The organism is Nocardia sp. NPDC047648 (genome assembly GCF_040642815.1).
GTDB lineage: Bacteria > Actinomycetota > Actinomycetes > Mycobacteriales > Mycobacteriaceae > Nocardia > Nocardia gamkensis.
In genome coordinates this window covers 1-57,450 of record NZ_JBEYSX010000011.1, presented here as the reverse complement: position 1 = coordinate 57,450, position 57,450 = coordinate 1, and the positions used below count along the sequence as shown (strand labels likewise).

The 57,450-nt window shown below is 70.4% G+C and carries 51 protein-coding genes, 1 pseudogene and 1 riboswitch (1 of these 53 only partly in view); of the genes and pseudogenes, 24 read left to right on the top strand and 28 right to left on the bottom strand.

Features of this window, described 5'->3' with window-relative positions; genetic code table 11:
• From ileS to ABZ803_RS22540, 22 genes are all read right to left on the bottom strand, one after another.
• Positions 1-1,559: the 5' portion of an isoleucine--tRNA ligase gene (gene ileS / locus ABZ803_RS22645; RefSeq protein ID WP_357041462.1), read on the bottom strand. Its footprint begins 1,576 nt before the window's first position; only the first 1,559 of its 3,135 coding nucleotides appear in the window; it begins with the start codon at positions 1,557-1,559; the stop codon falls past the left edge of the window.
• Between the two features lie 273 nt (positions 1,560-1,832).
• Positions 1,833-2,033, bottom strand: coding sequence for a hypothetical protein (locus tag ABZ803_RS22640; RefSeq protein WP_084488747.1), 201 nt, complete (start codon positions 2,031-2,033; stop codon positions 1,833-1,835).
• Positions 2,034-2,110: 77 nt separating this feature from the next.
• Positions 2,111-2,968: a DivIVA domain-containing protein gene (locus tag ABZ803_RS22635; RefSeq protein WP_063053722.1), complete on the bottom strand. Its 858-nt coding sequence runs from the start codon at positions 2,966-2,968 to the stop codon at positions 2,111-2,113.
• Positions 2,969-3,037: 69 nt separating this feature from the next.
• Positions 3,038-3,340, bottom strand: coding sequence for a YggT family protein (locus ABZ803_RS22630; RefSeq protein WP_039797136.1), 303 nt, complete (start codon positions 3,338-3,340; stop codon positions 3,038-3,040).
• An 89-nt stretch (positions 3,341-3,429) separates the two neighbouring features.
• On the bottom strand, positions 3,430-4,212 hold the full coding sequence (locus ABZ803_RS22625) for a cell division protein SepF (protein WP_040865945.1): 783 nt from the start codon (positions 4,210-4,212) through the stop codon (positions 3,430-3,432).
• Positions 4,213-4,317: 105 nt separating this feature from the next.
• Positions 4,318-5,079, bottom strand: coding sequence for a YggS family pyridoxal phosphate-dependent enzyme (locus ABZ803_RS22620; RefSeq protein ID WP_357041457.1), 762 nt, complete (start codon positions 5,077-5,079; stop codon positions 4,318-4,320).
• 52 nt (positions 5,080-5,131) lie between these two features.
• Complete coding sequence (gene pgeF, locus ABZ803_RS22615) at positions 5,132-5,860, bottom strand: peptidoglycan editing factor PgeF (RefSeq protein ID WP_063053720.1); 729 nt, start codon at positions 5,858-5,860, stop codon at positions 5,132-5,134.
• Between the two features lie 269 nt (positions 5,861-6,129).
• A complete protein-coding gene (gene ftsZ / locus ABZ803_RS22610; protein WP_357041454.1) occupies positions 6,130-7,374 on the bottom strand; it encodes a cell division protein FtsZ in 1,245 nt (414 codons plus the stop codon).
• Positions 7,375-7,727: 353 nt separating this feature from the next.
• Positions 7,728-8,369, bottom strand: a complete 642-nt coding sequence (locus tag ABZ803_RS22605; protein ID WP_357041993.1) for an FtsQ-type POTRA domain-containing protein — start codon at positions 8,367-8,369, stop codon at positions 7,728-7,730.
• 87 nt (positions 8,370-8,456) lie between these two features.
• A complete protein-coding gene (gene murC / locus ABZ803_RS22600; protein WP_357041451.1) occupies positions 8,457-9,980 on the bottom strand; it encodes a UDP-N-acetylmuramate--L-alanine ligase in 1,524 nt (507 codons plus the stop codon).
• Positions 9,977-11,083, bottom strand: coding sequence for an undecaprenyldiphospho-muramoylpentapeptide beta-N-acetylglucosaminyltransferase (murG, locus tag ABZ803_RS22595; RefSeq protein WP_357041448.1), 1,107 nt, complete (start codon positions 11,081-11,083; stop codon positions 9,977-9,979). Before murG ends, murC begins: the two co-directional genes overlap by 4 nt.
• On the bottom strand, positions 11,080-12,486 hold the full coding sequence (gene ftsW, locus ABZ803_RS22590) for a putative lipid II flippase FtsW (protein ID WP_040865940.1): 1,407 nt from the start codon (positions 12,484-12,486) through the stop codon (positions 11,080-11,082). The genes murG and ftsW overlap by 4 nt, the downstream gene beginning before the upstream one ends.
• Before the next feature lie 237 nt (positions 12,487-12,723).
• Positions 12,724-14,181 (bottom strand): UDP-N-acetylmuramoyl-L-alanine--D-glutamate ligase, encoded by a 1,458-nt coding sequence (murD, locus tag ABZ803_RS22585; protein WP_357041990.1) that lies wholly within the window; start codon positions 14,179-14,181, stop codon positions 12,724-12,726.
• Positions 14,182-14,228: 47 nt separating this feature from the next.
• Positions 14,229-15,305, bottom strand: a complete 1,077-nt coding sequence (gene mraY / locus ABZ803_RS22580) for a phospho-N-acetylmuramoyl-pentapeptide-transferase (RefSeq protein WP_062977371.1) — start codon at positions 15,303-15,305, stop codon at positions 14,229-14,231.
• A complete protein-coding gene (gene murF, locus ABZ803_RS22575; protein WP_357041443.1) occupies positions 15,302-16,840 on the bottom strand; it encodes a UDP-N-acetylmuramoyl-tripeptide--D-alanyl-D-alanine ligase in 1,539 nt (512 codons plus the stop codon). The genes mraY and murF overlap by 4 nt, the downstream gene beginning before the upstream one ends.
• The gene (locus ABZ803_RS22570) at positions 16,837-18,420 is read right to left on the bottom strand and encodes a UDP-N-acetylmuramoyl-L-alanyl-D-glutamate--2,6-diaminopimelate ligase (protein WP_357041440.1); all 1,584 of its coding nucleotides are present in this window, start codon (positions 18,418-18,420) and stop codon (positions 16,837-16,839) included. The genes murF and ABZ803_RS22570 overlap by 4 nt, the downstream gene beginning before the upstream one ends.
• Positions 18,421-18,725: 305 nt before the next feature.
• On the bottom strand, positions 18,726-20,489 hold the full coding sequence (locus ABZ803_RS22565; RefSeq protein WP_357041987.1) for a penicillin-binding protein 2: 1,764 nt from the start codon (positions 20,487-20,489) through the stop codon (positions 18,726-18,728).
• A gap of 131 nt (positions 20,490-20,620) precedes the next feature.
• On the bottom strand, positions 20,621-21,412 hold the full coding sequence (locus ABZ803_RS22560; RefSeq protein ID WP_357041437.1) for a hypothetical protein: 792 nt from the start codon (positions 21,410-21,412) through the stop codon (positions 20,621-20,623).
• A gap of 127 nt (positions 21,413-21,539) precedes the next feature.
• Positions 21,540-22,514: a 16S rRNA (cytosine(1402)-N(4))-methyltransferase RsmH gene (gene rsmH / locus ABZ803_RS22555; protein WP_357041435.1), complete on the bottom strand. Its 975-nt coding sequence runs from the start codon at positions 22,512-22,514 to the stop codon at positions 21,540-21,542.
• Between the two features lie 186 nt (positions 22,515-22,700).
• Entirely contained in the window at positions 22,701-23,132 is a 432-nt protein-coding gene (gene mraZ, locus ABZ803_RS22550) for a division/cell wall cluster transcriptional repressor MraZ (RefSeq protein ID WP_039797118.1), read from the bottom strand.
• A gap of 402 nt (positions 23,133-23,534) precedes the next feature.
• Positions 23,535-23,945, bottom strand: a complete 411-nt coding sequence (locus ABZ803_RS22545; protein ID WP_357041984.1) for a DUF3040 domain-containing protein — start codon at positions 23,943-23,945, stop codon at positions 23,535-23,537.
• A 289-nt stretch (positions 23,946-24,234) separates the two neighbouring features.
• Positions 24,235-24,675 carry an SAV_6107 family HEPN domain-containing protein gene (locus ABZ803_RS22540; protein WP_039797092.1) on the bottom strand — a complete coding sequence of 147 codons (441 nt, stop codon included), beginning with the start codon at positions 24,673-24,675 and terminating at the stop codon, positions 24,235-24,237.
• Positions 24,676-24,845: 170 nt separating this feature from the next.
• Here ABZ803_RS22540 and ABZ803_RS22535 point away from each other — a divergent pair, with 170 nt between their 5' ends.
• From ABZ803_RS22535 to ABZ803_RS22515, 5 genes are all read left to right on the top strand, one after another.
• Positions 24,846-25,457 carry a GNAT family N-acetyltransferase gene (locus ABZ803_RS22535; protein ID WP_062977533.1) on the top strand — a complete coding sequence of 204 codons (612 nt, stop codon included), beginning with the start codon at positions 24,846-24,848 and terminating at the stop codon, positions 25,455-25,457.
• Between the two features lie 7 nt (positions 25,458-25,464).
• The gene (locus ABZ803_RS22530; RefSeq protein ID WP_357041430.1) at positions 25,465-27,030 is read left to right on the top strand and encodes an NAD(P)/FAD-dependent oxidoreductase; all 1,566 of its coding nucleotides are present in this window, start codon (positions 25,465-25,467) and stop codon (positions 27,028-27,030) included.
• Positions 27,027-27,896, top strand: coding sequence for a carotenoid biosynthesis protein (locus ABZ803_RS22525; RefSeq protein WP_357041427.1), 870 nt, complete (start codon positions 27,027-27,029; stop codon positions 27,894-27,896). The genes ABZ803_RS22530 and ABZ803_RS22525 overlap by 4 nt, the downstream gene beginning before the upstream one ends.
• 194 nt (positions 27,897-28,090) lie before the next feature.
• Positions 28,091-28,759 carry a DUF3153 domain-containing protein gene (locus ABZ803_RS22520; protein WP_157114385.1) on the top strand — a complete coding sequence of 223 codons (669 nt, stop codon included), beginning with the start codon at positions 28,091-28,093 and terminating at the stop codon, positions 28,757-28,759.
• Positions 28,760-28,794: 35 nt separating this feature from the next.
• On the top strand, positions 28,795-29,985 hold the full coding sequence (locus ABZ803_RS22515; protein WP_357041425.1) for a glycosyltransferase family A protein: 1,191 nt from the start codon (positions 28,795-28,797) through the stop codon (positions 29,983-29,985).
• Between the two features lie 3 nt (positions 29,986-29,988).
• Here the strand turns inward: ABZ803_RS22515 and ABZ803_RS22510 are convergent, their stop codons facing one another.
• A complete protein-coding gene (locus ABZ803_RS22510) occupies positions 29,989-30,696 on the bottom strand; it encodes a hypothetical protein (protein WP_357041422.1) in 708 nt (235 codons plus the stop codon).
• A gap of 385 nt (positions 30,697-31,081) precedes the next feature.
• Positions 31,082-31,175, top strand: a riboswitch (SAM riboswitch).
• A 27-nt stretch (positions 31,176-31,202) separates the two neighbouring features.
• Between ABZ803_RS22510 and ABZ803_RS22505 the strand changes: the two genes are divergently transcribed.
• The 13 genes from ABZ803_RS22505 to ABZ803_RS22445 all read left to right on the top strand — a co-directional run bounded on the left by ABZ803_RS22505 (position 31,203) and on the right by ABZ803_RS22445 (position 44,236).
• The gene (locus ABZ803_RS22505) at positions 31,203-32,210 is read left to right on the top strand and encodes an amino acid ABC transporter permease (RefSeq protein WP_357041419.1); all 1,008 of its coding nucleotides are present in this window, start codon (positions 31,203-31,205) and stop codon (positions 32,208-32,210) included.
• On the top strand, positions 32,207-32,974 hold the full coding sequence (locus ABZ803_RS22500; protein ID WP_357041416.1) for an amino acid ABC transporter ATP-binding protein: 768 nt from the start codon (positions 32,207-32,209) through the stop codon (positions 32,972-32,974). Before ABZ803_RS22505 ends, ABZ803_RS22500 begins: the two co-directional genes overlap by 4 nt.
• Entirely contained in the window at positions 32,974-33,948 is a 975-nt protein-coding gene (locus tag ABZ803_RS22495) for an ABC transporter substrate-binding protein (protein ID WP_357041413.1), read from the top strand. Before ABZ803_RS22500 ends, ABZ803_RS22495 begins: the two co-directional genes overlap by 1 nt.
• 4 nt (positions 33,949-33,952) lie before the next feature.
• The gene (locus tag ABZ803_RS22490) at positions 33,953-34,081 is read left to right on the top strand and encodes a hypothetical protein (protein WP_357041410.1); all 129 of its coding nucleotides are present in this window, start codon (positions 33,953-33,955) and stop codon (positions 34,079-34,081) included.
• Positions 34,078-35,697: an ABC transporter substrate-binding protein gene (locus tag ABZ803_RS22485; RefSeq protein ID WP_357041407.1), complete on the top strand. Its 1,620-nt coding sequence runs from the start codon at positions 34,078-34,080 to the stop codon at positions 35,695-35,697. The genes ABZ803_RS22490 and ABZ803_RS22485 overlap by 4 nt, the downstream gene beginning before the upstream one ends.
• A 2-nt stretch (positions 35,698-35,699) precedes the next feature.
• Positions 35,700-36,704, top strand: a complete 1,005-nt coding sequence (locus tag ABZ803_RS22480; protein ID WP_357041404.1) for an ABC transporter permease — start codon at positions 35,700-35,702, stop codon at positions 36,702-36,704.
• A 104-nt stretch (positions 36,705-36,808) separates the two neighbouring features.
• Complete coding sequence (locus ABZ803_RS22475; protein ID WP_357041980.1) at positions 36,809-37,648, top strand: ABC transporter permease; 840 nt, start codon at positions 36,809-36,811, stop codon at positions 37,646-37,648.
• On the top strand, positions 37,645-39,267 hold the full coding sequence (locus tag ABZ803_RS22470) for an ABC transporter ATP-binding protein (RefSeq protein WP_357041401.1): 1,623 nt from the start codon (positions 37,645-37,647) through the stop codon (positions 39,265-39,267). The genes ABZ803_RS22475 and ABZ803_RS22470 overlap by 4 nt, the downstream gene beginning before the upstream one ends.
• 173 nt (positions 39,268-39,440) lie before the next feature.
• On the top strand, positions 39,441-39,776 hold the full coding sequence (locus ABZ803_RS22465; RefSeq protein ID WP_357041398.1) for a hypothetical protein: 336 nt from the start codon (positions 39,441-39,443) through the stop codon (positions 39,774-39,776).
• Positions 39,776-40,909, top strand: a complete 1,134-nt coding sequence (locus ABZ803_RS22460) for an LLM class flavin-dependent oxidoreductase (RefSeq protein ID WP_357041395.1) — start codon at positions 39,776-39,778, stop codon at positions 40,907-40,909. Before ABZ803_RS22465 ends, ABZ803_RS22460 begins: the two co-directional genes overlap by 1 nt.
• Positions 40,906-42,276 carry an NtaA/DmoA family FMN-dependent monooxygenase gene (locus ABZ803_RS22455; RefSeq protein WP_357041392.1) on the top strand — a complete coding sequence of 457 codons (1,371 nt, stop codon included), beginning with the start codon at positions 40,906-40,908 and terminating at the stop codon, positions 42,274-42,276. Before ABZ803_RS22460 ends, ABZ803_RS22455 begins: the two co-directional genes overlap by 4 nt.
• Positions 42,273-43,079, top strand: coding sequence for a DUF1684 domain-containing protein (locus ABZ803_RS22450; protein WP_357041389.1), 807 nt, complete (start codon positions 42,273-42,275; stop codon positions 43,077-43,079). Before ABZ803_RS22455 ends, ABZ803_RS22450 begins: the two co-directional genes overlap by 4 nt.
• Entirely contained in the window at positions 43,076-44,236 is a 1,161-nt protein-coding gene (locus ABZ803_RS22445) for an LLM class flavin-dependent oxidoreductase (protein WP_357041386.1), read from the top strand. Before ABZ803_RS22450 ends, ABZ803_RS22445 begins: the two co-directional genes overlap by 4 nt.
• Positions 44,237-44,397: 161 nt before the next feature.
• Here the strand turns inward: ABZ803_RS22445 and ABZ803_RS22440 are convergent, their stop codons facing one another.
• On the bottom strand, positions 44,398-45,399 hold the full coding sequence (locus ABZ803_RS22440; protein WP_063054036.1) for a methylenetetrahydrofolate reductase: 1,002 nt from the start codon (positions 45,397-45,399) through the stop codon (positions 44,398-44,400).
• A 236-nt stretch (positions 45,400-45,635) separates the two neighbouring features.
• Here ABZ803_RS22440 and ABZ803_RS22435 point away from each other — a divergent pair, with 236 nt between their 5' ends.
• From ABZ803_RS22435 to ABZ803_RS22420, 4 genes are all read left to right on the top strand, one after another.
• Positions 45,636-46,718, top strand: a complete 1,083-nt coding sequence (locus tag ABZ803_RS22435; RefSeq protein WP_357041977.1) for a polyprenyl synthetase family protein — start codon at positions 45,636-45,638, stop codon at positions 46,716-46,718.
• Between the two features lie 37 nt (positions 46,719-46,755).
• Positions 46,756-48,339 (top strand): phytoene desaturase family protein, encoded by a 1,584-nt coding sequence (gene crtI / locus ABZ803_RS22430; protein WP_357041383.1) that lies wholly within the window; start codon positions 46,756-46,758, stop codon positions 48,337-48,339.
• 177 nt (positions 48,340-48,516) lie between these two features.
• Positions 48,517-50,121, top strand: a complete 1,605-nt coding sequence (locus ABZ803_RS22425; RefSeq protein WP_357041974.1) for an alpha-(1->6)-mannopyranosyltransferase A — start codon at positions 48,517-48,519, stop codon at positions 50,119-50,121.
• Positions 50,118-51,140 carry a phytoene/squalene synthase family protein gene (locus ABZ803_RS22420; RefSeq protein ID WP_357041380.1) on the top strand — a complete coding sequence of 341 codons (1,023 nt, stop codon included), beginning with the start codon at positions 50,118-50,120 and terminating at the stop codon, positions 51,138-51,140. The genes ABZ803_RS22425 and ABZ803_RS22420 overlap by 4 nt, the downstream gene beginning before the upstream one ends.
• Positions 51,141-51,526: 386 nt before the next feature.
• On the opposite strand, the gene ABZ803_RS22415 is transcribed toward ABZ803_RS22420, so the two are convergent.
• A complete protein-coding gene (locus tag ABZ803_RS22415; protein WP_040865896.1) occupies positions 51,527-51,895 on the bottom strand; it encodes an Rv2175c family DNA-binding protein in 369 nt (122 codons plus the stop codon).
• Positions 51,896-52,025: 130 nt separating this feature from the next.
• Between ABZ803_RS22415 and pknB the strand changes: the two genes are divergently transcribed.
• Entirely contained in the window at positions 52,026-53,987 is a 1,962-nt protein-coding gene (gene pknB, locus ABZ803_RS22410) for a Stk1 family PASTA domain-containing Ser/Thr kinase (protein WP_357041970.1), read from the top strand.
• A 36-nt stretch (positions 53,988-54,023) separates the two neighbouring features.
• On the opposite strand, the gene ABZ803_RS22405 is transcribed toward pknB, so the two are convergent.
• A complete protein-coding gene (locus ABZ803_RS22405; RefSeq protein ID WP_357041376.1) occupies positions 54,024-55,409 on the bottom strand; it encodes a class II 3-deoxy-7-phosphoheptulonate synthase in 1,386 nt (461 codons plus the stop codon).
• Positions 55,410-55,562: 153 nt separating this feature from the next.
• Entirely contained in the window at positions 55,563-55,757 is a 195-nt protein-coding gene (locus tag ABZ803_RS22400) for an HNH endonuclease (protein ID WP_357041967.1), read from the bottom strand.
• Between the two features lie 397 nt (positions 55,758-56,154).
• On the opposite strand from ABZ803_RS22400, the gene ABZ803_RS22395 reads away from it, so the two are divergent.
• A complete protein-coding gene (locus tag ABZ803_RS22395) occupies positions 56,155-56,655 on the top strand; it encodes a polyadenylate-specific 3'-exoribonuclease AS (protein ID WP_357041373.1) in 501 nt (166 codons plus the stop codon).
• A 69-nt stretch (positions 56,656-56,724) separates the two neighbouring features.
• On the opposite strand, the pseudogene ABZ803_RS22390 reads toward ABZ803_RS22395, so the two are convergent.
• Positions 56,725-57,450 (bottom strand): annotated as a pseudogene (locus ABZ803_RS22390) (cytochrome b); the annotation flags it as partial.

Here is a 57,450-nt window from a genome sequence, read left to right as displayed (position 1 = left end):
ATCGGGCGGTGCAGATCGGCCGGGCGCACGCCGAAGTCGCGCTCCAGCTCGTCCAGCGAGCCGTACACGTCGACGCGCGGGTAGGCCGGATCGTCGGACACCCACACCGGGATCGGGCTGCCCCAGTAGCGGTTGCGGCTGATGTTCCAGTCGCGCGCGCCTTCCAGCCACTTGCCGAACTGGCCGTCGCGGATGTGCTCGGGCACCCAGGTGATCTGCTTGTTGAGCTCGACCATCCGCTCGCGGAACTTGGTCACCGCGACGAACCAGGACGGCACGGCCATGTAGATCAGCGGCTGCCCGGAACGCCAGCTGTGCGGGTAGGAGTGCTCGATCGTCTCGTGCCGCAACAGCTTTCCCGCGGCCTTGAGGTCCTTGATGATCACCGGGTTCGCGTCGAACACCATGAGACCCTCGTACGGCGGAACCATCGAGGTGAACTTGCCGCCCGCGTCCAGCGGCTGCACCAGCTCGATGCCGTGCGCGGTGGCGACGTCCATGTCCTCCTCACCGAAGGCGGGCGCAAGATGCACGATGCCGGTGCCGGAGTCGGTGGTCACGTAGTCGGCGGTGAGCACCCGGTGGGCGTTGGGGTGGCCAACGAAGAAGTCGAACGGCGGCGCGTAGGACAGCTCGGCCAGCGCGGCGCCGTCGTATTCGGCGAGCACTTCCGGGTTCTCGCCGAACTCCCGCGCGTAGTGCGAAACCCGTTCGGCCGCGAGCACATAGCGTTTGCCGTCGGCGCCGCGCAGGTGCACGTAACGGACATCGGGGTGCACCGCGATCGCCAGGTTGGACGGCAGCGTCCACGGCGTCGTGGTCCAGATCAGCGCGTTGGCGCCGTCGAGTTCGTGCAGCGGATGCTCCGCGGGCACGCGCAACGCCATGTCGACGGTGACCGCCGGGTCCTGGCGCATTTTGTAGGCGTCGTCGAGGCGGGTTTCCTGATTCGACAGCGGCGTCTGCTCGTACCAGCTGTAGGGCAGCACCCGGAAACCCTGATAGATCAGACCTTTGTCGTACAGCGACTTGAATGCCCACATCACCGACTCCATGAAGTCGGTGTCCAACGTCTTGTAGTCGTTGTCGAAGTCGACCCAGCGGGCCTGGCGGGTCACGTAGTCGCGCCATTCACCGGTGTAGCGCAGTACCGACGTTTTGCAGGCCGCGTTGAATTCCGCGAGCCCCATCGCATCGATCTGTGATTTGTCCGTGATACCGAGCTGCTTTTCGGCTTCGATTTCGGCGGGCAGTCCGTGGCAGTCCCATCCGAATCGCCGATCGACCCGCTTGCCGCGCATGGTCTGGAAACGCGGGACGAGGTCTTTGACGTATCCGGTGAGCAAATGTCCGTAATGCGGCAGACCGTTGGCAAAGGGCGGGCCATCGTAGAAGACGAATTCGGCTGCGCCGGAACGGTTTTCGATGCTCGCGCGGAAGGTGTCGGCGGCCGCCCACGCGTCGAGCACGCGGCGCTCCATCTCGGGGAACGACGCCCCGTTGCCGACGCCGAGGTCGACGCGCGGGTACGCGCTGTTGCTGGAAGTGTGGTCCGCCATGGCGGATACGTCTCCTCGTGCCGTGTGTCATGGGCACGGGGACGATGACGGCGCCCGGTGCGCCGAAACCGCGGTACCACCCCGCTTGTCCGGTGTGACGAACTCCGGACCTCTCATTCGTGAGCTGTGACGGGCTCACCCGTTCGGTTCTACTGAGCGCCCGGCCCGCGGGCCGCGCCACCGTTCTTCCGAAGGCTCCCCGGTGATAGCCGGATCGACGCCGTATTCATGTTTGATTCTAGCCGCAGCGGTCAACTCATATCGGAGAGCAGGTCAGCGTTTGGCATGTCGACCAGGAGGCGGTGGGGAATCACCATCCGGACTCCGCATGGACAAAGCGCTCACCAGCAGGAGCATCGCACCGATGACGCACACCACGATGCAACCCCACGCCCAGATCACCGATCCGGTGGTGAGCGCGGCCACGAGCAGGGCGAAGCCGATCGCGGCAAGGACGAGTGTCAAGACGAGCATGGTGACCCCCAAGGCATGCCGGGCGGCTCGACAGTTCCTCTAACGGTATGCGAACTGCTGTGCTCGTGCGCGGCGTGCTACTTGCCACCCTTGGCGAAGGACGCAGGCGCGAGGTTGTTCGCCGTGTTGGCGTCCGCGAACGCTTCGCCGCCGTCGACCGGAACCGCCGAGCCACGGTTCTCCAGCTCCTCGAGCTGCGACTCCAGGTACGACTTCAACCGCACCCGGTACTCCCGCTCGAAGGTCTTGAGCTGCTCGATCCGGCTCTCCAGCACGCTGCGCTGCTGGGTGATGGTCGCCATGATCTCGGTGTGCTTGCGCTCCGCGTCCGCCTGCAACGCGTCGGCCTTCTCCTTGGCCTGACGCAGCTGGCTGTCCGATCGGGTCTGCGCGTCCGACAGCATCGCGTCCGACTTCTGGCGTGCGTCGGCGATCATCGCCTCCGACCGAGTCCTGGCGTCTCCGACCAGTCGCTCGGAATTCGCCCGGGCATTCGACAGCAAGCTCTCCGCCTCGGCCTTGGCATCGCTGGTCAGCCGATCCGCCATCTCCTGGGCGAGGCTGAGCACCTTGGCGGCCTGCAGGTTCGCGTCCGCGCCCGGAGCGTCCTTGGCCACCGGCGCGGCGGGCATCGGAGCGGGCGGCGCGGCGGGAACCGGGGGCTTGATCGGTTCCGGCGGAGGCGGCGGGGCCTGCGGAATCGGCGCTTTCACCGTGTTCGCGACGGCCGGCCCGCGGTTCTTCTTCGCGTCGGCCAGTTCCGCGTCCAGTTCGGCGACCCGCTGGCGCAGATCCGCGTTCTCCTCGATCAGGCGCGAGAGCTCCTGCTCGACGAGATCCAGGAACGCGTCGACTTCATCCTCGTTGTAGCCGCGCTTCCCGATCGGCGGTTTGCTGAACGCGACGTTGTGCACATCGGCTGGGGTCAGCGGCATGGAAGGATCCCTTCACGCGTCTTTTGGAGATCTAGCAGATCTAGCAAGCTGTCTTCTCGGCCCATTCTGTCACACCGGAGCTACCGGTTGCCCGAGCCTGCCCACGATCGACATCAGGATGAAGACGATGAAAAGCAGGACCATAATCGACAGATCCAGGCGAATTCCGCCCAGCGACACCGGGGGTATCAACCGCCTCAGCAGTTTCACCGGCGGGTCGGTGATCGTGAAGATCACCTCCAGGACGACGACCACGACACCGGTAGGACGCCAGTCTCGGGCAAAGCTACGGATGAACTCGACGATCACCCGGCTGATCAGCAACAGCCAGAAGATGAACAGTACGAAGTACAGCACCGCGAACAAGGCCACGAGTTCACTCTGCCGTAAAAATCGCTTCGCGCAAAATGACCGCGCCGCACAACGGGCGACCGGTCCGCTTCACCCCCCAGATCACGACCTTATTTCTGGTTGTAGAAGCCGGTTTCCGCGATGCGCCTGCGTTCTTCCGCTGATACGTCGACATCGGCCGGTGAGAGCAGGAACACTTTCGTCGCCACCTTGTCGAACGACCCGCGCAGCGCGAAGGCCAGACCGGCGGCGAAGTCGACCAGCCGCTTGGCGTCGGCGTTGCTCAGATCGACCAGATCCATGATCACCGGATTGCCCTCACGGAAGCGCTCGCCGATGATCCGGGCCTCGCTGTAGTCGCGCGGGCGCAGCGTGGTGATCTTGGACAAGGGGCCTCCGTCCTCGAAGATCCCGGGCCGCCGCACGGGGGCGGGCTCGGGACGCACGCGCTCCTCCAGCCTGCGCTCCTCGGCGTCGGGATCGACGGCGAGCGCGCCACGGGTGGTGCCACGCAGCGGTGGCGCGCTCCCACCCGCCCGGAAGCGGCCGGACGGTGCGGCATCGATCCGGGTGGGACGCCTGGGCGCGTCGTAGCGGTCGTCACCGTAGGGCTCGTCGGCGTAGTCGTCGCGCCGCGACACCGAGTAACCCGCCTTGTAGGGCGACTTGTAGGCGGGCTCGGGGTAGTCGACGTCGTCGAAACGGCCCGCGCCGTAGCGGTCGTCGCCGTAGCGGTCGACGTAGCCGTCGCGGTCGGAGTAGTCACGGGGCCGGGGCCGGCGAGCACCGCGCTCGTCCACGCCTCGGGGAGCGCGATCGTCGACGTAGTCGTCTTCGTAATCCTCGAGCGGAACCATGCCGAAGTACGCCTTGAACTTGTGCAGCGTGCTCATTGGTCGACCTTCCTTCGGCCCCGGTGGCGGCCGGGTGTTGAAGTCTTGCTCAGCCCTCGTCAGATCCCAGCATATGTGTCGAATGTGACTGATGAGGTTTCTTTGCTAGCCCGAGGTTATCGGTCGCATACCCATCAAGGCGGTACCGACACGCACAACCGTCGAACCGTGTTCGATCGCGCATTCCAGGTCGCCGGACATTCCCGCGGAAAGCTCTGTCGCCTCCGGATGATCAGCGAGCAACAACGTGTGCAACGTCGCAAGTCGCGCAAATGCGGCATCAGACTCCGCCCCCAAGGGCGGAATGGCCATCAGACCCGACAAACGTAATCCCGGTGCGTTCGCAATCCGTTCGGCGAGCGCGGGGAGATCCGCGGCCGCGACACCCCCTCGAGTGGGGTCGTCATCCAGGCTCACCTGGAGCAACACCCGAAGCGGTTCGGTGCGCTCTCCCGCCTCCGACGCAGCGCGGGCACCGGCGTCGAGAGCGGTTGCCAGACGTTCGCTGTCGACCGAGTGAACGGTGTGTGCCCAGCGGGCGACAGCCCTGGCTTTGTTCCGCTGCAACCGCCCGATCATGTGCCAGCGAATGCCGGAGAGGTCTTCCTCACGTAGCGCCGCCACCTTCGCCGCGGCCTCCTGCTCCCGCGACTCGCCGAACTCGCGCCTGCCGAGCCGGTGCAGGATCGCCACGTCGGCGGCCGGGAAGAATTTCGTCACCGGCAGCAGCCGCACCGAATCCGGCGCCCGGCCCGCCGCGCGGCAGGCGGCGTCGATGCGGGCGAGCAGACCCGCCAGATTGGCCGACAGCTCGGCGGTCCGGGTCGTGAGCGCGCCGTCCACCGCGGCCTTCGCCTCGGCGTTCATGCCCGGACCCCACCGACGCTGGGCTCCGGGACCACGCGGGCCTCACGCGCGCTCACGCGCCGGTCTCCATCCAGATCACACCCGCGATCCGGCCGGTCGGCGCGCCACGGCGATGACTGAACAAGGTGCGGTCCTCGATGGTGCAGCGCGGGTCGACCGCGATCGCGCCCACGCCCGCCTCGGTGAGCTGCCGGGAGATACCCGCGCGCAGATCCAGGCCGGGGGTACCGCGGACCGTGGTGGTCGCGCTGCCGGGCAGGTGTGCTTCGACGTCGGCGCGCATGGCGGCGGGAACCTCGTACTGACGGCCGGAGGCGGCGGGCCCGAGAAAAGCTCCCACCCGGTCCAGGCGCGCACCGGCCGACACCATCGCCTCTAGCACGCGCGGCACGATGCCGATGCGAGCGCCGATCCGTCCCGCGTGCACCGCGGCGATCACGCCCGCCTCGTCGTCGGACAACAGAACCGGCACGCAGTCGGCGGTGAGCACGACCAGCGCGAGTCCCGGCACGGTGGTCACGAGCGCGTCGGTGGCGGGGACCGGTTCGGCGCGGGGGCCGTCGACGATCTCCACGGTGCGGCCGTGGATCTGTTCCATCCAGACCAGGCGCTCCGGCGGCAGCCCGATGCCATCGGCCAGCCGATCGCGATTGCGCCGCACGGCCGCCGGATCGTCGCCGACGTGGTCGCCCAGATTGAACGAGTCGTAAGGTGGCGCCGAGAAGCCTCCGGCCCTGGTCGTGGTGACCCGTCGGACAGTGATGGTCGGCGCGATAGTCATGGCGACGAGCGTAGTTGCGCTCGGCGGCGGGCGTCGAAATGCCCAGGTAGAGAGCGAATATTCCCCCGGGCGGTGGCGATCGCGCCGCATCCGGCGCCCCGGCGCCCGGTCCCGCCCGGCCGGCCCCCACTCCGGCCTTCCCCCGAAATCACTGATCGACAGTCGAACTCCGGGACACCACTCCCCGTGTCCCGCCGAGACGTCCCGGCCCGGGCCGGGATCGCTCCGCGCGGTCGGTCCCGGCCTGCGCCGGAACCACACTCCAGCGCTCAGCCCCTCCGCATGAACGACGGCACGTCCACGTCGTCGTCATCGTCGCCGGCATCCGGCGGCGTGATGTGCGAGCGCGTGTTGCTCGTCACCGTCGGCTCACCCAGCGTGCGCTGCCGTTCGGTGTCCCGGTAGCTCGGCAGCGTGCCGCGGCCCGCGGCGGTCGCGCCGGAGGTAGTCGGTGTGCTGTCGCTGCCGCGCGCCGCGATCTCACTGGTGCGGCTCTGCCCGATCTCGCCCGAGCGCGCCGTGCCGATCGTGCTGCGGCCGGGATTCTCGAAGGTGCGCCGGGCCGGGCCGCCCCCGTCGAAGCCCGCCGCGATCACGGTGACTCGCACCTCGTCTCCGAGCGAATCGTCGATCACCGTGCCGAAGATGATGTTGGCCTCGATGTGCGCGGCCTCCTGCACGAGCGAGGCCGCCTCGTTGATCTCGAACAGACCGAGGTCCGATCCGCCCGCGATCGACAGCAGCACGCCGTGCGCACCGTCCATGGACGCTTCCAGCAGCGGCGAATTGATCGCCGATTCGGCCGCTTTCACCGAGCGGCCCTCGCCACGCGCCGAACCGATTCCCATCAGCGCGCTGCCCGCGCCGGACATCACGCTCTTGACGTCGGCGAAGTCGACGTTGATCAAACCGGGGGTCGTGATCAGGTCGGTGATGCCCTGCACACCGTTGAGCAGCACCTCGTCCGCGGAACGGAACGCGTCCATCAGGCTCACCGCCGCGTCGCCGAGCTGGAGCAGCCGGTCGTTCGGGATCACGATCAACGTGTCGCACGACTCGCGCAGCAGGTTGATGCCGACCTCGGCCTGGTTTCCGCGCCGCTTGCCCTCGAAGGAGAACGGACGGGTGACCACGCCGATGGTGAGCGCGCCGAGCTTGCGGGCGATCTGCGCGACGACCGGGGCGCCACCGGTGCCGGTGCCACCGCCCTCGCCCGCGGTCACGAAGACCATGTCGGCGCCCTTGAGCACCTCTTCGATCTCGTCCTTGTGGTCCTCGGCGGCCTTGCGCCCGACCTCGGGGTCCGCGCCCGCGCCGAGGCCACGGGTCAGTTCACGGCCGACGTCGAGCTTGACGTCGGCATCACTCATCAGCAGGGCCTGGGCGTCGGTGTTGACCGCGATGAACTCGACACCTTTGAGTCCTTGCTCGATCATCCGGTTGACGGCATTCACACCGCCGCCGCCGATACCGACGACCTTGATCACCGCAAGGTAGTTGTGCGGGGGCGTCATGGGCTCTCGCCTTCCTTCGATCTAAAGCCTGTCGTTTCCGGATTCTCGGCACACCGCTTTGTGGGCCCGGTCCGGAGGTCGGGTCGCTACGAAGAGCGAACCGCGGCTCGGGCAAACTCTAAAGCTCAACCATAGGGTTAGCGTTATGTCAAGTATCCGACTGTTGCGGAACGCTATTCGCAGCCGACGCGATACGCGCGCAGGCGCGCCGAAACGAGAGCCAGAATCTTGCGTGATCCCGCTCGTCTCGCCGCTCCACACGTCGTATGGTGAACGGTTGCCCCCCGGCCCCCTTCTCGGCGCCGGAACCACTTCCGGACCGCTGAAAATTACCTGGGCGCAATGGGTGTGGATCACTTTACCGTGACCAGATTGGGACTCGACACATCGAACACCGTTCCGGGGCGCGTCAACAACGGCAACACCACCGCCGCCTTTCGCTCGGCGTCGTTGCTCCCGCCCCAGAGTACCGTGCGGCCGTCCTTCAGATTCAGCGAAATATCCGAAATAGACCGGGCCGCAACCTCGCTCACCTGAACTGCCAGCGCAGGCGGCACGATGGCGAGTATCGCGACCGCCGCCGCGGTCACCGGATCGGCGACGCCGGGATGAGCGGTGACCAACTTCGGCACGCCGATCGGCGCGGGCTCGACCGCGAATTCGACGCCGTCGGCGTCCAGTAGATGCGCGCCTTGCGGGCTGTCGTAGTACAACACCGCGGCGCGCTCGACCACGGTCACTCGGACGGTGGACGGAAATATCCGTTGCACCCGCGCCGAGCGCACCTTCGGAATGCTCACCACCCGCCGGGCGACGGCATTGGTGTCGATTCGCAGCATCGAGCGGCCGGAGGGAATTTCGAGCAGATCCCGCACCTGTTGCTCGGGGACCGCCACCGCCCCCTCGATCCGCACGGTGCGTACCGAGAGCGCCGGGGTGAACCAGGCGATGACACACAGCACTGCAAGAACGCACACGCTCAGCAATCCCCACAGGCGAATCCGGCGCCATTCGATCTCGCCGAACCGATCACCCGCGCGACGCCCGGCCGCGCGCGCCGAGTCGACCCCGCGCACGCCGGGTCACCGTCCGTGCTGGGGACGCGCCCGTAATCCGTCGAGAATCTGGCTGCCCAGCATCGTGACGTCACCGGCGCCCATCGTGATCACCACGTCGCCCGGCAACGCCAGCCCCGCGACCTGGCGCCCGACCCGGGACATATCCGGCTGGTAGTGCACCGGTTTCGTCACCGACTGCGCGACCAGCGCACCGTTCACGCCGGGCAGCGGCTTCTCCCGCGCGCCGTAGACGTCGAGCACGACGACCTCGTCGGCCAGGCTGAGCGCGGCACCGAAGTCCTGCGCGAAGGTCGCGGTCCGGCTGTAGAGATGCGGCTGGAAGACCACGATCACCCGGCCCTGCCTGGACCGGGCGCCGTCGCGCGCCTCCTGCTGGACCAGTTCGGCGGCGGCGCCGAGCACCGCGCGCACCTCGGTGGGGTGATGGGCGTAGTCGTCGAACACCCGCACGCCGTTCTCCCGCCCGGCGAACTGGAACCGGCGATGCACACCCCCGAACCCCTCCAGGCCCTGGACGATCTCCCCCACCTCGGCGCCGGCGGCCCGGGCGGCGAGCAGGGCGCCGAGCGCGTTGAGCGCCATGTGCCTGCCCGGCACCGCCAGGCGCAGCGCGCGCGGCGCGGCCTCGTCGGCGAGCTGGAACTGCGCGATGCCGCCGACGTCGCGCGGCTCCCAGCTGTGCAGCCGGGCGCCCACCGGAACCGGCGCGTCCACGAGGTCGCCGGAGCCGTAGCCGAGGACCTGGACGTTCCGCTCGGCCAAGCGCTCGCCGACCCGCTCGGCCAGCGCCCGCGAGCCGGGATCGTCCAGGCACACCACCAGCAGGCCGCCCGCGGCGAGCCGGTCGGCGAAGTCGTCGAAGACCTGGACATAGGCCTCGTCGGAGCCGAAGAAGTCCAGGTGATCGGACTCGATGTTGGTGACCACGGCGACGTCCGGGTCGTATTGCAGCAGCGAGCCGTCGCTCTCGTCGGCCTCGGCCACGAAGATGTCGCCGGTGCCGTGGTGGGCGTTGGTGCCCGCCTCGTTCAGCTCACCGCCCACCGCGAACGACGGATCGACCCCGCAGTGCTGCAACGACACGATGAGCATCGAGGTGGTGGAGGTCTTGCCGTGCGTGCCGGAGACGAGCAGGGTGCGATGCCCTCGCATCAGCGAGGCCAGCACGGTGGGGCGCAGCAGCACCGGGATCTCGCGCCGGTTGGCCTCGACCAGTTCCGGATTGGTCTTCGGGATGGCCGCGTACGTGGTGACCACGGCGGTCGGGCCGCCGGGTAGCAGGTCCAAGGCGGTGGCGTCGTGCCCGATCCGCACCTGCGCGCCGCGCGCGCGCAGCGCGAGCACGCCACGGCTCTCCTTGGCGTCCGATCCCGACACCGCGCCGCCGCGGGCGAGCAGGATCCGTGCGATGCCGGACATCCCGGCCCCGCCGATGCCGACCATGTGCACGCGTTCCAGTTCCGGGGGCAGCCCTGCGCGTTCGGTGACGGCGTCCGGCGTGGCCTGATCGGCGGTGGTGTCGCTCATCGGCGCGCCACCTCCATCGCGATCCGCGCCACCTCGTCGGCGGCGTCGCGGTGCCCGGCGCCTGCGGCGGCACGGCCCATCTCGATCAGCCGTGCGGGGTCCATGAGCAGCGGAATCACCTCATCGATCACGTACTTCGGCGTCAACTCGGAATCGGGGACAATTCTGCCACCGCCCTGGCGCACCACGGGCCGGGCGTTGAGCTCCTGCTCCCCGTTGCCATGCGGCAGCGGCACGTAGAACGCGGGCAGCCCCACCGCGGAGACCTCCGCGACGGTCATCGCGCCCGATCGGCAGACCACCGCGTCGGCGGCGGCGTAGGCGAGGTCCATCCGGGACAGGTACGGCACCGCCGCGTACCGGACACCGTCCGCACCGGCCGAATCGTCCACTTCCAGCGTGTTCTTGGGGCCGTGCGCGTGCAGCACCGAGATACCCGCGGCGGCGAGCTGGGGCGCGGCGCCGGAGACCGCCTCGTTCAGGGTTCGCGCGCCCTGCGAACCGCCGAAGACCAGCAGCACCGGTCCTTCGGCCGGCAGGCCGAAGTGCGCCCGCGCCTCGGCTCGCAATGCGGCGCGGTCCAATCCGGTGATCGATTCCCGCACGGGGATGCCCACCACGCGCGCGTTCGGCAGACCCGAGTCCGGGACCGCCGCCAGCACCCGCGCGGCGCGGCGGGCGCCGACCTTGTTCGCGATACCGGCCTTGGCGTTCGCCTCGTGCACCACCACCGGAACCGGCCGCCTGCGGCGCAGCACGCCCGCGCCCGCGGCGAGATAGGCCGGCAGCGCCACGTAGCCGCCGAATCCGATGATCACGTCGGCCTCGACCGCGTCGATGACCGCCCGGGTCGCGGCCACCGAGGCGCGTACCCGGCCGGGCAACCGCAGCAGATCGGCGGTGGGTTTACGCGGCAGCGGGACCGGAGGGATGAGCTCGAGCGGATAGCCGCGTTCGGGGACCAAGCGGGTCTCCAGCCCGCGTTCGGTGCCCAGTGCCGTCACCCGGATCGAATCGTCGAGCCGCCGCAACGCGTCCGCCACCGCCAGTGCCGGTTCGATGTGGCCCGCCGTGCCGCCGCCCGCGACGATTACCGAGATCACCTAGATCTTCCCCGTTCTCTTGCGTGATTGACCGGATAACTGGGTTCCCAAGCCCTGGTGGCGCGCGCCGAGCTGGTGCCGCGGCTCTCCGGCGAGCGGCGCCGCGGCGGTTCCGCGCTGTACCGCCCGCCCCGCCCTCGCGGAAGCGCGGACGGTCCGCGGTCGGCCTGCCTGGGCGCCCGGCCGCGGCGGGCCGAACTCGCCCGGGCCGGTGCGTACACCTCGGGTTTGGGCAACCGCAACAGCCTACTGAAACGACCGTCCTGTCCGGCGTGCAGCGCCGCGACGGCCTCCGGCTCGTGTCGAGCGGCGTTGGCGATGAGCCCGAACATGAGCAAGGTGATCGCGAGCGATGAGCCACCGGCCGACACCAGCGGCAGCTGCAGTCCGGTGACCGGCAGCAGTCCCACCACGTACCCGATATTGATCATGGCTTGCCCGGCGATCCACGTCGTGGCGGCGGCGGTCAGCAGTTGCAGGAACGGATCCGCCGACCGGCTGGCGATGCGCAGGCCGGTGTAGACGAACAAGGCGAACAGTCCGAGCACCAGCGCGCAGCCGAGGAAGCCCAGTTCCTCGCCGATGATCGCGAAGATGAAGTCGTTGTGCGCGTTCGGCAAGTAGCTCCACTTGGCCCGGCTCTGCCCAAGTCCTCTGCCCCAGATCCCCCCGTCGGCCAGGGAATACAGCGCTTGCCGGGCTTGGTAATTGTCGCCTTGCGGATCGGAACCCGGATTGAAGAAGGACCGGACCCGATTCGACCGGTATCCGGCGGACATCGCGAGCACGCCCGCGGCCACGACGCCGGAGACCGCGATCGTCACGAACAACCGGACCGGTAGGCCGCCGAACCACAGCAGGGCGCCGAGGATGATCCCGACCGCGACTGTGGTGCTGAGGTTCGGCTGGACCACGATCAGCAGGCACACCAGCACACCCGCCGGGACGAGCGGTACCAGGATGTCGCGCAGGCCCGAACCGATCGCGCGCCGGGAGACCAGCAGGTGAGCGCCCCAGACGATCAGCGTCACCTTCACGACTTCGGACGGCTGCACCGAGACCGGGCCGAGGATCAGCCACCGGCGGGCGCCCTGCACGCGGGTGCCGATACCGGGGACGAGAACGAGCACCAGCGCCAGCACCGACATCGCGAACAGCGGGAACGACGCTTGGCGTAACAGGCGCAGCGGAACCCGCAGGGCCAGATAGAACAGGACGGCGCCGATCGCCGCGAACAGGGTCTGCTGGATGAACAGCGAGTACGCCGACCCGCCTTCCGCGTATTCCACGACTCCGGACGCCGACAGGACCATGACGAGTCCCAGGGCGGTCAGCAGCGTCGCGATGGTAACGACGAGGTGAAACGACGCGAGGGGACGTGCCAGCCACGCCGCCGGCCCCATACCCGATGCCCGGCTCCGCTGTGGCTGCGCGCCTGTCTTCTGGGTACCCGCTTTCGCTGTCGACCGCGTGCCGTTACCTTTACGCACCATGCGCCCCCCGGTTCACCCTCGGTCGTAACCGGAGCGGCGTCGGGATATTCAGGCGCCGAAAGCGATGCTGCGGTGGCCCCGCTGGTCCGCGACGGTGGTTCGACCGACCGGAGTGGGCGTCCGGATCACACCCGCCCCGGTCGGCGGTCACCGCAAACCTCCGATGTCGGTGGTTCCCAGGTCACGTTCTTCCAGGGTGTGCACCGCCGCGGCGAAGCTGCGACCCCGGTGGGTGTAATCGGCGAACATGTCCAGCGACGCGGCGGCCGGAGCCAGCAGCACGGTGTCGCCGCGGCGGGCGAACCCGGCGGCCGCTCGCACCGCGCGCGCCATGACGGCGTCGGCCGCGGCGGTTCTCGACGCTTCGTCACCCATCCCTGCATCGTCTCCCGCGATCAGCTCGACCACCGGGACCTCGGGCGCGTGTCGCGCCAACGCGGCCGCGATCACCGGCGCGTCGGTGCCGATCAGCACGGCCGCGACCAGGCGGTCGGCGACCTCCTCGACGAGGTCCTCGACGTGCGCGCCCTTCAGCTGGCCGCCTGCCACCCAGACCACCTGCGGATGCGCCAGGATCGAGCAGCGCGCGGCATGCGGATTGGTGGCCTTCGAGTCGTCGACGAACTCGACGCCGGCCAGCTCGCGCACGAACGCGGCACGGTGCGGGCCGACCTTGTGCTCGATCAAGCCTTCCCGGACGAACTGCGGCGCGATGTCGATCGCCCTGGTCAGCGCGGAGGCGGCGAGTGCGTCGGCGACGCCGGCGGGACCGGGCGGGCTGATGTCGCCCACCTCGGCCAGGATCGCGGCCTTGGTGAACGCGCGGTCGAGCAGCTTGCCGTCCACCACGCCCAGTTCGCCGTCGGCGGGCACCCCGACCCGGAAACCAACGGTCCGGCGCGCCTTGGACTTGCGAGCGAGCGAGGCCGCGACCGGATCGTCCAGGCCGACCACACCGACCCGGCCGACCAGCGCCCTGGCCTTGGCGGCGGCGTAGGCGTCCAGGCCGCCGTGCCAATCCAGGTGATCCTCGGCCACGTTGAGCACCACGCCCGCCTCCGGGCGCACCGACGGCGCCCAGTGCAGCTGGAACGACGAAAGCTCGACCGCGAGCACCTGCGGACCGGGGTTGCGCCGCAACGCGTCCAGGATGGGAAGGCCGATGTTGCCGCAGGCGACGCTGGCGATACCGGCGGCGCGCAGGATGGAATGGGTCATCTGGGTCGTGGTGGTCTTGCCGTTGGTGCCGGTGACGACCAGCCATTTGCGCACCGGGCCGTAGATTCTGGCCTGATCGACCCACCAGGCGAACTCCACGTCACCCCACACCGGCGTGCCCTCGGACACGGCGGAGGCCAGCACCGGCGAGTCCGGCCGCCAGCCCGGGCTGGTGATCACCAGCGCGAACCGGCTCCAGTCGGTGTTCTCCAGCTCCGCGGCGGTGGCCACGTCCAGCCCGAGCCCGGCCGCCTCGGCCAAGGCGGCGGCACCGCCGTCGGTGACCACCGGGCGCGCGCCGATGTCGCGCAACGGTTCGACCAGCGAGCGTCCCGAGACTCCCCAGCCCGCGACCAGGACGTCACGGCCGCGTAGGAATTCCAGCATGGGCCCGGGTGAGCGCAGGGCCCGCGGAGAATGTTCGACCATCTCGTTCACCCGACCGCGGAGAGGTATTCGCTGTAGAACAGCCCGAGCCCGACGGCGGAGGCCATCGCGGCCAGGAGCCAGAACCTGATGATCACCGTCGTCTCGGCCCATTTGCTGAGTTCGAAGTGATGGTGGAACGGCGCCATCTTGAACAACCGGTTGCGCGTCGTGCGGAAGACCGCGACCTGCAACACCACCGAGGCGGTCTCGGCGACGAACAGCGCGCCGATCACGATCATGAGCAGCTCGGTGCGGGTGGTGATGGACAAGCCCGCAAGCAGGCCGCCGAGCGCGAGCGAACCGGTGTCGCCCATGAAGATCTTGGCGGGGGCGGCGTTCCACCACAGGAAGCCGACGCACGCCGCCGCGCCCGCGGCGCAGACCAGGGCGAGGTCCAGCGGATCGCGCACGTTGTAGCAGCCGGTCTCGGGCTTGGTCTCGCAGGCGTGGTAGTACTGCCAGAACGTGATGATCACGTACCCGCCCAGCACCAGGCTCATCGAGCCGGCGGCCAGCCCGTCGAGTCCGTCGGTGAGGTTCACCGCGTTCGACCAGGCGACGACCACGAAGCAGACGAAGACCAGGAACACGACCACGCCCATGGTCACCGTGCTGATGTCGCGCACGTAGGACAGGTGCCTGCTGGCTGGGGTCAGCCCGCTCCCGCCGCGGAACTGCAAGGCGAGAATGCCGAAGATCACGGCCGCGGACAGCTGGCCGAGATACTTGCCCGCCGCGGTCAGACCCAGGTTGCGTTGCTTGCGGATCTTGATGAAGTCGTCGACGAAGCCCACCGCGCCGAGCGCCGTGGCCAGGCCGAGCACCAGCAGCGCCGACGCCGACGGCCCATCGGCGTCGTAGCCGATGCCGATCAGGTGGGAGCCGAGGTAACCGGCCCACATGCCGACCAGGATGGCGACGCCGCCCATCGTCGGGGTGCCGCGCTTGGCCTGGTGGCTGGCGGGACCGTCGACCCGGATCTCCTGCCCGAAGCCCTGCTTGGCGAACAAGCGGATGAGCAGCGGCGTCAGCAGGATCGAGACCGTCAGCGCGATCGCCGCGGCGAAGAGAATCTGTCTCATCCTGCTGCCTCCGTGTCCTGTCCCGCCCCGTTGTTCGCCGCGCCGCCGCGTGCGGTCACAGCGTCCGGGTCGGTCAGATGCTCGGCGACCTCCCAGAGGCCGCCCGACTTCGATGCCTTGACCAGCACCACGTCGCCGGGGGCGACTTCCTTGTCCAGCAGTGCGATCGCCGCCTCGATGTCGGGTACGAGGATCGATTCCTCACCCCAGGACCCTTCCATCACCGCGCCTTGGTGCAGCGCGCGGGCGGGCCTTCCGGTGCCGACGACGACCACCCGGCTGACATCCAGCCGCACCGCGAGCCGTCCGATGGCATCGTGCTCGATCACGGATTCCTCGCCGAGCTCGGCCATCTCGCCGAGCACCGCCCAGCTGCGCCGCGGCGTGTCAGCGGCGCGGGCCATGCTCACCAGCGCTTTGAGCGCGGCGCGGACCGAATCCGGATTGGCGTTGTAGGAGTCGTTGACCACCGTGATCCCGTCCGCGGTGGTCCGCACGTCCATCCGGCGGGCGGACGCGGCGCGCGCACCGGACAGCGCCGCGGTGACGGTGTCGAGGTCCGCGCCGCATTCCAGCGCGACCGCGATCGCCGACAGCGCGTTTCCCACTTGGTGCTCGCCGTGCACGGCCAGGCGCACCGGGGCGCTGCCCACGGGCGTGTGCACGGTGAACTCGGCCCTGGCCTGGTCGTCGAGCCGGATGTCGGTGGCCCGCACCTCGGCGTTCGCGGCCCGGCCGACGGTCACCACCCGCGCCGACGTTCGCGAGGCCATCGCGGCGACCTGTGGGTCGTCGGCGTTGAGCACGGCGAGCCCGGTCGGCGGCAACGCCTCGACCAGCTCACCCTTGGTCTTCGCGATCGCCTCGCGGCTGCCGAACTCACCCAGATGCGCGGTGCCGACATTGAGCACCACCCCGATGCTCGGTGGCGCCACCTCGGCCAGCGCGGCGATGTGCCCCGGCCCGCGCGCGGACAGCTCGAGCACCAGGAAACGGGTGCCCGCATCGGCGCGCAACGCGGTCCACGGGTGGCCGAGTTCGTTGTTGAACGAACCCGGCGGTGCCACCACCGTGCCCAGCGGCGCCAGGACGGCGGCCAGCAGGTCCTTGGTGGAGGTCTTGCCGGACGAGCCGGTGACGCCCACGACGGTGAGTCCGCCCTCGGCGGCCAGACGCGACACGCTGGCGCGGGCCAGCGCGGCGAGGGCGGTCAGCACGGCGGCGCCGGAACCATCCGAATCATGGCTGAGCGCAACCGAACTCGACGGCACGGCGCCGCGGGCGGGTGTGACGACGATGGCAGGCACGCCCACCGGCCGCGCCGCGAGCACCGCCACTGCGCCCGCGGCGATCGCCGCCTCCGCGTAGTCGTGGCCGTCGGAGCGCTCGCCCGGCAGCGCCAGGAACAGATCACCGGAACCGATTCGACGCGAATCGAATTCGACCGCACCGGTCACTCGCACCTCCGGGTCTGCGACGTCGTGCAGCGTGCCGCCGACGACGTCCGCGATGTCCCGCAGTGTCATCTCGATCATGAAACCGTCAAGTCCTCCGCGTGGTTTCCTTGCGGACTGCGTCTTTCCAAGACGGCCGCGAGTACATCGCGGTCGTCGAACGGGTGCTTCACGCCCTGGATCTCCTGCCCTGCCTCATGTCCCTTGCCCGCGATCAGCACCGCGTCACCGGGGCGCGCCCATGCCACCGCGGCCGCGATCGCTTCCGCCCGGTCACCGATCTCCCGCACCTCGCCGCGTTCGGCCGCCGGGACCTCCAGCGCACCCGAGCGCACGGCGGCGCGGATGGCCGCCGGGTCCTCGGTGCGCGGGTTGTCGTCGGTGACGATCAGTAGGTCGGCGCCACGCGCGCCCGCGGCGCCCATCAGCGGCCGCTTCGCCGCGTCTCGATCGCCGCCCGCGCCGACCACCACCGCAAGCCGTCCCGCGGTATCCGCCGCGAGATGCCCGCGCAGCGTGGCGATCACGGACTCCAGCGCCGCGGGCTTGTGCGCGTAGTCGACGATCGCCAGGAAGTCCTGCCCGCGCTCCACCCGCTGCATCCGGCCGGGCACGTCCACGGTCGCCAACGCGGGCGCCGCGACCGACGGCTCGACGCCCGCCGCGGCGCACACCGCCACCGCGAGCAGGCCGTTGGCGACGTTGTAGTGGCCGGGAAGCCGCAGACGCACGGGAATTTCCCCGTGCGGACCCGCCGCGGTGAAGTCTTGTTCGCCGCCGTGCGCCGACACCGCCCCGGTGACGCTCCAGGCGGCGGTGCGGGTGGTCGACACGGTGACGGGGTTCGCCAGACCGGCGGCCAGCCGTCGCCCCCACTCGTCGTCCACGCAGACCACGGCGGTGCGCGCCGCGACCGGCGAATCCGGTTCGAACAGCTTGCGTTTGGCGGCGAAGTAGTCTTCGAAGTCGGCGTGGAAGTCGAGGTGGTCCTGGGACAGGTTGGTGAACGCGCCCACCGCGAAACGCACCCCGTCCACCCGGCCCAGCGTCAGCGCGTGGCTGGACACCTCCATCACCACCGCGTCCACGCCCTGCTCGACCATCAGCGCGAACATCGCGTGCAACTGCGGCGCCTCGGGGGTGGTCAGCGCGCTGGGTACCCGCCTGCCGCCGATCCTGGTCTCGATGGTGCCGATCAGCGCGGTGGACAGCCCCGCGGCGGCCAGACCCGCCTCCACCAGATAGGAGGTGGTGGTCTTGCCCGAGGTCCCGGTGATCCCGACGATGCGCAACCGCTCGGACGGATTGCGGTAGATCGTCGCCGACAGCTCGCCGAGTACCGCCCTGGGGTTCTCCCGCACCAGCACCGGCACCCCGAGCGGCCCGGCCAGCTCAGCGCCCGCCGCGTCGGTCAGCACCGCGACCGCGCCCTGGGCGACCGCGTCCCGCGCGAAACGCGCGCCGTGCGCGCGGGCGCCGGGCAGCGCGGCGAACAGGTCACCGGGGAGCACCGCATCCGAGCGCTGCTCGATGCCGGTGACCGATACGCCGTGTACAGCCGATTCTGGGCTCGTCGCGGCCCCGATGACGGCGGCCAGCGACGCCAGCGGCGTTGACGGCGAATGCTCTGGCCGCAATGCGCGCGGTTGACCGGACTGCACAGAAACCAGGCTCCTTTCGGGGGCGGTGATCGACGTGTCAGGTTACCGGCGACCGGTCACGGCGGGACCATGCGCCCCATCGCAAACCCGGGGAGGTCGCCCACCGCACCCTACGGGTTCGCCCACCCGGTCCGGACCGCACCACGCGGCGCCCGGACGCCACCGGGTGAGGACGCGGCGCGCCCGGCGGCCCGCCGCGTGCCCTCGCTCCTCGAACACCGCACTCACCTGCTGTTTCCTCCGCACAGATCCGATGTCTTCGCTACCGCTCGCACACCCCGGTCACCTCGGGCCGGGAAGCTCGATCACCCCGCCTGCAGGACGAATTGCCTGGACGGCTGCGCGGACGGCGGAATACGGTCGCGCTGCAGCGCCCAGGAGGCGATGTTGTGGAACAGCGGAGCGACCGAACCGCCGCCGGAGCCGTCGGAACTGCGGACGGGCGCGTCGAGCATGAGCCCGATCACGTACCGCGGATTGTCCGCGGGGACCATGCCGGCGAACGTGATCCAGAACGACGACGTGGAGTAGCACCGGCAATTCCGGTCCACCTTCTGCGCGGTCCCGGTCTTGCCCGCCACCTGGTAGCCGGTGATGGCCGCGGGCCATCCGGTGCCGTTCTGGTTGGCGTTCATCGGGTCACGCTGCACCACCGCCTGGAACATCGTCCGCAACGTGGCGGCGGTCTGCTTGCTCACCACCCGCACGCCGTCCGGCTGGGTCTCCTCGGTCCGGGTGCCGTCCGGCGCGATCTTCGCGCGCACGATCCGGGGCGGGATGCGGACGCCGTCGTTGGCGATCGCCTGGTACATGCCGGCCATCTGCAGCGTCGTCATCGAAAGGCCCTGCCCGATCGGCAGATTCGCGAAGGTGCCGCCGGACCACTGATCGCGGTCGGGCATCAGGCCCGCGCTCTCGCCCGGCAGGCCGATGCCCGTGCGCTGGCCGAGCCCGAACCGATGCGCCATGTCGGCGAAGTGGTCCTCGCCCACGCGCTGCGCGAGCATCAGCGTGCCCACATTGGAGGACCTGCCGAAAATGCCCGTGGTCGTGTAGGGCTCGACGCCGTGCGCCCAGGCGTCGTGCACGGTGACGCCCGCCATCTGGATGGCGCCGGGCACCTGATGCACCTCGTCCGGATCGGTCAGGCCGTATTCGATGGCCGCGGCGGCGGTGACGATCTTGTTCACCGAACCCGGCTCGAACACGTCCGTCACCGACGGGTTGCTCAGCTGGGCATTGGCCCACTTCTGCGGGCCGAGGCCGGGGTTGAAGGTGTTGTCGTTGGCCATCGCCAGGACCTGCCCCGTCTTGGCGTCCAAGACGACGGCCGAAGCGGAACCCGCGCCGGACACGTCCTTGGCCTGCTGCACCTGCTGCTGCACGTAATACTGCAGATCCGAGTCCAGGGTGAGTTCGACGGCGGACCCGTTGACCGCGGGCTGCTCGTCACGCCAGCTGCCGGGGATGACCGCGCCGTCGGAACCGCGATCGTAGGTGTGCGATCCGTCCGTGCCTGCCAGCGCCGAGTCCAGCGAGGACTCGAGCCCGACCTGCCCGTGGCCGTCCCAGCCGACGGCGCCGACGACGTTCGCCGCCAGCGACCCACCGGGATACACCCGGGGGCTCTGCTGGTCGGAGCCCACTTGCGGGAACTTCTCGGTGATCTCGTCCGCGATCCGGGGATCCACGTTCTGGGCGAGGAATACGAATTGCTCGTCGCTGTTCAGCTTCGCGAGCAGGTCCGCTTCCGCGGGCGCGTCTTTGCCGAGCTTCTCGTGGATGGTGCGCGCGATGTCGCGCAACCGCTGGTCCGGATCGGGCGCCTTGTCGTTTTTGGCCTTGGCGTCCGCCAACTCCTTGCGGACGGCCACCGGCCGGAAGTGCAGGGCTTTGGCCGAGACGGTGAAGGCCAGCGCCTTGCCGTTGCGGTCGTTGATCGGACCGCGGATCGCCGGGTCGGGCTGATGGGTGGTGCGCTGGCTGGCCGCCTGGGCGGACAGTCCGGGCGCGGCGACGCTCTGCACCCACAGCAATTGCATCGTGACCACCGCGAGCGCGACGAGCATGACCACCCGGCCGACGCCGAGACGCAACCGGAGCGGACCGTCCGGGACAGCTTTGGTCGAGGGCCGCTGCCTGCCCGCGCCGCGCGGCGCCGCAGGCCCACGTCGCCGACGCGGCGCGGGCCTGGGATGCGTCACTGCGGCACTCCGTCGGGCGCCGGTTCCGGCGCGGGCGCTGCTTCCGGCTGCGGCGACGCCGCTTCCGCGGACGGCTGGGGCGCAGCGGCCTGCGGCGCCGCGGGCGGTTCGGGTTGCGGCGGGACGGCCGCCGCGGGCGACGTCGGGACCGGGCCTGCCGGCGCGGGCGCCGCGTTCACCTGAGCGTTGTTCTGCGGCCCGCTGTTCGGACGGCCCGGCATCGGGGCACCGGGCGTGGTGGTGACCGGAACCACCCGCTCCCCCTGTGGCGAGCGCGCCGAAGGCCCGGTGTTCAGCGGCGGCACCGGAGTGCCCTGGGCCGGGGTGGGCTTGCCGATCACCGTGACCGAGCCGTCCGGCCCGATCAACAGGCGGGCCGGGTCCTTGGCGGGGATCATCCCCAGCTCCCGCGCGCGCAGCGCCAGTTCCGGGGCCGAATCGGCGACCTCGACCTCGCGCTGCAGCGCCGCGCGCTCGTCGGCCAGCCGCCGATTCGTCGCCCGCGCGTCACCGAGCTGATAGCTGTCCTCGGCGGCACGGGTGGTCAGCAGCAAGGTGAGCGCGAGACCGCAGCCGAGCAGAACCAGGATGGCCGTGACGAACGGGATGCGCGCGGCCATCGCCGAGCGCCGCACGGTGGGCAGAAACGTGGTGTCCGAACCGGTTTCGGCGCGCATGCGCCGCTTCGCGTAGGCGCGCTGCGCCGCGCCGGATTTCACCCGCTCGGCATCCTGAACCCGCCGGGCGACCCGGCTCGGCGCTTCGACGGTCCGCGTCCGCACGCTCATCGATTCCCCTCCTGTGTCCTCCCGGGACGACGGACCAGCACAGCGCGCCGCTGTCTCATCCGGCCTCCGACATCGCTGCGGGACATCCGCACCCGACCGGCGCGACGCGGCGCCGGGCACTGCTCGATCACCGCGCCTCCTGGATCCGCTCGGCGGCGCGCATGCGTACCGGCGCCGCCCGCGGGTTGTCTTCGATCTCCTGCTCGGTCGCCTTCTCCGCTCCGCGGGTCAGCATCCGGAACTCCGGTCCCATGCCGGGGAGCTCGACCGGCAGGTCCACCGGTGTCCTCGACGCGGTGTGCGCGACGAACTCGTGCTTGACCACCTTGTCCTCCAGTGACTGGTAGGACATGACGACGATGCGGCCGCCCACGCGCAGCGCGGCGAGCGCGGCGGGCAGCGCGGCTCGCAACGAGTCGAGTTCCCCGTTGACCTCCACCCGCAGCGCCTGGAAGGTGCGCTTGGCGGGATGCCCGCCGGTGCGGCGTGTCGCGGCGGGGATCGTGGCGTACAGCAGCTCCACCAACTCCGCGCTGGTGCTGAACGGTTTGGTCCGGCGGCGGCGGATCACCTCGGAGGCGATCCGGCCTGCGAAGCGTTCCTCACCGTAGGTCTTCAGCACCCGGGCCAAGTCGCCGTGGCTGTAGGTGTTCAGCACGTCGGCGGCGGTGAGTCCGCTGGTCGGGTCCATCCGCATGTCCAGCGGGGCGTCCACGGAATAGGCGAAGCCGCGATCGGCCTCGTCCAGCTGCATCGAGGAGACGCCGAGGTCCATCAGGATCGCCGAGACCGAACCGGTGGCCGACAGGCCTGCCTCGGACAGTGCGTCGGCGATACCGTCATAGCGGGTGTGCACCAGCGTGATTCGATCCGCGAACGGCGCGAGCCGCTCACCGGCCAGCTTCAAGGCGGTGGTGTCGCGGTCGAGACCGACCAGGTGGATATCCGGGTAGGTGCTCAGGAAGTGCTCGGCGTGACCGCCGAGACCGAGCGTCGCGTCGACGTAGACTGCGCCGGGCTCGGACAAGGCCGGACCGAGCAGCGCGTCGGCTCGCTCGAGCAGAACCGGAACATGGCGGGGACCGCGCTGTTCACGGTTCACCTCGACCTCCCGGAGTCCTGCCTCGCGTCGTCGCGCACCGCCACACGGGTCGCCTTGATACAGAGTGCTTTCGATACGGATTACGAATGCCCCGGGGTCTCTGACCGAACTCCGGCACCTGGCGTCGGGGAAGTACGTCAGGGTCCGCGTCCGGGCAGAGACCGCGTGGCACTCGTGCGCCCGCGGCTAGAAGATTCCGCCCAGCGACTCGTCTCTGGCTTGCGAAAAGTCCTCCTCGTGCTCGGCGAGGTAGGACTCCCACGCCTGCTTGTCCCAAATCTCCAGGAAGTCGACCGAACCGATCACCACGCAATCCCTTTGCAGGTTGGCGTAGCGACGATGGTCGGCGGACAACACGATCCGGCCCTGCGCGTCCGGACGTTGCTCGTCCGTTCCGGCCGCGAGTGCCCGGACGAACGCACGGGCCTGCGGGTTGCTTCGAGACGCGGCCGCGGCACGCCGTGCGAGCGCGGTGAACTCCTCTTTCGGGTACACGGCAAGGCTGTGGTCCTGCCCCTTCGTGACCATCAACCCTCCCGCCAGATCGTCTCGAAACTTCGCAGGCAACGTGAGTCGCCCTTTGTCGTCCAAGCGAGGTGTATAGGTACCGAGAAACAACTCGATACCTCCCTAACGATCACCTCGATGGTCGGCCCTTCAGTACTGCGCGCTCCACATTACCCCACTTTCCCCCACTTTCAATCGAAACAGGCGGTGATCTGGCTCCCGACCCAGACGATTGCCCAGGTCACCCCAGCTATCACCGCCGTGGAGAACTTTCGCGAGTTCTGCCGACACGCGCCGCCCCCCGGGACAAACGCCCGAAAACACCCAGCAAACGCTCTGATGCCCCCTGCGAGGGGGCGTGGTGGGGGAAGTTTGTGGGGAGGTGTGGGGGAAGGGGGAAGTCCGGTTCGAAGATCATTCGTGCGGCGAGCGGACACACACGCGAACCGGCGACGCCGCACCATCGCGGTGCGGCGTCGCCGGTTCTGCTGAAGTTGTCAGGCTACGGGCGAGCTATTCCTGCTCGAACCGCCGCCGGAAGCGATCCTCCATGCGCTCGGAGAAACCGCCCGATTTCCGCTGCCGGCCCCGCCCGCCCGAACCGGAGGGCGCTTGACCGCCGGACCGATCGTTCTTGGCGATGTTCTTCGAGGTGCCGAGCAACAGGAGTACACCGGCGCCGAACATCACGATGAAACCGATCAGGCTGATGATCGGGAAGCCGCCAGGCTTCACGGGCGCGGCGATGCCCGCGACGAGGAGAAAGAGGCCGAGGACGAACAACGCCGCGGCCTGGAGTCTGCGACGACTCGAGGTCGAACGTAGCCGTCCGCCGCGGACGGATGAGGCGAACTTGGGATCCTCAGCATAGAGAGCGCTCTCGATCTGTTCGAGCATGCGCTGCTCGTGCTCGGAGAGTGGCACGGTACCTCCCCCGGCACTAGGACGTGGCTGTCGCCTCCGGGTAGGCGACAGATAGCCGACCTTGGCGGCCATCTGTCACCAATGATACGAGTTCGATCAGGGCCAGACCACCTTATGGGCGCAGTCGGACGTAGTCCGTCCTCAGCACGCGCACGGCCGCAGCGAAGGCGAAGGTACGCCTTATGGGCGCAGTCGGACGTAGTCCGTCCTCAGCACGCGCACGGCCGCAGCGAAGGCGAAGGTACGCCTTATGAGCGCAATCGGACGTAGTCCGTCCTCAGGCCGATAGTCAAGCGGTCATGCCGCCGGTCACTCCCGGGGCGGGCCGCAACCGGGCCGACGCCGCGAGGAGGTCTTCCACGTCATGGAGGAATGCCGCCACCCGCGAAGAGAACTCGTCCGCCTCGTGTTCGTCGACATTCCGGTCCAGGCCCGCCTCCAGTGCCGCCCGGATCTCCGACCGGGCGCTGAAGTAGTCGGCCCACATCACGAATTCCGGCGCGGCGCGCTGCATCAGCACCCACGCGTTGCGCGAGCGCGCCCGGGGGGCGGCGTCGGCGCCCGTGAGCGCGATCACCGCGCCGGCGCCGCGCAGCGCGGCGAGGTAGGCGGTGCGGAACCGCTCCCGCGGATCCCGCTCCCCCGCCGCCTGCATGAGCAACCCGTCCGCGCGCTCCAGCAATTTGCCGGCCCGGCCGGGCCGGCCCGGATGTTCCACTCGACCAGACATCGCCGTCCCTCCACCATCGCGTACCTTGGCCCGTATCCCGTACTGGAGGCGGGGTGCCCCACCGCTTTCCAGCACCACCCGGACCGAACAGGTATTCGAACGTTTGAATTGAGCTTCAATATAGAGACGCCCACCGACAAACTTCCGCGTCCGCGCGACCGACGAGAGCCATGACCGCCGTCAAGCCCAATCACACTCCCGCACCCGCCGTCATCGATCTCTCGGTGGCGGCTCTGCGCTCCCGGCTGCACGACGCGCTGGCGGTCTACGTGGCCGCCATGGACTATCCGCGCGGGACCGAGAACCATCGCGCGCCGATGTGGACCGAGCACACCACCCGCCCCGGCTGGCAGGCGGTCGCCGCGGTGCTGCCCGACGACTCCGGCCGGATCGATCTGCGCCACGCGCCGATCGTGGCGATCGCCTACGGCTATCGCGGCGCCGCCCATCAGTGGTGGCACCAGCAGGTGCACAGCGGGATGCGGCGCTCGGGCTGGCCGGAACACTCCGCGCGCGAATTGCTGTCGGACTACTTCGAGCTCACCGAGCTGCATGTGCATCCCGCCGCGCAGGGTCGCGGCATCGGCGGCACACTGCTGGAACGGCTGCTGCGCGACCGCACCGAACGCGCCGTGCTGCTGTCGACGCCCGAGGTCACCGGCGAGGACAATCGCGCATGGCGGCTGTACCGCAGGCAGGGATTCACCGACGTGGTCCGGAATTTCGTGTTCGCGGGCGACAACCGCCCGTTCGCGATCCTCGGCAGGCGGCTGCCGCTGTGAGGGTCACGTGACGGTGGTCGTCGTCGGCTCGGGCCACAACGCCTTGGTCGCCGCGTGCTATCTCGCCCGCGCCGGCCACGAGGTGGAGGTGCTCGAACGCGACGAGGTCCTCGGCGGCGCGGTGTCGACGGTCGAGCGGTTCCCCGGCCATCGGGTCGATCGCGGTTCGTCGGCGCACATCATGATCCGCCACACCGGCATCGTCGAGGAACTCGAACTCGACCGGTTCGGTCTGCGATACATCGACTGCGACCCATGGGGTTTCACGCCCGCGCACGCGGGCCGCCCCGCGATCGTGTTCCATCGCGACCTGGAAGCGACCTGCGCGTCGATCGCGGCCGCTTGCGGAGCGCGGGACGCGGACGCCTACCGCCGGTTCGTGCGGACGTGGGGTCCGCGCAGCGCCCGGGTGATGCGGGCCTTCGGCGGTGGACCGACGCCGGGACGGCTGGTGCGGTCGTTCTGGGGACTGGACGCGAAGGACGGCGGCAGCGCTCTGTCGCGGGAATTCCTGCAATCCGGCGACGCGCTGCTGGACGCCTGCTTCGAGGACGAACGGTTGAAGGCGTCGCTGGCGTGGTTCGGCGCCCAGTCCGGGCCGCCGATGTCCGAGCCGGGCACCGCGCCGATGGTGGGCTTCGCCGCGCTCATGCACACCCTTCCGCCGGGGCGCGCGGTCGGCGGCAGCGGAGCGCTGACCACAGCCCTGGTGGCGCGGCTGCGCTCCGACGGCGGGGTGGTGACCGCGGGCGACGCGGCGTCCACGCTGCGCCGCGACGGCGACCGCTGGCGGGTGCGCACCGCCGCGGGCCGAGACCTGCGCGCGGACATCGTGATCGCGGGCTGCCATGTGCTGACGACGCTGGAGCTGCTGCGCGACGGTGGCTTCGACAGCGCGGTGCTCGACGACTGGCGCAGGCGCATCCGCGTCGGCCCCGGCATCGGGATGGTGGTGCGCGCTGCCACGTCGGCGCTGCCCCGCTACCCCGGCAGCCCGATCGAGCATTCCGCCCACGGCCTGCAATTTCTGGTCTCCGACCGCGCGCAGTTGCGCCGTGCGCACGGTGCGGCGCTGGCCGGGGACCTGCCGCCGCGACCGGTCGTCCTGGCGATGAGCTTCAGCGCGCTGGACCCGACCATCGCGCCGCCCGGTGAGCATCAGTTGTCGCTGTGGGCGCAGTGGCACCCGTACCGCCTCGCCTCCGGCGCCGACTGGTCCGATCTCGCGCGGCAGGAAGGCGACCGGATCATCGCCGAAGTGGAGTCCTACGCACCCGGTTTCGCGGGGACGGTGCTGCGCGGGCATGTGCAGACGCCGATGGATCTGGAGCGCGAACTCGGGCTCGTCGGCGGCAACGTCATGCACGTGGAGATGTCGCTGGACCAGATGATGCTGTGGCGACCGCTGCCCGAGCTGGCGGGGCAGCGGGTGCCCGGCGCGCGGGGGCTGTATCTGACCGGTGCGTCCACCCATCCCGGCGGCGGCGTCTCCGGCGCGAGCGGTCGCACGGCCGCCGCCCTCGCACTGCGCGACCTGCACCGGCGCGGGCTGACCCGGTGGCTTCGACGATGACGGACTCGGGCGACCCGCCGCCTGCCCCGGTGGAACCCACCGCCACCGAGCACTCCCAGGGGCGGCCGTCCGGCTATCGCTCGGCGAGCTTTCTGCTGCCCCTCGTCCTCGTGGCGCTGACGATCGTCGCGCAGATCGGGTATCCGCTGACCACGGGCGGTGGGCGCGACCGCATCACCGTCGCGGTCGTCCTGCTGTCCACCGGCGCCGCGCTGGCGCACGCGACGGCGACCAGGGGATTGCGCTATGCCGTCGGCTTTCTGACCATCGTCTCCGGCATCGGGCTCACGGCGGAGGTGATCGGCACCGCGACCGGCATCCCGTTCGGCTGCTACGAGTACGCCACCGACCGGCTCGGACCGGCCTTGCTCGACGTGCCGCTGATCGTCCCGCTGGCCTGGACCGGCGGGATGTATCCGGTGTGGGTGGTGGCCGGGATGCTGTCGCGGCGCACGATCGCCCGGATCGGGTGGACGGCGGTCGGCGCGGTGGGCTGGGACCTGTTCCTCGATCCGCAGATGGTGGCCGACGGGCAGTGGACCTGGTGTGACATCCATTCCGGACTGCCCGGCCTCGACTGGATTCCGCTGACGAATTACCTGGGCTGGTTCGGCGTGGCGCTTCTGATGGCCGCGGTGCTCGCGGTCTGGGAGCGGGCGGCGCCGGATCCGGTGCGGACGTCGCGGTCGCACGGCCGCGCGATCGCGCTCACCGTTCCGGTGGCCTTGTTCCTGTGGACCTGGCTCGGGTCGGCGCTGGCCCACGCGGTGTTCCTCGACCTTCCCTCCTCGGCGGGATACGGCTTCGCGGGTATGGGTCTGCTGGGCGTTCCCCTGCTGGTCGCCCTGGTTCGCGCGCGCCGCTGACCCCCCGCCGCGTCCCGCGCCCGGCGCAGCGACGCGCGCTGCGACTGGCGCGTTTCATTCCGGGCGGCAGGCCTGGCACGATGTCACCCGTGCAGCCGAGTCCCGTCATCACGAAGCCCGATGCCCCGGACCTCCCGCAGCGGCGGGCCCCACGCCGCGGCGTGCGTGTCGCGTCGGTGGCCCTGCTCGCGGCGATGCTGGTGCCGATGCTCGCGGGCTGCCTGCGGGTGCAGGTCTCGATGGGGGTCTCCTCCAACGACCGGGTGTCCGGCCGGATCGTCGCCGCCGTCGTGCCCGCCGACGCCGGGGACAAGGGCCCGCAGCTGAAGGCGCCCGAGACGCTGGCGGCCAAATTGCGGGTGGAGCCGTACGCCCAAGACGGCTACACCGGCAGCCAGGTGTTCTTCGAGGACCTGTCCTTCGGTGATGTGCAGCAGCTCGGCCAGCTGTCCGAGCAGACCCAGGGCATGTTCCAGTTGCAGTTCCAGCGCACCGGCGACCTGGTCAGCCTGAGCGGGCGGGTCGATCTGAAATCGCTGCCGCCGCACGGCTCGGACGTGCAGTTGACCATCGCGTTCCCGGCCCGCGTCGCCAAGACCAACGGCAACCGCGAGGGCGACAACGTCGTCTCCTGGAAACTGCCGCCCGGCGACGTGTCCAGGCCGCAGGCCGAGGTCAGCTACGCCGACCCGAACACCCGCTCGTTCGCGGGCTGGGCGGGCATCGCGGGCGGCATCACGCTCGCGGTGGCCGCCATCGTCGCGGCGATGGCGTACATGGACCGCAACCCCGCCGCGCCCGGCGCGCCGGAAGTCGGCTTCTCCCTGAGCCGCTGGTGGCGCTCGGTGACGCAGAATCGCTGAGCGGCAGGTCGGTGCGCCGGGATAGCGTGGCCCACATGGTGAGTGCCGACCTGCCGAAGACGTTGCGCGCGAACTCGATCCTGCCGACCTTCGCCACCGCGGTGGCGGCGCTCGGCGCGGGCATCGCGCTATACAACCGCATCACCGTACCGAGGTTGACGAATGCCCCGACGACGGTGATCGAACCCGTCACCGTCTGCGTTCCCGCGCGCAACGAGGCCGACCGGCTGCCCGCCCTGATCGGTGACCTGCGCGCGCAGGTGGGTGTACCGCGTCTCGCGGTGCGCATCCTCGATGACGCGTCCACCGACGACACCGGCGCCGCCGCCCTGGCGGCGATCGGTGACGACCCGCGTTTCACCCTGCTGCGCACCGAGTCCGATCCGGTCGCCGGCTGGACCGGAAAGGCCGCCGCCTGCGTCCGGCTCGCGGAGGAGGTGTCGACGCCGGTGCTGATCTTCCTGGACGCCGACGTGCGGCTGGCCCCCACGGCGCTCGCCGCGGCGGTCGGCGCGCTGCGCACGCGCGCGGCCGCGCTGGTCTCCCCCTGGCCCCTGCAAGTGGCCGATTCCGTGGCGGAAGCCGTGGTGCAGCCACTGCTGTGCTGGTCGTGGGCCTCCACGCTGCCGATCGTCGTGGCCGACCGGAGCCCGCGGCCCGCCACGGCGGTGGCCTGCGGCCAGTTCCTCGTGTTCGACAACGCCGCCTACCGCGCGGTCGGCGGCCACACGGCCGTGGCCGGGAGCGTCACCGAGGACCTCGACATCGCCCGTACGCTGCGGCGAGCCGGTCACGCCACCGCTCTGGTGGCCGCCGGAGAGCTGGCCCGCACCAGGATGTATCGCGGCGCCGCCGACCTCGACGCGGGCTACACCCGCTGGCTCTGGTCGGCCTACGACGGCACGATCACAGGCGGAGCGGCGGTGGGACTCGTTGCGGCCCTTGCCTATTGGGTACCGCCCGCGGCCGCCGTGCTCGGCAGGGGGGCGGTCCGCCGGACGGGCGCGATCGGCTGGCTCGCCGCCGTCGCCGGGCGCCTGCTGGCCCGCTCGACCGAGACCGGCGGCCCGCTGGGACGCGCGGACGTGCCTGCCGCCTTCGCGCATCCGGTGTCGGTGGCGGCGTATCTGCTGCTGTGGGCGCGTTCGCACCGGGCCCGCCGTCGCGGCACGGCGCACTGGAAGGGGCGTTCGCTCCCAGCGGCGGCGCCGCGCCGCGACAGCTGAATCTCACGGGACCGCGGTGACTCCGACCGTCGGCAGGAAGAAGCAGGACTTGGCGCCGTTCTGCACCGTGCCGAACACCGCGGCGAGAACGGTGCCCTTGCCGGTGTCCACCGGGACCGCCCGCACCCCGCCCATGGGGAGGGCCGCGAAGAGGAAGTCCCGGATCGCCTGCTCGGCCACCGGCCGCTGGTCCGCGGGTACGGCAGCGGGGATCATCGCGCGGGCGATGTCGGCCAGCGGTCCCATGGCGGCCGTTCCGCTGCGTCCGTTGCTCAGATTGAGCCAGGCCACCTGCATTCCGGCGGTGTTCGCCCCGTCCGGCCCGAGGCCGTAGGGCACGAAGGTGAACATGGCTTGCCCGGCCTTGACGGCGCTGAGGTCCAGTCCGGGAAGCTGCACGGTGTTCTTCGGCCACGGCCCGGGTATGGCTCCGGCCACCGCGGGCGCCAGCCCGGCCGTGGTGTTGTCGAGGCAGAACGCCGACGCGCTCGGGTACGCGAACGGCTGGATACCGAGCGCGCGCAGCGCGTCGAGCGCGGTTTGATAGGCGCCGAACAGGTCACCGGGGGCGGCGATCGGCGCGGAGAGATCGGAGAACGCGGGAATCGTGGCATCCGGAGCCGCGAACGCGGCACCCGGCCCGGCAAACGCGAGGGCGACCGAACAGGTCGCGACAGCGGACAATTGGGTCAGACGACGCAAAATGATCACGAAACCTCCTCATCGGCGGAACGATCGAGGGGCACAGTACTCCGGCAAACGGCTCCAACAGCACGGATTGCGTACAGCAATTTCGCGGCGAGTCTCGTTTGCCCGAAATAGGCTTCCGCGTGGCCGACCCGCGTTCCCCAGCCTTGGCGATACCCGTATGCTGCATCGGGCCGCCGTCTTCCGGCGCTGGACGCCCGTCCGCGACGACGCGACAGGTTCACCCCGCCCCTCGGCGAAGCAGCGCACGCCTGGTTACTACAAAGACCCGATCAACTGGCGTGGACAAGGTCTACGCTCACGCTGATTACTTCTCTTGTTCCAGCCTTCCCTTGCTGGGCATCATGATTCGGCTCGCCCCTGACATCGGTTGACAGGGGGTCGGCGCCAACCATCCAGAGCGACCGAGAGACCTGGCTCGTCGACGTCGCAGCAACCCCCCGGCCACCGGGTGCGGGTGCTTCCGCCGGGACCGATGGAGGAACCGAAGTGATCATCGAGGACCCGTCATGAGTGCGTCCACCGCGCCCGCGACCGCCCCGGCGCGCGAACCGGACGCGGCCGGCACACCCCTCCCCGCGCCGGACGCCCCCGAGTACGGCACACCGCCGACCGTGGCCAAGACCCGGCACCCCTGGCGCTGGGTAGTCGGTGCCGTCGCGCTGATCCTGCTCGCCCAGTTCGTGCACGGGCTGGCCACCAACCCCGGGTGGGACTGGCCGACGTTCGCGCAGTACATCACCGCGAAGTCGGTGCTGTCGGCGTTGCGGGTCACCGTGGAGCTGACCGCATGGGGCACGGCGCTGGGCTTTCTGCTCGGCACCGCGCTCGCGGTCGCCCGGCTGTCGAACAATCCGGTGCTGCGGGTGATCTCGTGGGTCTACATCTGGGCGTTCCGTTCGATCCCGCTGATCGTGCAGCTGCTGTTCTGGTTCAACATCGCCTACCTGTACCGGACCGTCTCGATCGGCATCCCGTTCGGGCCCGCGCTGTTCACCTTCGAGGTGAACGGGGTGATCAGCGGTTTCACCGCCGCCGTGATCGGGTTGGCCCTGCATCAGGCGGCGTATTCGGCCGAGATCATCCGGGCCGGGTTCATCGCGGTGGACGCCGGTCAACTGGAAGCCGCCGCCGCGCTGGGGATCCCACGGCTGCGGCAGTTCCGCACGGTGGTGGCGCCGCAGGCCATGCGCTCGATCCTGCCGAACGCGACCAACGAGGTGATCAGCCTGTTCAAGGGCACCTCGATCGTGTCGGTGATGGCGATCGCCGAGCTGTTCTACCAGGTCCAGGTCATCTACGGGCGCAACGGGCGGGTGGTGCCGCTGCTGATGGTCGCGACGGTCTGGTACATCGTGCTCACCACCGTGCTGTCGGTGGCGCAGTACTACATCGAACGCCACTACGCCAAGGGCGCGCACCGCACGCCGCCGCCGACACCGCTGCGACGCGCGTGGCAGAAGCTGCGCGAGGTCGCCGAGGCCGGTCCCGCCGCACCGCGCGGAGCGACCCGATGAGCGCGGCCCCCGCCGTGGAGATCCGCGGCGTCCGGAAATCTTTCGGCGCGCATCCGGTGCTGCGCGGCATCGATCTCACTGTGCGCTCCGGCGAAGTGGTCACCGTGATCGGTCCGTCCGGTTCGGGCAAGTCGACCCTGCTGCGCGTGGTGAACCACCTGGAGTCGCTGGACGCGGGCATCGTGCGCATCGACGGCGAGCTGATCGGCTATCGGCTGCGCCGCGACCGCCTGCACGCGCTGCCCGACCGCGAAGTGCGCAAACAGCGCTCGCGGATCGGCTTCGTCTTCCAGCAGTTCAATCTGTTCCCCCACCTGACCGTGCTCGAGAACGTCACGCTCGCACCGCTTTCCGCGCAGCGACGCGACCGGACGGAGGTGGAGCGCGAGGCGCACCGGCTGCTGGAGCGGGTCGGCATCGGACAGTTGGCCGACGCGTATCCGCGCCGGTTGTCGGGCGGGCAGCAGCAGCGGGTGGCGATCGCGCGGGCGCTGGCGCTGCGGCCGCGCGTGATCCTGTTCGACGAACCCACCTCCGCGCTGGACCCGGAACTGGTCGGCGAGGTGCTCGACGTGATCCGCGATCTCGCGCACGGCGGCACCGCACTGGTGATCGTCACGCACGAGATCGGTTTCGCCCGTGAGGTGGCCGACACGGTGGTGTTCCTCGACGAGGGCGTCATCGTCGAGCAGGGCCCGCCCTCGGCCGTGCTCGACCATCCCGAGCACCCGCGCACCCGCGCCTTCCTTTCCCGAGTCCGCTGATGAACAGGTATCCGATGAAGTTCTCCGCCCTGGTCACCGCCGCCGCGACCGCGGTCGTGCTGCTGGCCACCGGCTGCACCGAACCCGAGGCGGACACCGCCGCGCAGCCCGCCGGTTCGATCACCTTCGACCTCTCCCCCACCCAGTCCGGTCGCGTCCGGACCGCGAAGGTCGATGCCATCGCCGCCGAAGTGCCGCAGGCGATTCGCGATCGCGGCACGCTGGTGGTGACCGGCGCGTCCGGCGCGGCACCGCCGCTGCGGTTCTACGCCACCGACGACAAGACGGTGGTCGGCTCCGAAGTCGACTTCGCCGCACTGATCGCCGACATCCTCGACCTGAAACTCGACGCGCAGGTGGCGGACTGGTCGCAGAACTTCGTCCGGGTGGACTCCGGTGAGGTGGACGCGTTCATCTCCAATGTCACCGTCACCGAGGAACGCAAGGAGAAGTACGACTTCGCGACCTACCGTAAGGACAACGTCGCGCTGGAGGTGCCGATCCAGAGCAAGCTCGAGTACACCGACCGCACGAGCCTGGCCGGCAAGCGAATCGGCGTCGGCAGCGGAACCAACCAGGAGCAGTTGCTGGTCAAGTGGAACGAGCAGAACCGGGCCGAGGGGCTGCCGCCGATCGATATCGCCTACTTCCAGCAGGTCACCGACTACTACCTGGCGCTGGCTTCGCAGCGGCTGGACGGCTACCTCGGCCCCAACCCGACCGCGATCTACCACGCGGCCACCGCGAAGCAGACCAGGATCGCGGGCACCTTCTCCGGAGCGGGCGAGGCGCTGCAAGGCGAGATCGCGGTACTCACCAAGAAGGACAGCGGGCTGATCACCGCCGTGCAGCACGCGCTGGCCTACGCCATCGAGCACGGCGCCTACCAGCAGGTGATCGACCGCTGGGGGCTGCGCAGCGAGGCGGTCACCGAATCGCGAATCAACCCACCCGGCCTGCCGAAGAAGCGCTGAGCAGATGACCGCTGAGCAGATGACGCAGCGCCGCCGCATGCCCGGCCGACCGTCGGCGACCGGTGTCGCCGACGCCTTTCCCCGCCAGGGCGAGCAGCTCGCCCACACCGAAGTATCTGGAGTCGCCTCGTGATCCGAACCCGTCACCGAATCGCCGCGCTGGCCGGCGCGCTCGCCGCGGCCACCACCGTGGCCGCCTGCGGCAGTGATTCGGCCGCGCCCGGCGGCGACGCGGGCCCGCCCCGGCCGGGCGGCACCCTGCGCTACGGCCTGTCCCAGGCGCCGACCTGCTCCGACCCGGCCCAGTCCGGCACCAACCAGACGCTGTACGTCACCCGGCAGATCGTGGATTCGCTGACCGACCAGGATCCGGCCACCGGCGAGCTGAAGCCGTGGCTGGCGCAGAGCTGGGAAGCGAGCCCCGACGCGAAGGTCTTCACCTTCCACCTCACCGACGGCGTCACCTTCAGCGACGGCACGCCGCTCACCGCCGACTCGGTGCGCAACACGTTCGATTCGGTCGTGCGGCTCGGCTCGGGCAAGGCGCCGCTGGGCAGCAGCTACCTCACCGGCTATGTCGGCACCACGGCTGTCGACCGGCTCACCGCCAGGGTCGAGTTCAGCAAGCCCAACGCCCAATTCCTGCAGGCGGCCTCGACCGCCCAGCTCGGCATCCTGGCCGACGTGACCACGGCGAAGCCCGCCGAGCAGCGCTGCCTCGGCGACAACGTCGGCAGCGGGCCCTTCACCTACACGGCCTACCGCCAGGACGCCGCGGTGACGCTGGCCAAGCGAAGCGGCTACCGCTGGGGTTCGGCGGTGTTCGCCCATCGCGGCGAGGCCTACCTGGACAAGATCGAGTTCACCGTGGTGCCCGAATCCGGCGTGCGCACCGGCAGTCTCGCCTCCGGACAGCTGGACGCGATCAGCGACGCGTTGCCGCAGGACGCGCCGCAGATCGAGGCGGCGGGCGGGCGGGTGCTCAGCACCGCCAACCCTGGTGTGCCGTTCGGCCTGCAGCCCAACGTCACACGCGGACCGCTGCGCGATCCGGCGGTGCGCCAGGCGCTGCTGCCCGCGATCGATCGCAAGCAATTGGTGGACACCGTGCTCGGCCCGCAGTTCAAGCCCGCCACCAGCTCGCTGGCGAGCACCACACCCGGCTACACCGACCTCTCGGCACGGCTGGCCTTCGACCCGGCGAAGGCGCGCACCATCCTCGACCAGGCCGGGTGGGTGCCCGGCGCGGACGGCATCCGGGCGAAGAACGGTGAGCGGTTGACGTTCTCGGTGCTCTTCAGCCAGGTGTTCGCGGGCAACCAGGCGATCCTCGAACTGGTGCAGCAGCAACTGCGGCAGGCCGGCGTCGAACTGAAGCTGGACCTGGTGTCGGTGGCGGAGACCACGGCGCGGCAGAACAGCAAGGACTTCGACACCTTCTACGGCAACACCACCCGCGCCGATGGCGACATCCTGCGCACCTCCTTCGGTCTCGACGGGCGCAACCTCAATGCGCGCGGCCCCATCCCGCCGTTGGACGACGCGCTGAACGGGCAGGTCGCCACCGTGGACACCACGGTGCGCAACGGGCTCATCCACACCGCGCAGCAGCAGGTGCTCGAGGCGGGCCTGCTGATCCCGACGGTCGAGCTGTCCCAGGCGATCGGAGCGGCGGCGAACACCCAGGACCTGAAGTTCGAAGCCTCGGCGCGATTGCAGTTCTTCGACACCTGGCTGAGCGGGCGATAGTCATGGCGCGCTATCTGGCCCTGCGGGTGCTGCAGGCGATCTGGGTGCTGTGGGCGGCGTTCACGCTGTCGTTCGTGGTGCTGTACCTGCTGCCCGCAGACCCGGTCTCGATCGCGGCCGATGCGGGCGGGTCGGGCACCCCGGTGGACAAGGCCGCCATCGCCGAGTTGCAGGCCCGCTACGGTCTGGATCGGCCGCTGTGGGAACAGTATTGGACCGCGCTCGGGCACGCCGTGACCGGCGATCTGGGGCATTCCATCGCCACCGGGCAGCCGGTCACCGGCGCGATCGGTGACGCGCTGCCCGCCACGCTCGCGTTGACCGGCGCCGCCCTGCTCTTCGCGGTCAGCGGTGGCGTCGCGCTGGCGTTCGCGGCGACTCACAGCCGTCGGCCGTGGCTGCGCAACGCCTTGGCCGCGCTGCCGTCGCTGGGCGTCTCGGTGCCGACCTTCTGGACCGGACTGCTCCTGCTGCAGGTGTTCTCGTTCCAGTTGCGGCTGGCGCCCGCGTTCGGCGGGCACGGTTTCGCGGGCACGGTGCTGCCCGCGCTCACCCTGGCGCTGCCGATCGGCGCGGTCATCGCGCAGGTGCTCACCGCCGGGCTGGAGACGACCTGGCGTCAGCCGTTCGTCGACGTGGCCCTGGCCAGGGGCGGATCGCGCTGGTGGGTGCAGCGCACGCACGTGCTGCGCCCGGCCAGTGTGCCCGCGTTCACCATCGCGGGGGTGCTGGTGGGCAACATGCTCGCCGGATCGGTGGTGGTGGAGACGGTCTTCGCCCGGCAGGGCGTCGGGCGGCTGACCCAGACGGCGGTGCTGGCGCAGGACATCCCTGTGGTGCAGGGCATCGTGCTGCTCACCTCGGCGGTGTTCGTGAGCGTGAATCTCGCGGTGGACCTGCTGTATCCGCTGCTCGACCCGCGCATCGCCGCCCGCTCCCGCGCCGTGGGCGGCGAATCCGAGCGGACCGCCGTCGACGCCGCCGAGGAGGCGATCATCCGTGCCTGACGCCGCTTCCGTCATTCGTACCGCCGCCGGAGTCGCGCTCGGCGCGCCGCCGGCCGAGGAGGTGAGGACTCGTGGTTGACGTCATCGAGGAACGGCGCGCAGCCGTGCTACCCGGCCTGCGGCGCCCGGCCGTGCGCTGGAAGAGGCTGCGCGGCAATGCCGGACTGCTGATCGCGGGCGCTGTCGCGCTACTCGCCGTGGGCTGGGCGGTGGCGCCGTCGGTCTTCGCGGGCGGCGACCCGCTGACCGGCGTGCCCGCGCAGAAGTTCCAGGGCCCCAGCGCCGAACACTGGTTCGGCACCGACAATCTCGGACGCGACCTCTACACCCGGATGGTGCACGGCGCCGGGCTCTCGTTGACCGCCACACTGGCCGCCGTCGGCCTCGCGCTCGTCGCCGGGTCGCTGCTCGGGCTGTTGTCGGGCGCGATCGGCGGCGTAGTCGACGCCGTGGTCATGCGTTCGGTCGATGTGCTGCTGTCGGTGCCCGCGCTGCTGCTGTCGCTCGCATTGGTCACCGCGCTCGGCTTCGGCACCGGCAATGTGGCGATCGCGGTGGGCGTCTCGCTGGTGGCCAATTTCGCGCGCGTGATGCGATCGGAAGTGCTGCGGGTCCGGCAAGCGGTGTACGTGGAGGCGGCCCACGCCGCGGGGGTGCGCTGGTACACGGTGCTGGCCAGGCACGTGCTGCCCAATGCCTACCAACCCGTACTCGCCTTGGCCGCAGTCGAATTCGGCATGGCGGTGCTGGCGGTGTCGGCGCTGAGCTTCCTCGGATACGGCGCGAAGCCGCCCACCCCCGAATGGGGCACGCTGATCTCGGAGGGCCGCAACTACCTGGCGACCGCGTGGTGGATGACCACCCTGCCCGGGTTCGTCATCATCGCCGTCGTGCTCGCCGCACAGCGCCTCGGACGCGCGATCGGGAAGGGAGAAGATTCGTGAGCGCCCCGGCATCTGCGCTGCTGCACGTCCAGGACCTGCGGGTTCGGTACCGGTCGGGAACCGGCGCGGCCACCGCGCTGAACGGGGTGTCGCTCACGGTGGCCCGCGGCGAGGTGGTGGCGCTGGTCGGCGAATCCGGCTCCGGCAAGTCCACCCTCGCCCACGCCGTGATCGGCCTGCTCGGGCCGAACGCCGAGATGACCGGGGGCACTGTGACCTTCGACGGCGCCGTGGTCGACACCGGCTCCGAACGCGCGCTGCGGCGGCTGCGCGGAGCTCGCATCGGGTTCGTCCCCCAGGACCCCGGGCTTTCGCTGAACCCCGTGCGGCGCGTGGGTGATCAGGTGGCCGAAGCACTACTGGTGCACGGGCCGACCGACCGCAAGGCGGCGCGGGCGCGGGCGATCGAACTGCTGGCCGACGCGGGATTGGATCGGCCGGAACTGCGGGCCGGTCAGTACCCGCACGAGCTGTCCGGCGGGCAGCGCCAGCGGGTGCTGATCGCCGCGGCGCTGGCCTGCGCACCGGACCTGGTCATCGCCGACGAGCCGACCAGCGCGCTCGACGTGACCGTCGCGCGCCGGGTGCTGGACCGGCTCGCCGAGCAGATCGCGGCGCGCGGCACGGCGGTGCTGCTGATCACCCACGATCTGGCCGTCGCCGCCGAACGCGCCGATCGGCTCGTCGTGCTCAACGGCGGCGAGGTGGTGGAGAGCGGCCCGACCGCCGAATTGCTGGCCACACCGCGCCACCCGTACACCAAGCGCCTGCTCGCCGCCTCGCCCAGCCTCGCTCCGGCGGGCGGCTACCGCGAGCCCAAGCCGCGCGACGGTAAGCCGCTGCTGGTCTTGCGCGAAGTGCACAAGACCTTCCGGGCGCAGGGGGGCGACAGCGTGACCGCGGTGGCCGGGGTCGGCTTCGAACTGGGCCGCGGCGAGACCCTCTCGCTGGTCGGCGAATCCGGGTCGGGCAAGTCCACCACCGCGCGGATCGCGTTGCGGCTCACCGAACCCGATCGGGGCGAGGTCACCTTCGACGGGCAGCCGCTGTCGAAGGCACGCGGGTCGCGGCTGCGCGCGCTGCGCAAACGCTTCCAGGTGGTGTACCAGAACCCTTACGCCTCGTTGGATCCGCGCTGGCGGGTGGGCTCGATCATCGAAGAACCCCTGCGCGCGTTCGGAGTCGGCACTCGCGCGCAGCGGCAAAACCGGGTGGCGGAGTTGCTGACGCAAGTCGCGCTACCGTCCGGGTTCGCCCAGCGCAAGCCTGCCGAGCTGTCCGGCGGCCAGCGTCAGCGCGTCGCCATCGCCAGGGCGCTGGCGCTGCATCCCGAGCTGCTGGTGCTCGACGAACCGGTCTCCGCGCTGGACGCCTCGGTGCAGGCGCAGATCCTCGAACTGCTGGACGGCCTGCAGGCCGAACTGGCGCTGAGCTACCTGTTCATCTCGCACGATCTGGCGGTGGTCCGCCGCATCAGCGACCACGTCGCGGTCTTGCGGCGCGGCCGCATCGTCGAATCCGGCCGCACCGCGGAGATCTTCGGCAACCCGCGGCACGAGTACACCCGCGAGCTCTTGTCGGCCATCCCGGCGCCGGCAATCCCGAAAGGCGTGTCGTAATGCCCCGTCCGACCTACCGCCCCAGCCGGGTACCGAACCGGCAGCAGCGCTGGGCCCCGTGCCGCAGCCGCCCGGAACCAGCCGTCGCGTCCTGCGCGATCACCCCTCCCCCCGCACCGGAGCCCACCACCGGCCACGAGCCGTGGTGGCACCGACCGAAAAGGATCGCCCTGATGGTGTACTCCGCCTTCAACCGGAAACCGGCCGCCACCGACGCCGAACCGTCTCCCGCGCCGGACGTCCCGTCCGCCCCCGCCGTCTTCGCACCCGATCCCGCGCGCTGGTGGCGCACCCGCCTGCGCGCCCCGCGTGCCGCCGACACTTCCGGCAACCCGCGCGTGCACGCCGTCGCCCCGGTCCGCGCCGAGCGCGACCGCCGCGCCGTCCGGTCCGCGCGCGGCATGCGCGCCGCACTGTGGCAGCAGGCGCTGCTGCTGGGACCCGATATCGCCGGATCCGGGACCCATCCGGCGCTGCGGCAGCAGATCGAGGCGGAGGGCACGGCCTGATGGCGCACTCCGGCTTCTTCCTCGCCGTGGAAGCGGCGGGCACCGGCGCGCACCCCGCGTCCTGGCGGCGTGCCGACTCGCGCGCCGAAGACCTGTTCACCGGACGGTACTGGACCGAGGTGATCGTCGCGGCCGAGCAAGCGGGCATCGACGCGGTGTTCCTGCCCGACTCGTTCGGCGTGCAGCCCGGCGGCCCCGGCGCCACCCGCGGCAGGCTCGACGCGGTCGCGATCGCCGCCCGCGTCGCGGCCGCCACCCACCGCGTCGGTCTGATTCCCCAGGCACCGGTCACCCACACCGAACCGTTCCATCTGGCGAAGGCGATCCAGAGCTTGGACTTCGCCACGCTCGGCCGAGCGGGGTGGGAGGTCACCGTCTCCGAAGGAGACGAGCAGGCGCGGGCGTTCGGGCGCAAACCGGCGCAGGACGCGGCCGCGCTGTGGCACGAGGCCGACGAGGCGATCGAGGTCGCCACCCGGCTGTGGGACAGCTGGGAGGACGACGCGGAGATCCGCGACGCCTCGACCGGCCGCTTCGTCGACCGGGACAAGCTGCACTACATCGACTTCACCGGCGACAACTTCGCCGTGAAGGGGCCCTCCATCACACCGCGCTCGCCACAGGGCCAACCGATCGTCGCGGTGCGCGCCGACGGCGCGGCCGCCACCGCGGTCGCGCTGCGCCGCGCCGACCTGATCCGGATCGGCGCGGACGATCTCGACGCGGCGCGGGCACGACGCACCGCGTTGCGCGCTGCGCTCGCGGACGCGGGACGCGACCCGGACAGCGTGCACGTGCTGCTGGATCTCGACATCCACCTGGCCGGCTCCGCGGACGCGGCACGGGCGGAAGCGCACACATTGGACGGCTGGGCCGGCCCGGTCCGTACCGCAGCGCCCAGCGCCCTGCGCCACCTCGGGACCGCCGAGACACTGCGCGAAGTGCTCGCGGCGGTGGATGCCGCCGAGGCCGCCGACGGCGTCGTCCTGCGGCCGCTCGCGCTTGCGGCCGCCGTGCGGCTGCTGCCCGCGATCAACCGGAAGCCGCTGTCGGACAGCCTATTACGCGCGCGCCTCGGGCTGCCCCGGCCGGAGAGCCGCTACGCCATCAGCACGAAAGGCACCCCGTCGTGACCGACAAGCCTCGCAAGCGGGTCCACCTCGCCGCCCACTTCCCCGGCGTGAACAACACCACCGTCTGGAGCGATCCCGAGTCGGGCAGCCAGATCGATTTCGCGTCGTTCGAGCATCTGGCGCGTACCGCCGAGCGCGGCCTGTTCGACTTCTTCTTCCTCGCCGAAGGACTGCGGCTACGCGAACATCGCGGCCGCATCCACGACCTCGACGTCGTGGGCAGGCCGGACACCTTCACCGTGCTCAACGCGCTGGCCGGGGTCACCGAGAAGCTGGGCTTGGCGGGCACCATCAACAGCACTTACAACGAGCCGTTCGAGCTGGCCAAGCAATTCGCCTCGCTCGACCATCTCTCCGGCGGCCGCGCGGCCTGGAACGTCGTGACCTCCTCCGACGCGTTCACCGGCGAGAACTTCCGGCGCGGCGGCTATCTCGCGCACGGCGAGCGCTACCACCGCGCGGCCGAGACCGTCGAGGTGACCCGCGCGCTGTGGGACAGCTGGGCCGCGGACGCACTGGTCGTCGACCGGCAGGCCGGGGTGTTCGCCCGGGAGATCCCCGAAACCCGCCATCGCGGAACACAGTTCGACATCACCGCCCGATTCGTGCTGCCGCCGAGCCCGCAGGGGCATCCGGTGCTGTTGCAGGCGGGCGACTCCGAAGACGGCCGGGAATTCGGCGCGGCCACGGCCGACGCGATCTTCACCGGCCACGGCACCCTCGAGGACGGGCAGCGCTTCTACGCCGACCTGAAAGGCCGCCTGGCCAAGTACGGGCGCACCCCCGACGAGCTGAAGATCTTCCCCGCCGCCACTTTCGTCCTCGGCGACACCGAGGCCGAGGCGCAGGAACGCGCCAGGCACATCCGCCTCCAACAGGTCGGCCCGCAGACCGCGATCGCCTTCCTCGAACAGGTCTGGGGCCGGGATCTGTCCGGGTACGACCCGGACGGACCGCTGCCCGACGTCGAGCCCGTCGACGACGTGAACATCACCCGCGGCCGCGTGCGGCACACCAAGGATCCCCGCGCGGTCGCCGAATCCTGGCGGGCCAGAGCCGAAGCCGAAGGGCTCAGCATCCGGGAGCTGATCATCGAGGTCACCGCGCGCCAGCAGTTCGTCGGCACACCCGCGGCGGTCGCCGAACGGATCGACGCCTACGTGCAGTCCGACGCCGCGGACGGTTTCATCCTCGTCCCGCACCTCACCCCGCACGGGCTGGACGAATTCGTCGACCGGGTCGTCCCGGAACTACAGGAGCGCGGCAGCTTCCGCACCGAGTACGCCGGAACCACCTTGCGCGACCACCTCGGCCTGCGCCATCCCCACCGCCGCACCACCGCCCACGAAGGAGCCGAAGCGTCATGACCACAAGCATCACCCCCGTTTTCGAGACCGAGTGGGCGCGCTGGCACCACAAGCGGGAAGACCAACTGCGCGACCCACTCGGCTTCCTCGGCCTGACCGCCCTGCACTGGCTCACCGACCGCCCCGAACGCCTGCCGGACCTGCCCGGCACCTGGTGGGTCACCGACGAGAAGGTGTTCATCACCGCCCAGCCCGCCGACCGGCTCGAATACGACGGGCTAGGCATCGCGGGCGTACAGATCGTCACCCCCGCCGAGGGGGCGCCCGGGCTACACGTCCGGCAGGAGCGCCGGGTGCTCGAGGTGATCCGCCGCACGGGCCGCTACGCCGTCCGGGTGCACGACCCCGCTTCGCCCGCCCTGCTGACCTTCGACGGCATCCCGGCCTACCGGCCCGACCCGCGCTGGGTGGTCCCGGGGCGCTTCACGCCGTTCGCGCAGCAGCGGACCGTGGTCACCGGCGCCGTGGTCGAGGGGCTCGAGCACCACCACAGCGCCGCGGGCACCATCGAATTCCGCATCGGCGAGGTGACCGAACGCGTCGTCGCGTTCGGCGAGCAGGACAACCTGCGGGTGTTGTTCACCGACGCCACGAGCGGTGTGACGACCTACCCGGCGGCGCGATCGCTGACCGTGAGCACGCCGGAGGCGGACGGCACGGTGCTGCTGGACTTCAACCGCGCCGCGAATCTGCCGTGCGCCTTCACCGATTTCGCGACCTGCCCGGTGGCGCCCGCGCAGAACCGGCTGCGCGTGGCCATCGAAGCGGGCGAGCAGGACCCACGGCCGGGACGTGCCGCATGAGCGGCCGGTTCGTTCCCCTCTCGATCCTGGACCTGTCCCCGATCAGCGCGGGCTCGACCGCGCAGCAGGCCCTGCGCAACACCGTCGATCTGGCCCGGCACGCCGAACAGTGGGGCTACCACCGGTACTGGCTGGCCGAACACCACTTCGTCTCGGTGGCCAGCTCCTCCTCGATCACCCTGATCGGGTTGGTCGCGGCGGCCACCGAGCGGATCCGGGTGGGTTCGGCCGCCGTGCAGGTCGGTCATCACACCTCGGCCTCGATCGTGGAGGCGTTCGGCACGATCGACGCGCTGTACCCGGGCCGGCTCGACCTGGGCCTCGGCCGGTCGGGTCATCGACGCGGCCAGTTCGGCGCGGAGGCCGCGCGGCCCGCGCGCGGCAAGCCCGTGGTCGGCACGGTGACCGGACGCACCGAGATCCGTGACGGCGTTGTCGTTCCGCCGCCGTTCGACCCGGGTCGCATCCTGGACCGGTCCAAGTTCATCGCCTCGGTGGGCGCCCTCCAGCAGCGCGGCGCGCAGCCGCTGGAGTTCGCCGAGCAGGTCGGCGAGGTGCGCGCTCTGCTGGCGGGCACCTTCGTCAGCCCGGAAGGCGTTGCGTTGCACGCGGTTCCCGGTGAGGGCGCGCAGGTGCGATTGTGGCTGTTCGGCAGCACGGCGGGTGAGAGCGCGGAGCTGGCCGGGCGGCTGGGGCTGCCGTTCGCCGCGGCCTATCACGTCTCGCCGGGCACCGCGCTGGACGCGATCGAGGCGTATCGCGCGGCGTTCCGCCCGTCCGCCGAGCTGGCCGAGCCGTACGTGGTGATTTCCGCGGACGTGGTCGTGGCCGAGGACGACGCCACCGCGCGGCGGCTGGCCGCTAGCTACGGCCACTGGGTGCACAGCATCCGCAGCGGCGCGGGCGCGGCCGACTACCCCGATCCGGCGACCATCGCCCCGCTCACCGCGGAGCAGCGACGCCTGGTCGACGATCGCCTCGCCACCCAGTTCGTGGGGTCACCGGGCACCGTCGTGGAGCGGCTGTCCGCGCTGCAACGCGTCAGCGGAGCGGATGAACTACTGGTGACCACGATCACCCACCGGCACGCCGATCGGCTGCAATCGCATCGGCTGCTCGCCGAGGCGTGGGGGCTGCGCGCGGCCCGCGCGGCCTGATGCTGCGCCGGCCGGTGTGCCCTCGAGCGCACCGGCCGGTCACCGAGGCCGCCACAGTGCTCGCCGGAACGGCTCGAACGCGCTGGCCGGGACGAGCGGCCCGCCGGGCACGGCGTCGAAGGGGCCGGTGCCGCGCACGTAGCGCACCCGAGCCGGGAGTCTCAGACGCTGACCGGGGCGGCCGTGACGCCGTAACCGAGGTTGGTCAGTACCTCGCTGGTCGCCTTGGCGAAATTGAGCGTGATGAAGTGCAGGCACGGCGCGCCCTCATCGATCAGCCGCTGGGCGATCTCGGTGGCGATCTCGATGCCCGCCGCGCGCACCGCCGCGGCGTTCTCCTCCCCGCCGTCGCCCGCCGCCGTGCGCAGCCGCCGCATGACCGAGTCCGGCAGCGGCCTGCCGCACAGCTCCTCGGCGCGCTGCACGGTGCGCAGCGACGTGATCGGCATCAGCTCCGGAATGATCGGCTTGGCGCCCTCGATCGGGTCCAGCGCCACCAGCCGATCGCGCAGGCGCAGGTAGTGCTCGACGTCGAAGAACATCTGGGTAATCGAATACTCCGCTCCCGCACGCAGTTTCGCGGCCAGGAACGCGGTGTCGGTCGCCAGGTCCGGCGAGCGGTGGTGGCCCTGCGGGAACGAGGCCACGCCGACGTGGAAGTCACCGAGGTCGCGCACGATACGCACCAACTCCTCGGCGTAGGAGACGCCCTGCGGATGCTTGTGCCACTCCCCCAGCGGGTCGCCCGGCGGATCGCCGCGCAGCACCAGGATGTTGCGGATACCGGAGTCGGCGTAGGCGCCGACCAGCGAGCGCAGCTCCGCGACGCTGTGCTCCACCGCCGTCAGGTGCGCGACCGGCAGCAGCGTCGTCTGCTGCGCCAGTTCCCCGGTCACCCGGACGGTGCGGTCGCGCGTGGAACCACCCGCGCCGTAGGTCATCGACACGAACGCGGGATGCATGCACTCGAACTGCCGCACGGCGCGCCACAGCCGCGCCTCGGCGGCGGCGTCGCGGGGCGGATTGAACTCCACGGAGAACGGCACCGCATGCCCCGCGTGAGCCCGCAGACTCTGTACGACCGAAGGTGTTCCAGAGACGTTCGGGTGCGTCCGGGACGGCCGGCCAGGGGTCGAGCTTCCCCGCACGTTGTCGAAAGTCACCGGTTCAGTGTAGAGGTGGCCGGTGGCGGCCCCGTCGGGTCGCTCGGACGTCCCGCGTATTCTTCGCTTCGAGCGACATGTTCGCCACGCCGAGCGACACGCGCGACCGTCCCCCGCTCGGCCCCGAATCACCCGCAGCGCCCGGGCACCCTCCGCGACCCCGTGCGTCCACCATCCGCACGACCTTGGAGGCTCCTCTGTCCGCCGCAACCGGTACTCAGACGCCGCGTCCCGCGGTGCCGCAGCCGGGCACCCCCGCCTTCGTCACCGCCGTGGAAGACGCCCTGACCAGTTTCTTCGCCACCCGCCGCCCGACGACCGAGCGCCTCGGCCCGGTCTTCGTCGAGGCCACCGACGCGCTCGAGCAGTTCGTGCTGCGCGGCGGGAAACGCACCAGGCCCGCGTTCGCGTGGACCGGGTGGCTCGGAGCGGGCGGAGATCCGCACGCCCCCGAGGCCACCGCGGTGCTCACCGCCTGCTCCGCGCTCGAACTCGTCCAGGCCTGCGCGCTGATCCACGACGACATCATCGATTCCTCCCGCACCCGCCGCCGCTTCCCCACCGTGCACGTCGACTTCGAGCAGCGCCACCGCGACCGCGGCTGGGCGGGCGACTCGGCGCACTTCGGCGCCAGCGTGGCCATCCTGGTCGGCGACCTGGCGCTGTCCTGGGCCGACGACATGGTGCACGCGTCCGGACTGGCGCCCGCGGCCATCGCCCGGTTCGCCCCCGTGTGGGCCGACATGCGCACCGAGGTGCTCGGCGGTCAACTGCTCGACATCAACGGCGAGGCGGGCGGCGACGAATCGGTCGAGGCCGCGCTGCGGATCAACCGCTACAAGACCGCCGCCTACACCGTCGAACGCCCGCTGCACCTCGGCGCCGCCATCGCCGCCGCCGATCAGCACCTGATCGAGGCCTACCGCCGGTTCGGCACCGCGATCGGGATCGCCTTCCAGCTGCGCGACGATCTGCTCGGCGTTTTCGGCGATCCGGCCGTCACCGGCAAGCCCTCCGGCGACGACCTGCGCGAAGGCAAGCGCACCGTGCTGCTGGCCGAAGCGCTGCGCCGCGCCGACGAGATCGACGCCGCCGCGGCCGCGCTGCTGCGTTCGAGTATCGGCACCGACCTGAGCGCCGAGCAGGTGCAGCGGCTGCGCGCGCTGCTCGCCGAACTGGGCGCGGTCGACGAGGTGGAACGCCGGATCGCCGAACTCACCGACAGCGGTCTGGCCGCGATCGAGGCCAGTTCGGCGACGCCGGTGGCCAAGGAACGGCTGCGCGCGATGGCGCTGGCCGCGACCGAGCGCGCGGCGTGAGCCGGGTATCGGGCGCCACGGCAAGGAGACGAACCGGATGAGAACCGTTGCGGGACCGACCGACCGCGTCGTGGTGGTCGGCGCGGGCCTGGCCGGCCTGTCGGCCGCCCTCTACCTGACCGGCGCGGGTCACACGGTCACGCTGCTCGAGCGGGCCGACCACCCCGGCGGCCGGGTGGGCCGGTACCGGGGCGCCGATTACGAGATCGATTCCGGCGCCACCGTCCTCACCCTGCCCGAACTGATCACCGACGCGCTCGCCGCCGTGGGCCGCGCCCCGGAGACCTGCGAGCCCCCGCTGCGCATCCACCGGCTGGCGCCGGGCTATCACGCCCGGTTCGCCGACGGCGCGCAGATCAGGGTCTTCGCCGACCCGGACGCCATGGCCGCAGAGGTCGAGCGGACCTGCGGCCCGGCCGAGGCACGCGGATACCGGCGCCTGCGCGCATGGCTGGCACGGGTCTACGCGGCGGAGTTCACCGAGTTCATGGACACCAACTTCGACTCGCCGCTGGATATGGTGCGCCTCCCCGAAAAGCGCCGCGCGCTGGTCGAATTGGCGCGTCTCGGTGGGTTCGGCAGGCTCGGCCCGCAGGTGCGCCGGTTCCTGCGGGATCCGCGCCTGGCGCGCCTGTTCACCTTCCAAGCCCTCTACGCGGGCATGCCGCCCGCGCAGGCGCTCGCCGTCTACGGCGCGATCCCGCATATGGACACCTCGCTGGGCGTCTACTTCCCCGAGGGCGGTATGCGCGCGATCGCCGCGGCGCTGGCGCAGGCGTTCGCCGAGGCAGGCGGCACGCTGGAACTGAACGCCGAGGTGGTCGGCATCGACTACGCGGGCAGGCGGGCCCGGCGCGCCCGCACCGCCGACGGGCGCTCGTTCGACTGTGACGCGCTCGTGCTCACCGCCGACCTCGGCTCGCTGGACCGTTTCGGTGTGCGACCGCGGCGCGGGCTGCGCGCCTCGCCGTCGGCGCTCGTCGCGCACGGCACCGTCCCCGCCGCGGTCGCGGCGCGATGGCCGGTGCAGGCGCACCACACCATCGAGTTCGGGCAGGCCTGGGACCGCACGTTCACCGAGATCACCGCCCGCCGCGGCCGTGGCAAGCTGATGAGCGACCCCTCGCTGCTGCTGACCAGGCCCGCTCTGACCGATCCGAGCCTGTTCGTCGAACGCGGCGACGGACGCCACGAGCCCTTCTCCTTGCTCGCGCCGTGCCCGAATCTCGCGGCGGCGCCGCTGGACTGGCCGCGTCTCGGCCCCGCATACCTCCGCGAGTTGCTCACCGTGCTGGAAGCGCGCGGCTACCGGGGCATCGCCGAGCACTTCACCGTCGACCGGCTCGACACACCTCGGACGTGGCTCGACTACGGCATGCTCGCGGGCACGCCGTTCTCCGCCGCACACCTCTTCCGGCAGACCGGCCCCTTCAGGCCGCGCAATTTCCCGCGCTCCAGCGACAACGTGGTTATCGCCGGTTGCGGCACCACTCCGGGCGTGGGCGTGCCGACCGCCCTGTTATCCGGAAAACTGGCGGCAAACCGCATCGCGGGCGAGGTCGGGCGCACTTCGCGTGCGACCCCGCGCACCAGCCGGATAGTGTTCGAGACGACGCCGTAAACTAAGCGCCGACCTATTCGCTCGCGGTTGCGACCGCCGACCACTCGGGGGGACCGACACCAGATGGCATCCCCCGAAACGCGCACCGCAGAGGCCGCCTCCGCCGGTGACACCCGTCCCTCGTCGCCCGCCTCCGCACGTCGCGAATCGGCCACCGACCGCGGGTTCCTGTGGTGGATGCGCACCTGCGCCGACTTCGCCAGAAGCCCCGAGGGCCATGCCGCCCTGCTCGGTTTCTTCGGCGCGATCATGATCATGTTCGGCGGTTTCGGCGCGGGCAGCGTGCGCAAGCGCGACCCGCTGCTGGAGGCCATGCACCTGTCCTGGCTGCGGTTCGGGCACGGTTACGCGCTGTCGACCATCTGCATCTGGATCGGCGTGCTGCTCATGATCACCGCCTGGGTCCGCCTCGGGCGCGCCACGATCGGCACCGGCGACCGGACCGGCGCCGAGGTGACGCTCAACGAGCTGCGCGCCATCGTCGGCATCTGGATCGCGCCGCTGCTGTTCGCCGTGCCGATGTTCAGCCGCGACGCCTACTCCTACCTGGCCCAGGGCGCGCTGCTGCGCGACGGCTTCGACCCCTATCAGGTCGGCCCGGTCGCGAATCCCGGTGTGCTGCTGGACAACGTCAGCCCGGTGTGGACCACCACCACCGCGCCCTACGGCCCGGTCTTCCTGCTGCTCGGTCGTGCGATCACCGCCGTGACCGGCGACAACGTGGTGGCGGGCACCATCGCGATGCGGCTGGTCATGCTGCCCGGTCTGGCGCTGATGATGTGGGCGGTGCCGTATCTGACCAAGCACCTCGGCGGCAAGCCGACCGTCGCGCTGTGGCTGGCTGTGCTCAACCCGCTGGTGCTGATCCACCTGATCGGCGGCGTGCACAACGAGATGCTGATGGTCGGGCTGATGTGCGCGGGCATCGCGCTGGTGCTGGAGCGCCACCACGTGGCGGGCATCGTGGTCGTCGCGATCGGCGTGGCCATCAAGGCGACCGCGGGCGTCGCGCTGCCGTTCCTGGTCTGGATCTGGATGCTGCACGAACGCGAACGCCGCGCCGCCCAGCGGGTCGGGCGCGATCCGGCGCACCTGCCCGCCAGCGAGCAGCCCGGCGACGCCGCGGAGCCGACGGAGGACATGCCGCATCCCGCGCTGATGTTCGGCAAGATCGCCGGGCTCGGGCTGAGCGTGTTCGCGGTCGTGTTCGTCGCCGCGTCGGCCGTCGCGGGCGTCGGCATCGGCTGGCTGACCGCGTTGTCCGGGTCGAAGAAGATCATCAACTGGCTCTCGCTGCCGACCGTGATGGCGCACGCGATCACCTGGATAACCCCGCTGCGACTGGAATCGGTGCTCGAGGTGACCCGCGCGATGTGCGCGCTGGCCTTGGTCGCCGTGCTCGCCCTGACCTGGTGGCGCTTCCGGCACAGCGAGCGCGAGGCGGTGCTGGGCATCCTGATCGCGTTCGTCGCGATCGTCATCCTCTCGCCCGCCGCGCTGCCCTGGTACTACTCGTGGCCGCTGGCGCTGGCCGCCGGGTTCGCGCTGTCCACCACGACGCTGATGGCGCTGGTCGGCGTGTGCACCTGGTTGATGCTGGTCTTCCAGCCGGACGGTTCGATCGGCCTGTACAACTTCTGGCACGTTGTCGCAGCCACCTTCGCCGCGAGCGTGGCGGCGCTGTCGCTGCGCACGGTGGACCCGCTGCGCCTGCGCACCACGCCGCCGAGCACGGTGACGGCCGCGCCCGGCGAGGCCACCGCTTCGCCCGCCGCCCGATGACCGAAGGCCGGCTACCCAGCTCCGCCCTGCTCCCGCTCGCCTATCGCGAGTGCAGGCAGATCGCCGCCGCGCACGGCCGCACCTACTTCCTGGCCACCCGGCTGCTCTCGGCCGAGCGACGGCCCGCCGTGCACGCGCTGTACGCGTTCGCGCGCATGGTGGACGACGTCGTCGACCGCACGGGCCGTCCCACCGCCGCGAACGACAGCGACCCGATCACCGAACTCGACCGAATCGAGCGGGACCTGCGGGCCGCGCTGGGATCGCACACCGGCAAGGCCCGCGGCGACGCGCTGCTGCCTTCCGGCCCGAATCCGGAGCACGAACGAATCCGGGAAGCGGGCCTACGGCCGCGCGCCCTCGTGCTCGCCGCCGTCACCCACACCATCCACCGCTACGGCATCGCGGCACAGCACTTCTGGACGTTCCTGGACTCCATGCGCATGGACGCGCCCGGCACCCCGTCCTTCCGTAACCGCTACGCCACCATGGCCGAGTTGCGCGACTACATGCGCGGCTCCGCGGCCGCGATCGGATTGCAGCTGCTGCCCGTGCTCGGCACGGTCGTCCCGGTGCCGGAGGCCGAACCCGCCGCCGCCGCTCTGGGCGAGGCGTTCCAGCTCACCAACTTCCTGCGCGACGTCGCGGAGGATCTCGACCGCGACCGGGTCTACCTGCCCGCCGATGCCCTCACCGCGTTCGGCGTCGACGACGATCTGCTGTTCGAATGCCGGCGCACCGGCCGCACCGATCCGCGCGTCCGCCGTGCCCTCGCCCATCTCATCGCGGTCAACCGGGACCTCTACCGCCGCGCCGAATCCGGCATCGACCTGCTCGAACCCCGGGTACGCCCCGCCATCCGCACCGCGGCCACCCTCTACTCCGACATCCTGCACCACATCGAACGCAGCGACTACGCCGTCTTCGACCACCGCGCCGCGGTGCCCCGCCACCACCGCCTGCGCATAGCCGCCGCCGAATTCACCACCGCCACCCTGCGCAACCGCCTGGACCGCTGAGCACCCTCCCGGCACCGCGCATCCATAGCGATCTGGCAGCCGACATCTCGGTAGCGCGAACCGCCGGATTTCCCCCCGTCCGCGCCACAGACGCCGAGCGGCACGGCGCACCGCATCCATGCGCCCGAACAGCCGCCGAAGGTCATGAGCAGGCCGAAACCTCCGACCACCCCACAACGGCGAACTCCAAGGCAGCACCCTCCCTGCTACCGCAACCACACCAGCTCAACCACCGGTTTCGAGCGAAGCGAGACCGAGCATCCGCCGTTCGCGGCCCGGCTCGCGTCCGAGCGGCCGCCGCGTACGCGACGAAGGAGCAAGCGGCGGTCGCTCGGACGCGAGCCATCAAGGGGCCGCGAACACGCCGCGCCCGCGCGGCCGAAAACTCAGAACGGGTCCGCGGCCGCCCGGCGCAGGACTTCGCGGGCCAGGGGGCCGTGCAGGGCGTCGATCGGTTTGCCGGGCAGGCTCTCGTCTTCGGTGAAGATCCACTCCAGGATCTCCTCGTCGGTGTATTTGGCGTCGCGCATCACGGTGATCAGGCCGGGCAGCGGCTTCACGACCGCGCCGGTGTCGTCGAAGAACCGTTCGGGGACGCCCGCGACGCCGTTTCTGCGGAGGGCGAGCAACTGGTGATCGCGCAGCATCTGGTGCACCCGGGTCACCACCAGCCCGAGTCGGTCGGCCACCTCCGGCAGCGGCACGAGGGCCACCGACTGCGGAAGGACGTCGTCACAGCAGGGAAATGCACTCACCCGGATAACGGTAGACGGTGACCTGCCGCACGTCGTGAGACACCCGGGGTGGTGGGAGTCGATACCATCGTGGGGGCCGCACGGAGCGGCAAACTTTGTGAAAGCCGGAGGACTTCTCTTGATCGGCCAGATGCTGGAAGGGCGCTATCGGATCGATGCGCCGATCGCCCGCGGCGGAATGTCGATGGTCTTCCGCGGGGTCGACACCCGCCTGGACCGGCCGGTCGCCATCAAGGTGATGGACCCGAAGTTCGCAGGCGACCCGCAGTTCCTGTCCCGATTCGAGTTCGAGGCGCGCGCGGTCGCCAAGCTCAAGCATCCTTCGCTGGTCGCGGTGTACGACCAGGGCATCGACGGCGACCATCCCTTCTTGATCATGGAGCTGGTCGAGGGCGGCACGCTGCGCGAGCTGCTGCGCGAACGCGGCCCGATGCCACCGCACGCAGTGCGTGCCGTCGCCGAACCGGTACTGGCGGCGATCGGCGTCGCGCACTCCGCGGGGCTGGTGCACCGCGACATCAAACCGGAGAACGTGCTGATCTCCGACGCGGGCGAGGTGAAGATCGCCGACTTCGGGTTGGTGCGCGCGGTGGCCGCGGCGAACACCACGTCGGCCAGCGTCATCCTCGGCACCGCCGCTTACCTGTCGCCCGAGCAGGTCACCAGCGGCTCCGCCGACTCCCGCAGCGACGTCTACTCCTTCGGCGTGCTGATCTTCGAAATGCTCACCGGCCGTGTCCCGTTCACCGGCGACACCTCGATCTCGGTGGCCTATCAGCGCATCGAGAACGATGTGCCGAGCCCGAGCGGATTCATCTCCGGGGTGCCGCCGGAGTTCGACGAGCTGGTGGCCGAGGCCACCGCGCGCGACCCCGCGCTCCGGTTCGCCGACGCGAACGAGATGGCCGCCGCCCTGCGGCAGATCGGCACCGCGCTGCGCCTGCCTCCCTATCGGGTGCCCGCGCCCCAGGAGTCCGCCGAGCATCTCAGTGCCGGCTACCGCGCCGTCGCGCCGGATCACGACGACCGGCCGGATTTCGCGGGCGCGTCGGCCCACGACCCCCATGCCCCGCAGCCGGTGCAGCACACCAAAGTGGTCACCGCCCAGCGGCCCCGCGTCGACTACAGCCCCCCGGCGGACTACGACCGGCCTCAACCGGCGCGTCAGGCCCACCCCGCGCCGCCGTACGCGCCGCCCTACGCCGACGAGCTCAACCGCTCGCGGCGCACCGTGTGGATATGGGTGGCCATCGTCGCGACGCTCACGCTGCTGGTCGGCATCGGGGGCTGGTGGCTGGGTGTCGGCCGGTATTCCGCGGTGCCGCCGATCGCCGGGCTGGACACCGACAAGGCGGTCGCCACGCTGCAGAACGCCGGGTTCGAGACCGAGATCCGGCAGAAGGCGTCGGACACGATCCCGGTCGGCGGCGTGGTCGGCAGCGACCCGTCGGCCGGTTCCAAGATCACCAAGGGTTCCACGGTCGCCGTCCTGGTCTCCAATGGCAAGCCCAAGGTGCCCGACGTCAAAGCGGGTGACCAGGTGTCGAAGGTCAATCAGTTGATCCGGGACAACGGGCTGCAACCGGTCGACGCGGGCGAAGAGTCCAACACCGCCCCCAAGGGAACGGTCGCCCGGGTGGAACCGCGACCGGGCACCGTACTGCCACTGGGCGCGCAGGTGAAGGTCTACCGCAGCAAGGGATCGCAGCCGGTCAAGGTCCCCGACGTCCGCGGCAAGCCGACCGACGAGGCCACCAAGATCCTCAGTGCCGCCGGAATCGCGATCCGCGAGACCAAACCCCAGTTCGACCGCAGCATCGAGGCGGACAAGGCCATCGGCACCCAGCCGGGGGCGGGCGCCACCATCCAATCGGGTGACGGCGTCGTCCTGCTGATCTCCAATGCCCTGAAGATGCCCGACGTCCGCGGATGGACCGTGGCCAACGCCCGCGCCAAGCTGGAAAGCCTCGGCTTGCAGGTCGAGGTCAAACAATTGGCCCGAGCCGACAGCTCTCTGGTGGTCTCGCAAACTCCGGCCATCGGCGTCAACCTCGAGGCGGGCGACACCGTCACCATCGTGGCGCTTCCCTGACCGGAAGCAAGCCCGGCCGCTGACGCGGCTCGGACCTCAGCGCAGCATCTCGGCGACGAGGAACGCCAGCTCCAGCGACTGCTGGGTGTTCAGCCGGGGGTCGCAGGCGGTCTCGTAGCGGCCGGACAGATCGAGGTCGGAGATGTCCTGGGCGCCGCCGAGGCATTCGGTGACGTCCTCGCCGGTGAGTTCGATGTGCATGCCGCCGGGGTGCGTGCCGAGCGCGTGGTGCACTTCGAAGAAGCCCTGCACCTCGTCGACGATGCGGTCGAAGTGACGGGTCTTGAAGCCGGTGGACGCCTCGTGCGTGTTGCCGTGCATCGGGTCGCACTGCCAGATCACCTGGTGGCCGGTGGCCTGGACCTTTTCGATGATGGGCGGCAGCACGTCGCGGACCTTGCTGTGGCCCATGCGCGAGACGATGGTCAGGCGGCCCGGCTCGTTGTTCGGGTCCAGCCGCTCCACGTACTCCACGGCCTGCTCGGGCGTGGTGGACGGGCCGATCTTCAGGCCGATCGGGTTGGCGACCAGTTCCGCGAACGCGATGTGCGCGCCGTCGAGCTGGCGGGTGCGTTCACCGATCCAGAGGAAGTGCGCCGACAGGTCGTAGAGCACCGGCTCGCCGATCGCGTTGTGACTCAGGCGCAGCATGGCGCGCTCGTAGTCCAGCACGAGCGCCTCGTGGCTGGCGTAGATGCGCGCCGCTTTCAGGCTGGGATCGTTCACCCGGCACGCGGTCATGAACGCCAGGCCGCGATCGATCTCCTCGGCCAGTGCCTCGTAGCGCGCACCGGCGGGCGACTTGGCCACGAAGTCGCGGTTCCAGTCGTGCACCTTGTGCAGGTCGGCCATGCCCGCGCCGGTGAGCGCGCGCACGAGGTTCATCGCCGCGCTGGCGTTGGCGTAGGCCCGGACCAGGCGGGAGGGATCGTGCTCGCGCAGCGCCGCGTCGGCGGCCAGCGCGTTCACCATGTCGCCACGGTAGGACTTGAGGCCGAGCGCATCGGTGTCCGACGAGCGCGGTTTGGCGTATTGGCCCGCGATCCGCGCGACCTTCACCACCGGCAGGCTCGCACCGTAGGTGAGCACGACCGCCATCTGCAGCAGGGTGCGGATGTTGCCGCGAATATGCGGCTCGGTGTTGTCGGCGAACGTCTCCGCGCAGTCGCCGCCCTGCATGAGGAACGCCTCACCGCGGGCGACTTCGGCCAGCTGAGAGCGCAGCTCCTCCACCTCGGCGGGCACGCAGATCGGCGGCACGCTCTCGAGTACGGTGCGCATCTCGGCCGCCTGCCCCGGATCCCAGGACGGCTGCTGCAGCGCAGGTCGCGCCAGCGCGTCGTCCAGCCGCCTGCGCAGCTCGGCGGGCAGCGGCGGCAGTTCCGGCAGGCGATCGATGGGTACGTCGACGGTCCAGTTCACCAGTCCAGAATACGGACCGCCACCCCCGCGCAGGAACCCAGTCCCAGGGCTGGAATCGCCCCACCCGAGGTGAATGGCTTGCCCCCCGGTGGGTATCGGCCGCCGGGGAACCTCGGGACGCAACGCGAATTCACTACCGGTTGGATGCCGCGTCTACGACCTCGTCGCATTATCGTCTTCGGCAGCACCGTAGAGTTCGAGGATTTCTTTCGCCCAGGCGACCAGATCTCGCACTCTCTGCCCTGTCGGCTGACGCCTGAGCCACAACTCCAGGTTCTCCGGCCGGTTGTCCAACTTATCGCCGTTGATATGGTGAACATTCTCTCCCGGACGCAGCTTTCTGCCCAGTTCAGCCTCCTGACAAGCCGGTGCTCTAATTCCCAGCCCCTTCCGGAAGACGGATCATCAAATAACCATACGAAGATATCCGCCGCCCATCGTGTGAGCTTTTGCGACGCCGTCCGGGCGACCCCCCGTCCCGGGGCGGCATCGGCACTCCCCCAACGCCGAACCTTATGGATGTGCGCTCGACGGATTCCATGCTTCATAACTGCTGGCCTAGAACAGCTTTCGATGCCACAGCGCGGAAGCACCCCGTACGGGTCCTGCGCATAATGTTTGCCACACACGCCTCGCGCTCGTACCTGACGTGTGCGACCTTCTACACTGCATACGAGAACACTGGCCATTCCACCCCCCGTGTTGCCGAATTACTGCCAGCGAAGATATCAGAGAGGCTTGGTGCTTGAAGTATTTTTATGACTGCGAATTCATCGAGGACGGTGTGACCATCGATTTGGTCTCCATCGGCGTCGTCTGCGAGGACGGCAGGGAGTACTACGCGGTGTCGACCGAATTCGATGCCGGACGCGCGGGTCCCTGGGTGCGCAAATTCGTTTTGCCCCAGCTGCCGTCGCCTTCCTCTCCGTTGTGGCGCAGCCGTGCCCGGATCCGGGACGAGCTGTACGCGTTCCTGGTGCCGCGGCCGACCGTGCAACCGGAGCTGTGGGCCTGGGTGTCCGCCTACGACCACGTCGCCCTGTGCCAACTGTGGGGCTCCATGGTCGACCTGCCCAACACCCTGCCGCGCTACACCAACGAATTGCGCCAGCACTGGGAGGCGCACAGCCGTCCCGAACTGCCGCCGATCCCGCCGGACGCGCACGACGCCCTGGCCGACGCCCGGCACAACCTCGCCAAGTTCGAAGCCATCGAGGCCGCACGCCGCGCGGCGCCACGCCTGTGACATCCGCGCTATGACACCGAACGGCCCCCGGGTCGCATTCGACTCGGGGGCCGTTCGGTGGGGCGGACGTCAGTGGCCGTGCTTGCCGTTCGCCGCCTCCTGAGCGCGCTGCAGCACCTTCAGCTGCCTGTGCTCTTCCTCGTGCTCGATCTCGAAGTTCCGAGCGCTCTCCTCCTGCGGATCGGGCCGCAGGAAGCTGCCGGTGCCCGGCTTGCCCGCCGAACCCAGCTTGCTCATCTTCTTCGGCACCGGTGCGCCCTGGTACTCCAGCGGAATCGGGTGACCGTGTCCGTCGACCGGGCCGAGCGGCTGATGCACCTCGATGTACTCGCCGTGCGGCAGACGCTTGATCACACCCGTCTCGATGCCGTGCTCGAGCACCGCGCGGTCGCTGCGCTGCAAGCCGAGGCAGAACCGGTACGCGATGTAGTACGCCGCGGGCGGGGCGACGAGCAGGCCGATGCGCCCGATCCACGTGGTCGCGTTCAGCGAGATGTCGAACTTCAGGGCGATGATGTCGTTGACGCACGACAACGTCAGCACCACGTAGAACGCGATCGCCATCGCGCCGATCGCCGTCCGGACCGGAACGTCACGCGGACGCTGCAGCAGGTTGTGATGGGCACTGTTGTCGCCGGTGAGCCGCTTCTCGATCCACGGGTAGGCGATCAGCACGGTGAACACCAGGCCCATGATCAGCGCGACCCAGAACACCGCGGGCACGGTGTAGCGGCCCAGATACAGCTCCCACGGCGGCATCAACCGGGCCATGCCGTCGGTCCACATCATGTAGAA

Bases quoted from the DNA above. Each gene is read 5' to 3' on its own strand.
- ABZ803_RS22625 (WP_040865945.1), bottom strand. From the start codon at position 4,212: ATGAGCACGCTGCACAAGTTCAAGGCGTACTTCGGCATGGTTCCGCTC.
- ABZ803_RS22445 (WP_357041386.1), top strand. From the start codon at position 43,076: ATGAGCGGCCGGTTCGTTCCCCTCTCGATCCTGGACCTGTCCCCGATC.
- ABZ803_RS22450 (WP_357041389.1), top strand. From the start codon at position 42,273: ATGACCACAAGCATCACCCCCGTTTTCGAGACCGAGTGGGCGCGCTGG.
- ABZ803_RS22525 (WP_357041427.1), top strand. From the start codon at position 27,027: ATGACGGACTCGGGCGACCCGCCGCCTGCCCCGGTGGAACCCACCGCC.
- ABZ803_RS22560 (WP_357041437.1), bottom strand. From the start codon at position 21,412: ATGAGCGTGCGGACGCGGACCGTCGAAGCGCCGAGCCGGGTCGCCCGG.
- ftsW (WP_040865940.1), bottom strand. From the start codon at position 12,486: ATGGGGCCGGCGGCGTGGCTGGCACGTCCCCTCGCGTCGTTTCACCTC.
- ABZ803_RS22620 (WP_357041457.1), bottom strand. From the start codon at position 5,079: ATGAACGCCGAGGCGAAGGCCGCGGTGGACGGCGCGCTCACGACCCGG.
- ABZ803_RS22640 (WP_084488747.1), bottom strand. From the start codon at position 2,033: ATGCTCGTCTTGACACTCGTCCTTGCCGCGATCGGCTTCGCCCTGCTC.
- ABZ803_RS22480 (WP_357041404.1), top strand. From the start codon at position 35,700: ATGGCGCGCTATCTGGCCCTGCGGGTGCTGCAGGCGATCTGGGTGCTG.
- pgeF (WP_063053720.1), bottom strand. From the start codon at position 5,860: ATGACTATCGCGCCGACCATCACTGTCCGACGGGTCACCACGACCAGG.
- ABZ803_RS22535 (WP_062977533.1), top strand. From the start codon at position 24,846: ATGACCGCCGTCAAGCCCAATCACACTCCCGCACCCGCCGTCATCGAT.
- murD (WP_357041990.1), bottom strand. From the start codon at position 14,181: ATGCTGGAATTCCTACGCGGCCGTGACGTCCTGGTCGCGGGCTGGGGA.
- ABZ803_RS22540 (WP_039797092.1), bottom strand. From the start codon at position 24,675: ATGTCTGGTCGAGTGGAACATCCGGGCCGGCCCGGCCGGGCCGGCAAA.
- ABZ803_RS22465 (WP_357041398.1), top strand. From the start codon at position 39,441: ATGGTGTACTCCGCCTTCAACCGGAAACCGGCCGCCACCGACGCCGAA.
- murF (WP_357041443.1), bottom strand. From the start codon at position 16,840: ATGATCGAGATGACACTGCGGGACATCGCGGACGTCGTCGGCGGCACG.
- ABZ803_RS22425 (WP_357041974.1), top strand. From the start codon at position 48,517: ATGCGCACCTGCGCCGACTTCGCCAGAAGCCCCGAGGGCCATGCCGCC.
- ABZ803_RS22565 (WP_357041987.1), bottom strand. From the start codon at position 20,489: ATGCTCGTCGCGCTCGCGGTGGTCACGATGCAATTGCTGTGGGTGCAG.
- ftsZ (WP_357041454.1), bottom strand. From the start codon at position 7,374: ATGACGCCCCCGCACAACTACCTTGCGGTGATCAAGGTCGTCGGTATC.
- ABZ803_RS22520 (WP_157114385.1), top strand. From the start codon at position 28,091: ATGCTGGTGCCGATGCTCGCGGGCTGCCTGCGGGTGCAGGTCTCGATG.
- mraY (WP_062977371.1), bottom strand. From the start codon at position 15,305: ATGAGACAGATTCTCTTCGCCGCGGCGATCGCGCTGACGGTCTCGATC.
- ABZ803_RS22505 (WP_357041419.1), top strand. From the start codon at position 31,203: ATGAGTGCGTCCACCGCGCCCGCGACCGCCCCGGCGCGCGAACCGGAC.
- ABZ803_RS22515 (WP_357041425.1), top strand. From the start codon at position 28,795: ATGGTGAGTGCCGACCTGCCGAAGACGTTGCGCGCGAACTCGATCCTG.
- ABZ803_RS22490 (WP_357041410.1), top strand. From the start codon at position 33,953: ATGACCGCTGAGCAGATGACGCAGCGCCGCCGCATGCCCGGCCGACCG.
- ABZ803_RS22420 (WP_357041380.1), top strand. From the start codon at position 50,118: ATGACCGAAGGCCGGCTACCCAGCTCCGCCCTGCTCCCGCTCGCCTAT.
- pknB (WP_357041970.1), top strand. From the start codon at position 52,026: ATGCTGGAAGGGCGCTATCGGATCGATGCGCCGATCGCCCGCGGCGGA.
- ABZ803_RS22495 (WP_357041413.1), top strand. From the start codon at position 32,974: ATGAACAGGTATCCGATGAAGTTCTCCGCCCTGGTCACCGCCGCCGCG.
- crtI (WP_357041383.1), top strand. From the start codon at position 46,756: ATGAGAACCGTTGCGGGACCGACCGACCGCGTCGTGGTGGTCGGCGCG.
- ABZ803_RS22635 (WP_063053722.1), bottom strand. From the start codon at position 2,968: ATGCCGCTGACCCCAGCCGATGTGCACAACGTCGCGTTCAGCAAACCG.
- ABZ803_RS22500 (WP_357041416.1), top strand. From the start codon at position 32,207: ATGAGCGCGGCCCCCGCCGTGGAGATCCGCGGCGTCCGGAAATCTTTC.
- murC (WP_357041451.1), bottom strand. From the start codon at position 9,980: ATGAGCGACACCACCGCCGATCAGGCCACGCCGGACGCCGTCACCGAA.
- ABZ803_RS22460 (WP_357041395.1), top strand. From the start codon at position 39,776: ATGGCGCACTCCGGCTTCTTCCTCGCCGTGGAAGCGGCGGGCACCGGC.